This window comes from Streptomyces colwelliae (genome assembly GCF_048158785.1).
Lineage (GTDB): Bacteria > Actinomycetota > Actinomycetes > Streptomycetales > Streptomycetaceae > Streptomyces.
Genome location: NZ_JBLTJC010000039.1, coordinates 1 through 45,448, shown reverse-complemented (window position 1 = coordinate 45,448; position 45,448 = coordinate 1). Strand labels below are relative to the sequence as shown.

General features: G+C 69.2%; 36 protein-coding genes and 3 pseudogenes. 15 read left to right on the top strand and 24 right to left on the bottom strand.

Annotation, left to right across the window (positions count from 1 at the left end; genetic code table 11):
• A pseudogene (locus ACNFOC_RS11455) lies at positions 1-148 on the top strand (short-chain dehydrogenase); the annotation flags it as partial.
• A gap of 215 nt (positions 149-363) precedes the next feature.
• On the opposite strand, the pseudogene ACNFOC_RS11450 reads toward ACNFOC_RS11455, so the two are convergent.
• From ACNFOC_RS11450 to ACNFOC_RS11425, 6 genes and pseudogenes are all read right to left on the bottom strand, one after another.
• Positions 364-888 (bottom strand): annotated as a pseudogene (locus ACNFOC_RS11450) (ATP-binding cassette domain-containing protein); the annotation flags it as partial.
• Positions 885-1,838 carry an ABC transporter ATP-binding protein gene (locus ACNFOC_RS11445; protein WP_416958975.1) on the bottom strand — a complete coding sequence of 318 codons (954 nt, stop codon included), beginning with the start codon at positions 1,836-1,838 and terminating at the stop codon, positions 885-887. The pseudogene ACNFOC_RS11450 and the gene ACNFOC_RS11445, both read right to left, overlap by 4 nt.
• Before the next feature lie 3 nt (positions 1,839-1,841).
• Entirely contained in the window at positions 1,842-2,762 is a 921-nt protein-coding gene (locus tag ACNFOC_RS11440) for an ABC transporter permease (protein ID WP_416958974.1), read from the bottom strand.
• A gap of 13 nt (positions 2,763-2,775) precedes the next feature.
• Complete coding sequence (locus ACNFOC_RS11435; protein ID WP_266864737.1) at positions 2,776-3,753, bottom strand: ABC transporter permease; 978 nt, start codon at positions 3,751-3,753, stop codon at positions 2,776-2,778.
• A 95-nt stretch (positions 3,754-3,848) separates the two neighbouring features.
• Positions 3,849-5,531 (bottom strand): ABC transporter substrate-binding protein, encoded by a 1,683-nt coding sequence (locus ACNFOC_RS11430; RefSeq protein ID WP_416958973.1) that lies wholly within the window; start codon positions 5,529-5,531, stop codon positions 3,849-3,851.
• Positions 5,532-5,605: 74 nt separating this feature from the next.
• Entirely contained in the window at positions 5,606-6,598 is a 993-nt protein-coding gene (locus ACNFOC_RS11425; protein WP_416958972.1) for a LacI family DNA-binding transcriptional regulator, read from the bottom strand.
• A gap of 418 nt (positions 6,599-7,016) precedes the next feature.
• Here ACNFOC_RS11425 and ACNFOC_RS11420 point away from each other — a divergent pair, with 418 nt between their 5' ends.
• Positions 7,017-7,859 (top strand): FkbM family methyltransferase, encoded by an 843-nt coding sequence (locus ACNFOC_RS11420; RefSeq protein ID WP_416958971.1) that lies wholly within the window; start codon positions 7,017-7,019, stop codon positions 7,857-7,859.
• Between the two features lie 675 nt (positions 7,860-8,534).
• On the opposite strand, the gene ACNFOC_RS11415 is transcribed toward ACNFOC_RS11420, so the two are convergent.
• Positions 8,535-8,672: a hypothetical protein gene (locus tag ACNFOC_RS11415; RefSeq protein WP_416958970.1), complete on the bottom strand. Its 138-nt coding sequence runs from the start codon at positions 8,670-8,672 to the stop codon at positions 8,535-8,537.
• Positions 8,673-8,809: 137 nt separating this feature from the next.
• On the opposite strand from ACNFOC_RS11415, the pseudogene ACNFOC_RS11410 reads away from it, so the two are divergent.
• Positions 8,810-9,062, top strand: a pseudogene (locus ACNFOC_RS11410) (transposase); the annotation flags it as partial.
• Positions 9,063-9,319: 257 nt separating this feature from the next.
• Positions 9,320-12,235: a type 1 periplasmic-binding domain-containing protein gene (locus ACNFOC_RS11405; RefSeq protein WP_416958969.1), complete on the top strand. Its 2,916-nt coding sequence runs from the start codon at positions 9,320-9,322 to the stop codon at positions 12,233-12,235.
• Positions 12,236-13,986: 1,751 nt separating this feature from the next.
• Here ACNFOC_RS11405 and ACNFOC_RS11400 read toward each other — a convergent pair.
• Positions 13,987-15,222 (bottom strand): ROK family transcriptional regulator, encoded by a 1,236-nt coding sequence (locus ACNFOC_RS11400; protein ID WP_416958968.1) that lies wholly within the window; start codon positions 15,220-15,222, stop codon positions 13,987-13,989.
• A gap of 786 nt (positions 15,223-16,008) precedes the next feature.
• Between ACNFOC_RS11400 and ACNFOC_RS11395 the strand changes: the two genes are divergently transcribed.
• The 7 genes from ACNFOC_RS11395 (at position 16,009) to ACNFOC_RS11365 (ending at position 24,528) form a co-directional block, all read left to right on the top strand.
• Positions 16,009-17,112: a Gfo/Idh/MocA family protein gene (locus ACNFOC_RS11395; protein WP_416958967.1), complete on the top strand. Its 1,104-nt coding sequence runs from the start codon at positions 16,009-16,011 to the stop codon at positions 17,110-17,112.
• Between the two features lie 38 nt (positions 17,113-17,150).
• Positions 17,151-18,038 (top strand): sugar phosphate isomerase/epimerase family protein, encoded by an 888-nt coding sequence (locus tag ACNFOC_RS11390; protein WP_416958966.1) that lies wholly within the window; start codon positions 17,151-17,153, stop codon positions 18,036-18,038.
• A 31-nt stretch (positions 18,039-18,069) separates the two neighbouring features.
• A complete protein-coding gene (locus tag ACNFOC_RS11385) occupies positions 18,070-19,002 on the top strand; it encodes an NADP-dependent oxidoreductase (RefSeq protein ID WP_416958965.1) in 933 nt (310 codons plus the stop codon).
• 63 nt (positions 19,003-19,065) lie between these two features.
• Positions 19,066-20,631 (top strand): ABC transporter substrate-binding protein, encoded by a 1,566-nt coding sequence (locus ACNFOC_RS11380; RefSeq protein WP_416958964.1) that lies wholly within the window; start codon positions 19,066-19,068, stop codon positions 20,629-20,631.
• The gene (locus ACNFOC_RS11375) at positions 20,628-21,578 is read left to right on the top strand and encodes an ABC transporter permease (RefSeq protein WP_416958963.1); all 951 of its coding nucleotides are present in this window, start codon (positions 20,628-20,630) and stop codon (positions 21,576-21,578) included. Before ACNFOC_RS11380 ends, ACNFOC_RS11375 begins: the two co-directional genes overlap by 4 nt.
• A complete protein-coding gene (locus ACNFOC_RS11370) occupies positions 21,578-22,447 on the top strand; it encodes an ABC transporter permease (protein ID WP_416958962.1) in 870 nt (289 codons plus the stop codon). Before ACNFOC_RS11375 ends, ACNFOC_RS11370 begins: the two co-directional genes overlap by 1 nt.
• Complete coding sequence (locus ACNFOC_RS11365) at positions 22,444-24,528, top strand: ABC transporter ATP-binding protein (RefSeq protein WP_416958961.1); 2,085 nt, start codon at positions 22,444-22,446, stop codon at positions 24,526-24,528. Before ACNFOC_RS11370 ends, ACNFOC_RS11365 begins: the two co-directional genes overlap by 4 nt.
• Positions 24,529-24,604: 76 nt before the next feature.
• Here ACNFOC_RS11365 and ACNFOC_RS11360 read toward each other — a convergent pair whose 3' ends face one another.
• The 4 genes from ACNFOC_RS11360 to ACNFOC_RS11345 form a co-directional block, all read right to left on the bottom strand.
• Positions 24,605-25,525, bottom strand: a complete 921-nt coding sequence (locus ACNFOC_RS11360; protein ID WP_416958960.1) for a sugar phosphate isomerase/epimerase family protein — start codon at positions 25,523-25,525, stop codon at positions 24,605-24,607.
• The gene (locus ACNFOC_RS11355; RefSeq protein WP_416958959.1) at positions 25,522-26,676 is read right to left on the bottom strand and encodes a Gfo/Idh/MocA family protein; all 1,155 of its coding nucleotides are present in this window, start codon (positions 26,674-26,676) and stop codon (positions 25,522-25,524) included. Before ACNFOC_RS11355 ends, ACNFOC_RS11360 begins: the two co-directional genes overlap by 4 nt.
• A gap of 691 nt (positions 26,677-27,367) precedes the next feature.
• On the bottom strand, positions 27,368-28,696 hold the full coding sequence (locus ACNFOC_RS11350) for a class I SAM-dependent RNA methyltransferase (protein ID WP_416958958.1): 1,329 nt from the start codon (positions 28,694-28,696) through the stop codon (positions 27,368-27,370).
• Positions 28,697-28,794: 98 nt separating this feature from the next.
• Positions 28,795-30,849: an APC family permease gene (locus tag ACNFOC_RS11345; RefSeq protein ID WP_416958957.1), complete on the bottom strand. Its 2,055-nt coding sequence runs from the start codon at positions 30,847-30,849 to the stop codon at positions 28,795-28,797.
• Positions 30,850-31,219: 370 nt separating this feature from the next.
• Here ACNFOC_RS11345 and ACNFOC_RS11340 point away from each other — a divergent pair, with 370 nt between their 5' ends.
• Entirely contained in the window at positions 31,220-31,891 is a 672-nt protein-coding gene (locus tag ACNFOC_RS11340; RefSeq protein WP_033283949.1) for a potassium channel family protein, read from the top strand.
• Positions 31,891-32,568 carry a potassium channel family protein gene (locus tag ACNFOC_RS11335; protein WP_019061074.1) on the top strand — a complete coding sequence of 226 codons (678 nt, stop codon included), beginning with the start codon at positions 31,891-31,893 and terminating at the stop codon, positions 32,566-32,568. Before ACNFOC_RS11340 ends, ACNFOC_RS11335 begins: the two co-directional genes overlap by 1 nt.
• Before the next feature lie 131 nt (positions 32,569-32,699).
• On the opposite strand, the gene ACNFOC_RS11330 is transcribed toward ACNFOC_RS11335, so the two are convergent.
• The 8 genes from ACNFOC_RS11330 to ACNFOC_RS11295 form a co-directional block, all read right to left on the bottom strand.
• A complete protein-coding gene (locus ACNFOC_RS11330) occupies positions 32,700-33,467 on the bottom strand; it encodes a DUF3159 domain-containing protein (RefSeq protein WP_416958956.1) in 768 nt (255 codons plus the stop codon).
• A gap of 3 nt (positions 33,468-33,470) precedes the next feature.
• Entirely contained in the window at positions 33,471-33,869 is a 399-nt protein-coding gene (locus ACNFOC_RS11325) for an OB-fold nucleic acid binding domain-containing protein (protein ID WP_200678990.1), read from the bottom strand.
• A 45-nt stretch (positions 33,870-33,914) separates the two neighbouring features.
• Entirely contained in the window at positions 33,915-34,598 is a 684-nt protein-coding gene (locus ACNFOC_RS11320) for a response regulator (protein WP_019061071.1), read from the bottom strand.
• A complete protein-coding gene (locus ACNFOC_RS11315) occupies positions 34,595-37,147 on the bottom strand; it encodes an ATP-binding protein (RefSeq protein ID WP_416958955.1) in 2,553 nt (850 codons plus the stop codon). The genes ACNFOC_RS11320 and ACNFOC_RS11315 overlap by 4 nt, the downstream gene beginning before the upstream one ends.
• 167 nt (positions 37,148-37,314) lie before the next feature.
• The gene (locus ACNFOC_RS11310) at positions 37,315-38,490 is read right to left on the bottom strand and encodes an alginate lyase family protein (protein ID WP_416958954.1); all 1,176 of its coding nucleotides are present in this window, start codon (positions 38,488-38,490) and stop codon (positions 37,315-37,317) included.
• Positions 38,491-38,651: 161 nt separating this feature from the next.
• Positions 38,652-39,407: a DUF3710 domain-containing protein gene (locus ACNFOC_RS11305; RefSeq protein ID WP_406121205.1), complete on the bottom strand. Its 756-nt coding sequence runs from the start codon at positions 39,405-39,407 to the stop codon at positions 38,652-38,654.
• 1 nt (position 39,408) lies between these two features.
• Complete coding sequence (gene dut / locus ACNFOC_RS11300; protein WP_416958953.1) at positions 39,409-39,924, bottom strand: dUTP diphosphatase; 516 nt, start codon at positions 39,922-39,924, stop codon at positions 39,409-39,411.
• A complete protein-coding gene (locus ACNFOC_RS11295) occupies positions 39,921-40,505 on the bottom strand; it encodes a PaaI family thioesterase (RefSeq protein ID WP_416958952.1) in 585 nt (194 codons plus the stop codon). Before ACNFOC_RS11295 ends, dut begins: the two co-directional genes overlap by 4 nt.
• Positions 40,506-40,563: 58 nt before the next feature.
• Here ACNFOC_RS11295 and ACNFOC_RS11290 point away from each other — a divergent pair, with 58 nt between their 5' ends.
• Complete coding sequence (locus ACNFOC_RS11290) at positions 40,564-41,025, top strand: DUF3093 domain-containing protein (RefSeq protein WP_416958951.1); 462 nt, start codon at positions 40,564-40,566, stop codon at positions 41,023-41,025.
• A gap of 11 nt (positions 41,026-41,036) precedes the next feature.
• Here the strand turns inward: ACNFOC_RS11290 and ACNFOC_RS11285 are convergent, their stop codons facing one another.
• From ACNFOC_RS11285 to ACNFOC_RS11270, 4 genes are all read right to left on the bottom strand, one after another.
• Positions 41,037-41,954, bottom strand: coding sequence for a hypothetical protein (locus ACNFOC_RS11285; protein ID WP_416958950.1), 918 nt, complete (start codon positions 41,952-41,954; stop codon positions 41,037-41,039).
• A 13-nt stretch (positions 41,955-41,967) separates the two neighbouring features.
• A complete protein-coding gene (locus ACNFOC_RS11280) occupies positions 41,968-42,264 on the bottom strand; it encodes a DUF4193 domain-containing protein (RefSeq protein WP_005481602.1) in 297 nt (98 codons plus the stop codon).
• Positions 42,265-42,659: 395 nt separating this feature from the next.
• On the bottom strand, positions 42,660-43,892 hold the full coding sequence (locus ACNFOC_RS11275) for a sensor histidine kinase (protein ID WP_416958949.1): 1,233 nt from the start codon (positions 43,890-43,892) through the stop codon (positions 42,660-42,662).
• Between the two features lie 6 nt (positions 43,893-43,898).
• Positions 43,899-44,552 carry a response regulator transcription factor gene (locus ACNFOC_RS11270; RefSeq protein ID WP_010983842.1) on the bottom strand — a complete coding sequence of 218 codons (654 nt, stop codon included), beginning with the start codon at positions 44,550-44,552 and terminating at the stop codon, positions 43,899-43,901.
• A 415-nt stretch (positions 44,553-44,967) separates the two neighbouring features.
• Here ACNFOC_RS11270 and ACNFOC_RS11265 point away from each other — a divergent pair, with 415 nt between their 5' ends.
• Positions 44,968-45,141: a hypothetical protein gene (locus tag ACNFOC_RS11265; protein ID WP_019061061.1), complete on the top strand. Its 174-nt coding sequence runs from the start codon at positions 44,968-44,970 to the stop codon at positions 45,139-45,141.
• Positions 45,142-45,448 lie beyond the last annotated feature (307 nt).

The following is a 45,448-nucleotide window of genomic DNA, read 5'->3' as shown; positions in this document are numbered from 1 at the left end:
GTGTAGAGCGGCGCGGATCGAGTCCTCCGTGGTCGCGCCGCTCTACACCGCGTCCAAGGCGGCCCTGACCATGCTGACCACCCAGTACGCCAAGGCGCTCAAGGACGTTCGCGTCAACGCCGCCGATCCTCGGCGAGATCGGACTGACCGGGCTGCGGATCGCGGGGCGTCCATGACGGCCAACGCGTCGCCGCCCTCGACGAGTTCACCGGCGAACATGACCATCGTGGTGTCCGCGAGGTAGCGGGCGGAGCCCAGGTCGTGCGTGATGTAGAGCATGGCGATGTTCCGCTCGTCGCGCAGGCGCCGCATCAGGTTGAGCACGCCGACGCGCACGGAGACGTCCAGCATCGACGTCGGTTCGTCGGCCAGGATGAGCCTCGGTTCCACCGCCAGCGCGCGGGCGATGGAGACGCGCTGCCGCTGGCCGCCGGAGAGTTCGTGCGGGTAGGACTGGAGCATGTCCTCGGTCAGGCCGACCGTTTTGATCAGCTCGCGCAGCGCCTCCGGTGTGGCGGAGTGGCCGTGCAGGACGAGGGCCCGGGTGAGGAAGTGCTCGATGCGGTGGACGGGATTGAGTGAGCCGAAGGGGTCCTGGAAGACCATCTGGACCTCGCGGCGGTACGCCCGTGACACCCGGCGCCGCTCGGTGCGCAGGATGTCCTCGCCGTCGAGCAACACCTGTCCGGCGGAGGGCTGTTCGAGGCGGGCGAGGCAGCGGGCGATGGTGGACTTGCCGCTGCCGGACTCGCCGACCAGGGCGGTGATCCGGCCGGCGGGGAGATCGAAGGACACGTCGTTGACGGCTCGGACGCGGCGCCGGGAGAAGACGGTACCGACCTGGAAGTCCTTGGTCAGACCGCGTACGGACAGCAGGGGTTCGGTCATCGGGAGGCTCCCTGGGAACTCTGGGCCACCCACCGGCCGGGCGCGATCTCGCGCAGGTCGGGGATGTTCGTGGAGCAGTCCGAGCGGTCCTCGGGACAGCGGACGTGGAAGCCGCAGCTGTCGGCGGTGCGCGGGGCGTCGAAGAGGCCGGTGAGCTCCTGGCGCGGGCCGGTCAGCGGCGGGAAGGCGTTCATCAGCGCCTCGGTGTAGGGGTGCAGCGGTCCCGCGAACAGGTCCTTGGCGTCGGCGAGTTCGACGATCCGTCCGCCGTACATCACGCCCATGCGGTCCGACAGCTCGATCATCAGGGACATGTCGTGGGTGATGAAGAGGATGGAGAAGCCGAGCTCCCGCTGGAGGTCGCGGATCTGCGCCATGATCTCCTGCTGCACGACCACGTCGAGCGCGGTGGTCGGCTCGTCCATGATCAGCAGCCTTGGTTTCAGGGCCACGGCCATGGCGATGACCACGCGCTGGCGCATTCCGCCGGAGAGCTGGTGGGGGTACGCCTTCAGCCTTCCCGGGTCGATGCCGACCAGCTGGAGCAGCTCGCCGGCCCGCTCCCGCGCGGCCCGCTTCCTCATCCGCTCGTGGGTGGTGAAGATGTCGACGATCTGCTCGCCGATGGTCAGGACGGGGTTGAGCGAGTTCATCGCCGACTGGAAGACCATGGCGATCTCCCGCCACCGGAAGGCGCGCAACTCCCGTGCGTCCAGGGCGAGGACGTCGCGGCCCTGGAAGCGGATGCTGCCCGCGGTGATCTCCGCCGGGGGCTTGAGCAGGCGCATCACCGCGTTGGCGATGGTCGACTTGCCGCAGCCGGATTCTCCGGCGAGGCCGAAGATCTCTCCGGCGCCGATGGAGAAGGAGACGTCGTCGGCGCCTACGACGGTGCGTCCGTCGCCGCGGTATTCGACCCGGAGGCCGTTCACCTCAAGTACGGGTTCCATGGCTCAGCCCCTCCTCTCACGGCGGGCACGGCGGTTGCGCAGCCTGGGGTTGGTGATCTCGTCGACCGCGTAGTTGACCAGCGCGAGCGCGAAGGCGACCAGCGCGATGCACAGCCCGGAGGGAACGAAGGCCCACCACGCGCCGGTCATCAGCGCGCCGTCGTTGCTCGCCCAGTACAGGTTGGTGCCCCAGCTGACGACGCTGCTGTCGCCGAGGCCGAGGAACTCCAGGCCGGCCTGGGCGCCGATGCCGAAGATCACGCAGCCGAGCAGCGTGGTCATCACCACGGACGCCATGTTGGGCAGGATCTCGCGGAACATGATCCGCAGGGGGCGCTCCCCCGTGACGACGGCCGCGGCCACGAAGTCCTTGCCGCGGATCGACTTGGCCTGCGCGCGCAGGACCCGGGCCGAACCCGCCCAGCCGGTGACGACGAGGACCAGGATCACGGTGGAGGTCCCGGGCGGCAGGAACGCGGCCAGGATGATGAGCAGCGGGAGGCCGGGCAGCAGCAGGAAGATGTTGGTGACCAGGGTCAGCGCGTCGTCGACGACGCGGCCGAAGTACGCGGCCGCGAGACCGACGACGATGGCGACCGCGGTCGCCACGAGCCCCACGGTGAACCCGACAAAGAGGGAACTGCGCGCACCCCAGAGGGTGAGGGCGAGCACGTCCTGTCCCTTGGCGGTCGTACCGAGCCAGTGCGCGGCCGAAGGGGCCTGGCTGCCCGTGGAGTTGATGAACGACGGGTCGCCCGGTGCGAGGACGGGTGCGAACAGGGCGAGCAGCGCGAAGAGGGCGAGCAGGATCAGCCCGGTCAGCGCCTTCTTGCTGTCGATGAGCTGGCGCAGCAGTCCGCGCCGGCGGGAAGCGCTCGCGGGGGCCGTCGGCGTGGTGGCCGTGGCGATGTCGATGGCGGTCATGTCGGCAGCCTCCTCAGCGGACGCGGACGCGCGGGTCGAGGCGGACGTAGACGAGGTCGACGAGGAAGTTCGCGATCAGTACCGCCGCCGTGATCGTCAGGAAGATGCCCTGCATCAGCGGGTAGTCCAGACCCTGGACGGCGATCAACAGCTGGTAGCCGATGCCCGGGTAGGCGAACACGACCTCGGTGAGCAGGGCGCCGCCGACGACGAAGCCGAGCGCCATGCCGAAGTTGGTGACGGAGGGCAGCAGCGCGTTGCGGGCGGCGTAGCGGAACATGATCCGCGAGGGGCTGAGCCCCTTGGCCTCGGCCATCGTGATGTAGTCCTCGGCCGCTGTGGCGATCATGGTGTTGCGCATGCCGAGCATCCAGCCGCCGATGGAGACCAGCACGATGGTCAGCGCGGGCAGCACCAGGTGGGTGGCGACGTTGGAGAGGAACTCGCCGTTGAAGCCGGGGGTCAGTCCGACGTCGTAGGCGTGCCGCATGGGGAACCAGCCGAGGCTCACCCCGAACAGGTACAGCGCGCCCATCGCCAGCCAGAAGTACGGGAACGAGCCGACGAAGATCAGCAGCGGCGGGAAGGCGGAGTCGAGGACGCCGCCGCGCCGCCAGGCGGCGACGATGCCGAGCAGGTTGCCGAGCACGGCCGCGATGACGAGCGCGACGCCGCCGAGGAGCAGGGTCCAGCCGATCTGCGAGCCGATCACGTCGGAGACCGGGGTCGGGAAGCGGGAGATGGAGATGCCGAGGTCGCCGGTGAAGACGCTCTTGACGTAGGAGACGTACTGCTCCCAGAGGGGGCGGTTGTCGAGGCCGAAGAGTTTCCGCAGCTGGGCTATCTGGTCGGGCTGCATGGTGCCCTGGGCCTGCGCGAACATCCGGGAGACCGGGTCGCCCGGCATGAAGCGCGGGAGAACGAAGTTCAGGGTGATGGAGGCCCAGAAGGCGAGCAGATAGAACCCCAGGTTGCGCAGGATCAGACGCACGGGTCGTGCTCCCTGTCGATGGGGGGTGAACGTGTGGCTCGGTGCGCGGGGGCGGCCGTCCGGGGAGGAGGGCGGCCGCCGGTCCGCGGGCGGCTTCAGCCCTTGACGGGCTTCAGCGACGTGAGCACGAGGACCGTGCTGCCGTTGCGGTTGCCGAGGGTGGCGTACGGGTTCTTCGCGGAGGGCCAGCCGGTGAAGCGGGCGTCCGTGTACGCGCCCCACTCGGGGCCGGTGAACAGCGGGACGACGGGCGCGTCCTCGTTGTACAGCTCCTGGAGGCCGTTCATCTGCTCGGCCTGCGTCTTCTCGTCCGTGGCGGCGGCGAAGGCGTCGATGAGCTTGTCGGCCTTCTTGTCGCCGAAGCGGTGGTAGTTCTCCGTGGCCTGCTTGCCGACCGGCTGCACCATCCTGGTCGACATCACGCCGCGGAAGTACTCGTACGGGGTGGCGCCGTTGTTGCTCCACACGATGCCGGTGTCGAACGTGCCGGTGTTGTACGAGGACTGGACCGCCGACCAGTCGGGCGTCTTCACGGTGGCGGTGATGCCGACCTTCGCCAGGTCCTGCTTGATGATGTTGGCGACCGAGATCCAGTCGGAGGAGGCGGAGCCGACGGAGATGTCGAGCGTGAAGTTCTTGCCGTTCTTCAGCTTCCGCTTGCCGCCGCTCTCCTTGTAGCCGGCCGCGTCGAGGGCCTTGGCCGCAGCGGCGCTGTCGTACTTCGTCCAGGTGCAGGAGGCGGCCAGCGAGGTGTCGCGCCACTTGTCGTACGTGCGGGCCAGGCCCGTGCAGTCGGCGGGTTCGGCGTAGCCGTTCATCGCGACCTGGGTGATCTGGTCGCGGTCGACGGCCATGCTGAGCGCCTTGCGGACGGCCGGGTCGTTGAACGGCGCCCTGGTGGTGTTCAGCTGCCAGTTGATCATGGCGCCGGTGGCCGGGAACCAGTAGTGGTTGTGCTTCTTGTCCTTGGCGACGAAGGACTTCTCGATGTCCGGGATGAACGACTGCGTCCAGTCCACCTCGCCGCTGGTGAAGGCGATGTTGGCGCTGTCGTTGCCGGAGAAGGCGAGCATCTGGATGCCGGCGATCCGCTGCTTCGCGGGCTGCCAGTAGTCGGGGTTCTTGCGCAGCTCGTACGACTGGCTCTGGAACTTCTCGATCTTGGTGTACGGGCCGGTGCCGACCGGGTTCGGGTTGGTGAACTTCGCCGGGTCCTTCACCTTGGACCAGATGTGCTTCGGCAGGATGTAGTGGCCGCTGATCTCGTAGAAGGCGGTCGAGAACGCCTTGTTGAAGGAGAACGTCACCGTGTGGGCGTCGACCGCGGTGACCTTGTCCAGATAGTCGAAGCCGCCCAGCACCTTCTTCTGGAGCTCGAAGGTGTAGACGACGTCGGCGGCGGTGAGCGCCTGGCCGTCCGACCACTTGACGCCGTCGCGCAGCGTGAAGGTGAGGGACTTGCCGTCCTTGGCCTGCTCCCACTTGGTGGCCAGCCACGGCGTGTCCTTGGCATCCGCCATGCTGTGCACGACCAGCGGCTCGTAGACCGCCTGGAGGGTCATGGGGGCGGCCTGCGGGGAGAGCGGGTTGAAGTTGCGCGTGAACGTCGCCAGATCCTCGCGCGGGATGGTGAGCAGCTGATTGCCGGAGGTGTCACCGGCGCCGGCGGCGCCCGAGCCACCCGTGCAGGCGGACAGGACCAGGGCCGCGGCGGCGGTCGCGGTGACCGCTCTCAGGACGGCTCGGGGCCGCCGTGAAGGTATGCGGGAGGGTGCCATAATGGAGACTCTTTTCCTCTCTTCAACACACAGGGCGAAGACGGGATGGGATTACTCGGCGGACTGATTCGCAGTCAGACCGACGAGCGTTCGAGCAGCGGGCAGTCGATCGTCACCTGACGGGTGTCGAGCGGCTGCCCCGCTGCGAGAGCGGCGAGCATGTCGATGCCCTTGGTGCCCATGGCCTCGAAGGGCAGGGCGAGCGTCGTCAGCTTCGGCCGCAGATAGGCGGCGATGAGTTCCTGGTTGTCGAACCCCACCACGGCCACGTCGTGCGGGATGCGCAGCCCACGTTCCTTGATCGCGTCGTACGCGCCCATCGCCATCCGGTCGTTTCCGCAGAACAGCGCGGTCGGCCGGTCGCCGGCCGGACGGTCAAGGAGTTCACCGGCGGCGGTGTAGGCGCTGTCGGCGGTCGCCCAGCCGGGGACGACGAGGGAGGGGTCGGGGGTGATCCCGGCCTCGCGCAGGGCACGTTCGTACCCTTCGCGCCTGCCGACGGCGGCCGGGATCGCCGGGTCGAGGTTGATGAACCCGATGCGGGTGTGACCGGCGTCCAGGAGCCGGCGGGTCGCCTTGTACCCGCCCGACACCTCGTCGGGCAGGATGCACGGCAACTCCCCTTCCTCGTCATAGCAGTTGACGAGCACCGTCGGCACCTCCCGGGCGGCCTTGGGGAGCGTGACGGCGCGGTGCCAGGTCGTGGCGTACAGCAGCCCTTCCACGCGGTGCTCCAGCATCTGGTCGAGCGCGGCGGCCTCCTGGGCGGGGTCGCCCTCGCTCGCGGCGATCAGCAGGAACCTCCGGTCACCCCAGGCGCGGCTCTGCGCGCCCGTGATCACCTCGCCCGCGAACGGGCCGGTCACGATCTCGGTGATCAGCCCGAACCACCCGCTGCGGTTCGCGGCCAGCGCCCGCGCCCCGGCGTTGGGCCGGTAGCCGAGCTCGTCGATCGCCGCCAGGATCCGCCGACGGGTCTCCTCGGGGATGGCGGCACCGGGCTTGTCGTTGAGGACGAAGGAGACGGTGGTCCGCGAGACGCCCGCGTGGAGCGCCACATCGCTCATGGTCACGCGATGCGTCCTGTTCGTGGCCACTTCCAGTCCCCTTCGACCAGCCGGAGGCGAGACACCACCTCCGGTTACGCGCTTTAATAACGCGCGTTACTTCCTTGTGGCAGGGAAGTTACGTCCGTCTTGAGCGGCATGTCAATACCTGCGCAAGGGCTGCATCAGGCCACCGTTCCGGTGCCCTTCGCGACCCGCGTTCTTCCTGGGAGAGGCAGACAGTCACACTGGCCCGACCTCACACTCTCCCGAACGGCCGAATCGTCACATCGGTCACGTTCAGCCAGGACACCTCAACAAGATCGCGTTACGAACCCTTACGGGAATGGGCCCATGTCACACCCTGTGGACTGGGACGCGGCCGAAGCGAAGAGTACGGGCTGGATTGTTGGCTCCGACCCTGATAAATCACCTTGTCATGGCCATGATTGCGATGGAACTGCACACCATAAATCGTTGGGAGGCGTCCTTCCTCCGCAAAGAGGTGGACGGCTACTTCACCCACGGCATCGAGTGCACGCCAGGGGCGGTGGTACTCGACGTGGGCGCCAACATCGGTGTTTTCTCAGCCGCCGTCTATGAACGGCTGGACGGAGACGTACGGATCTACGCCTTCGAGCCACTGCCGCCACTCCACGCGACACTCGAACGCAATGCTCGCGAGTTCTTCAACGGACGTCTGACCGCGCTCCCCTACGGCCTGGCGTCCCATGAGGCTGAGCTCGACTTCAGCTACATTCCGGCCGCCACGATCTTCTCGTCCTCCTCGCGGGATCAGGGGAACATCGAGGCTGAGCGGCGCCGGGTCACCGCCAGCGTTGTCGAAATGATCCGCCAGGGCGGCCTGGGACCGGTCCTGCGCCGCGTACCCGCCCCCATCCTCACTCTTCTCATCAGCCGCAAGCTGCGGGTACTGCGGCGGCTTGAGACGCACAGGGTGAAGGTCAAGCCCCTGTCATCGGTGCTCGACGAGCACGGTATCGACCACATCGACCTGCTCAAGGTCGATGTGGAAGGCGCCGAACTTGAGGTACTCAGAGGCATCAAGGAACGGCATTGGCCGCTGGTCCGCCAGGCAGTCGTCGAGGTGGAGCGCTGGCGGCACAACCGCGACACGGTCTGCGAGGTCCTCCTCACACACGGCTTCACAGTCAGCACCGAGCAGGACTCGGTGCAGCAGGCCGGCGACATCGGCATGGTGTTCGCGGTCAGGACCTCACCACGCGCAGCACCCGGCACTCAAGGCGGCATCAACGGCTGACACAAAGAGGTGGATCCGGTCCTGATGGCCGGGTCCGGGGCGGGAGTCGGGCGTTCGGTCCGGTGTGGGTCAGTCGCCGTGAATCGTGTCGGATGAGCTGTGGCACCGTCTGGAGCCGTTGCCGCCCAACCACGATCGGGATGTCCAAACCGGATCAGCCTCCCCTTCAGCAGGGCGCGTGCGCCGTGGCGGTCGCAGGAGGCCGGCGAAGACCGCCGACACGAAGAAGAACAGACTCATGAAAACGCCCCGCCGACCGCGTGCAGCGCGGCCAGGGCGCCGGTACGCGGCTGACCTTCGACTTACCACCAGTCGGAGGGACCGTACGGAGGACGATTCCCGGCGTCCCTGAAGGTGTGGTGCACGACTGAGGTTGGGACGTACCGACACCACGACTACTCGTTGGTGATCACTTGCCTACCGTGCGGGTAGTCCGGCTGGGCTGCGAACAGTTCCAGGTGTGAGCAGGTGGGGCAACGGAAGGCATCGATCTGCCAGTGCGGCCTGCCCATCCTCTTGGCATTGCCGAGGGGGCCTCTCTGAAGGGGGCCTGCGATCCACCGTGCGAACCCGCACCGGCCAGTGCCACACCTCGTCGAGCAGGGACACCTCGGGTTCTGCCGCCGGGTCCACAGGGCCTGTCCAGTTGCGCTCCCCGAACGGCTCCTGCGGATTTCAGTCCTTGGTGAACTGGCGCACCTGGATGGCCCGGATCCCGTCGGCCCGAGAGGCTCTGAGATCGGACTCGATGACGAAGTGTGACGCCCAGTCATAGTCCTCCACCCTGAGCGCCTGCACAGAGTTCAGGTTCACGAAGCGCTGACCACCGTCGGTGGTGAACCCGGCGACTTCGGTGGCGCCCGCCGATCCGCAGTCCGTCTCCGCCTCGGCAAAGGACCGTGTCCTACGTGGTGAGGCGGACGTACATGGGGCGGGGTGCGTGGAGTTGAATTGTCGTGGACGGGCTGCGGGAGATCACGAAGCCGTTGATCCCGCCGTCGAGAGTACGGCCGCAGGGCAGCGGCACGCCGGACACGTCTGACGAGAAGCTGTTCGCGGCCAGCATCTACGTCCTGGTCAGCGGCTGCGCCTGGCGCCAACTGCCGCCGTGTTTCGGTATATCGAAGTAGACCGCCCACCGCCGGTTCCTGACTTGGCCCCGGGCCGGTGTCTGGGGCCGCCTGCACGAAGCGGCCCTCACCACATAGGACACGGTCCAAGAGGTCGAAGGCTGCCGCTTCATGTTCCGAGCTCAGCGGTCAGCTCTCCGCGTACGGCTGAATCGCTCCGGCCGAGTCAGCAAGTGCGCTCCACACAACGTCGGCGGCGTAGGTCACCCGGCACACCTCCCGGATCGGTCAACCGAAAGTCCACAGGTCGCCGGATCGCCGATTCACCCACCCGGCCCCACCCGCAGCCGCTAACCTCTCCAGTCACTTGAAGTGAACGGGGGATTACCCATGGTGAATTTTGGCCGTGTGCCGGACTGCTCTGGGGGCCATCGCGGCCTGCCGGTGACCGACGCCGGGGTCCACCTTCAGGATCGGCTCGAGATCCTCATCGAGGATTTCCGCACGAGCGCCGATCCGCCGATGCCGGCATTCGTCCTGCACGCGCAGGACAGCGCTGACGACGGCGCGGTGGCGGAGCTGGTCCAGCAGCTGTACGAGGGTCAGGAAGCGCACAGCACGCGATGCGCGGTGGCGCAGAACGTCTACGACGGCGGCACGGAGGTCCGCCGGGCCGCGGCCATGGTGCGCGCGCTGAGCGACCCGAAGAAATGGGGTGACCCCAAAGCGGCCTACCGGCGGTACACGTTCCCGCGGCTGCGGCTGGTGCACGCCATCGACGACGCGGTCGCGGAACTCGGCGACATCTGGCCCGCAACTGCCCCCGGCAGCCCCGACGGCGGGCAGGACCAGCGGCAGCGGCTGCTCGACCAGCTGGCCCGGCAGCGCTGGCGGCCGAAGGGCCGCGGGCGCTGGAGCCCGGGCCTGCAGTTGTCCGACATGGCGCACATCCTGCCGGCGAGCATCGTGGCCGGGCTCGCCGCGCTCCTCGCCCGCACCGACTGGTACATGGCGGTGGGTGCGGGCCTCGCCCTACTCGTCCTGCTGACGGTCTTCAGCTCCGTCCTGCCGGGGCGGGCACCGATCTTCCTGTGGCTGCGCCGGGAAAGCCGCTGGTTCCTGACCACGACCTTCCTCCGTGCGGCGGACCAGGAGGACCCGACCGAGGTTTCGCTGCTGCGCCCAGTGCGGTCCTGGCGGGCGATCGCGGCCCGGGCGTACGACGTGGCCGAGGCGCTCAAGGCGGGCGGCGACTTCCATCTCCAGCTGTGCGTACTGGCCCTGCGGGAAGACCTGCGCGACAACCACCGCCGCTGGAGTTGGGACCTGCGTGGCTTCAAAAGGCCCCGCCCGCCCATGCTCTTCCTGCCGCACGCAGACGAGCACAACGGCGGCATCGAGCTGATCCGGGCGGTCAACGACGTACGCAGCAGGCGCAGCGAACTCGACCCCCTGGTCGTCGTCGCCGCGGTACACGCTCAGGACGTGCCGCGCATCGAGCGCGGCGCAGTCCGTACGACACCCGCCCACGCGCCCTCACCGCACAGGTTCAGCGACCAGCTGCGCACCTTGTACCGGGAGTGGGCTCGCAACCTGCGCGCCCGGCAGTCTCCCAGCGGCGAACGGGCCGTGCTGCCCTGGGTCATGAAGGTCCCGCTGCCGCACGACCAGCTCGGACCCGTCGAGGACCGGCACCGGCACCTCCGGGCGTCCCACCGGCCACCCATCGCCCGTCTGGTGTGGTCCCTGCACACACTGGTCCTGGTTCTCGCCGTCGTGACCGCCGGCACCGCCATGCGGGCCCACACGCTGCACAAGCAGTACTGCTCGGCGGCGGTACTGACCGCGAACCGGGACACCCGGCGCCATGCGGCGTCGGACGGCAGCACAGAGTGCATCGGCGTCGCGACGGGCGACGTCCGCTTCGCCGACTGGCTGCCCAAGGCCGACCGGGGCGACGATCCCAAGCCGCTCGTCGGCCGGAGCGAGACGCCATGGACCGTACGGCAGTTGGAAGACCTCATCGCTCAGCAGAACGCGGACGTCCTCGTCAACCACGCCGACAACCACGTCACTGTGGTCTACGCCGGACCGCTCAGCCACGACCCCGACGGCTCCTCCCTCGTGAAGGGCGCCCAGGAACTCGCGGGCGTGTACCTGGCGCAGGCCGTCATCAACAAGGGCTCCAGCGTCAGGCTCCGCGTACTGGTCGCCAACGCCGGCCTCGACCTGGGCCGACAGGTCGACATGGCGAAGGCCATCGCCACGTACGCCGCGCACGACCCGACCGTTGTGGGGGTCGTAGGCGCCGGCCGTGACCTGAAGTCGAGTCGGGAGACCACCCGCATCCTCATGGAGGCCGGTCTGCCGATCGTCTCCGGCACCAACTCCGCCACCTATCTGCCCCACGAGTACGCCAACTGGTTCAGCCTGGCCGCCCCGGACCAGTGGCAGGTACAGCAACTCGGCCTGATCGCAGCTCAGTTGCGCACGCAGGGCAAACAGCAGCACGCACTGGTGCTGGCACGGGACACGACGGAGTCCCCGGACATGTACACCCAGGAGCAGGCACGCTACGGCCAGGACATGCTCAAGGCCCACGGCTTCACCGTGCCGCCGAAGCCACGCCTCTACAAACGCGACGGCGGCAGGCCCGAACTCCGCCGACACGCTCGTCAGATCTGCCAGAACGGCACCGTCCCGTCCGTGATCTACTTCGCCGGCCGGGTCGAGGACCTCGATCCCCTCATGAACCAACTGAGCCGCGAACCCGGCTGCTCCGGAAAGCCCATCGCCATCCTCACCGGCGACGATCTCTCCAAGGCCGACTTCCTCCACGGCCGGAACAGGGTCGCGCCCGAGGTCACCCTGTACCACGCGGCTCTGGCGGAACTGGACAAGGCGTCCGTCCAAACGGACTTCTACGCGGACGCCGCCCGGCACCTGCCGGGCGTCACGGGACAGCACCTGGCCCCCGGCAACCCCGCCCTGGCCAGCGGCCAGACCGCGCTGGCGCACGACGCGACACAGGCTCTCTACGATGCGGCCAGCCGGGACGACAAGCCCCAGAGTCGCGCCCTGACCTGGGTGAACCTGCGCACCGTCCGGATCCCGGACATGGCCACCGGCACGATCGACTTCACCACTGCCCCGCCGTACAGCGACCGCACGGGCCACAGCATCGTCCTCAAGAAGGTCCGCCGCAACGGCGACGGCATCGCCGAGCCCGACGTGCTGTGCAGCCGCGTCGCGGGTGACACGACCGCCCTCACGGAGACGGAGTGCGACATCAAGGATCCCAAGTGAGGCACGAGGGGACTGCCGGGCAGCGCCGTCGGCTTGCTCCCTCTGACGCTCCTGGTCAACAGCCTCCACCGGCGGCCTTGCCGTGGTTGTTCCAGTGTGGGACCCGGACCGGTCTCGGCAGATGATCTCCCCACTCGAGTGTGCTGGCAGCCGACGGGCCAACGGTCCGGCTTCGCGGCCTTGGAGCATGTCGATCGGTGCGTGCGTCTCCGCGTCGACGAGCAGTGTTCCGTAGACGTCCCTTCCGGGTCGCGAAGTCGTCGACCCCCAGAACCACGGAATGGCCGCGAGCGTGTCGGGCAGCGCCATCACCGCAGCATCACCGACCGGTCGACCGGAACCGACAACACGACGGAGAGAACGGCGCCCGCCCATCCAGCGAGCGCCACCCCGGCCCACCTCCAAGTCCGGCACCCTGGCCAGGTACACGTCCGCTCGTCCCGCGTACGCGGGACGAGCCACAACACACCTTCTTCCAGCACCAGTTGCTCCATCAGCACCCCTTCCAGACACAGAAACAGCCTCCCGATCGAGTCGTCACACGTCAGCCAGGACCTCAGCCAGGACCTCGACAACGCGTCTCCGCGTCACCGGCGCACGGGAGCACCATGCTGAAGCTGCGCGGCGCGAGCCGCGAGGAGCGCCTCCAAACTGGCGTACAGCCGTGGCCAGTTGGCGCGCGGCGTACGGCCTCACCCGGCAGTGCCTCGAACGCGCTGGCCAGGCGGACGGCCAGGTGATGTTCACCCACCGTGGCAAGCCGGCCCGCACACCAGCGGAACGGATGGTCGGAGAACGCGGTCAGATCAGCATCCGTACGCCACGGGCAGCGGGGACAGGGCCGCTCACGGTACTCACGCGGGACGCCGGGCTGAAGGCGGTACACCGCGGCGACACCGTCTTCCGTGCCGGTGTCTCCTTGTCTGGCCCCTGCACGGGCTTTCCCTCCATGACCTGCTCGCCTTGATCTCTGAGTATCCCGGGGCGGCGCCGCTCGTCGTACGGAGATCGCAGGTGATCACCGTTCACGGAATTCGCGCCAGGACCCACATGGCATCGCCCTAGCCACTCACCGGGCACTCCGGGCCGAGCACGGAGCCGAGCAACCCCGAGGTCCTAACCGGGTTGCCCTGGACGTCATCCGCTTTCCGAACGCGATGGGCCGGTTCGGAGCGGGTGGGCATGAACTCGGGTCGGTGGCAGGAAAGACGGGCGAGACTTATCCACTCGTCTACCTCGTGGGGACCCTGGACCATCGGGGAGCACCTGACCGTCATGGGCGTGCTTGGGACGGTCGTGGGACCTCTCCGCACCGACAGAGATCGTCCCGATGCCGGCGGCTTCCGACGCGCTGAAGCGCAGGGCGTCTGTCTGTGAAAGAAGGCCCCCACCCTCCAAGATCCGGACCAGGAGCGGACCAACTCCACCTCCCGTCAGGAGATTTCGCGCATATAGCCTCCTCGTGCCCTGCTCGCCGAAAGAGCCGGGCTCCCTACCAGCTCCCGGACAAGCCGGCCCCGGAGTCGTCGAGCACAGCGAGCTCGGCGAGCGACTGGACAGCTCTCCGTACGTCGCCCGGTCAGGCCGCCGACGAGGCCCGGCCGCGGCCCGTGCTGCCGTGTCGACCCGCTGGTCACTCGGCAGCACGGGCCGCCTCCCGCACCACCTCAGGCCCGATGAGCCACCGCCCACCGCCCACCGGCCTACGGGTTCGCCTGCCCGCTCCTGCCGGACCCGGCTCGGTTCCGGCGTCAGTCCTCCCGGTCGTCCACCAGCAACCGGGCGATCCCCTGCTCGCTGAAGACGCCTCGCAGGGCGAGGGCTATGCCCCCGTGGATCGAGGAGGTGCCGTCGGGCCGGGTGGTCGTGATGGTCAGTTTGCGCGTGGTCAGGGGCAGGGCGCGCTGGTACACCACGGCACGCACCCCGGACAGGAGGTCGTCACGCAGGTCGCTCAGCGGACCGCCGAGAACCAGCGTGCGGGGGTTGTACATGACGACGAGCATGGCCGCGAGTTCACCGATCGCGGTGGCGGCCTGGCGCAGCGCGTGCACGGCCGAGGGGTCGTTGTCGGTGATGCGTTCGGCCAGCTCGCGTTCGCCGTGCCGTGGATCGTCGTCCGTCGTCTCGGGGATGCCCAGCGTGCGCAGGACGGCCCGGTGCGAGGCGATGCCTCTGACACAGCCGACGTTGCCGCAGGTGCACAGGGCATCGCCGCCGTCGACGGCCCGTATGTGGCCCACGTCGCCTTCGGCTCCGTCGGCCCCGCGGTAGATGTCGCCGGAAGCGGTGACGAGTCCGGCCCCGATCCCGGCCGCGATCTTGAGGCAGAGGAGCGGGGTGTCGACCTCGTCCTGGACCGCTTCGCCGAGCGCCATGAGGTTGGCGTCGTTGTCCACCAGGACAGGGGCGCGAAAGCGTGCGCCGAGGGCCTCGGCGGCCGGGTAGCCGTCCCAGCCCGGCATGCCCGTCGGGCGCACGGCGCAGCCGCGCTGGAAGTCGACGGGCCCGGGCAGACCCATCACCACCTGACGGACCCGGCGTGGGTCACGCCCGGCCTTCTCCAGCAGGCCCAGCAGGCGCTCGGACACCCGCTCCAGCACCGTTTCCGGACCGCTGTCCAGGCGCACATGCACGGTGTCCTCGGCGAGCACGCGGCCCGTGAGGTCGGCGATCGCGACGCGCGAGGCCAGGGTGTCGACGTCGGCCACGGCGATGGTGCCCGCGCGCGGGGAGAGCGTCAGTACACGCGGTGGTCGGCCGCGCACCGACTCGCCCGACTCGATCTCCTCCAGGATGCCGTGTCCGACGAGATGGGCGACCTGCTGGCCGACCGTCGAGCGGGCGAGTCCGCTGCGCCGCGCTATCTCGGCACGGCTGGTCGCCTCGCCCGAGACGACCAGGTCCAGGACCCGGTGCAGCCCCACGGGAACCGCGGGCAGCAGCACGGGAGCGGCCGGCTGGTACCCGCCTTTATGAAACGTCACGGTCTTAATTCCGCCTCCTTGAGCCCCCTCACCATCCGACCTGTGGAGCGCGTCCGTCAACCACGACATTCGGACCACGACGGCAAGGGCATTCCGCCATCTTTAGTCCGCTGGAAAAACTAAAAGCGGCATCTTGTCCCCCGTATGTGAACCAAACGATGGTGATGGGCAACCCGGCGTTCACGCCGTGGCCGATTGGACGACAGCGGCACCAAGAACCCCGGACGGCTCGAAAAATTCCGGGAGGATAGCCAGAAGAGGCATCCGAAGCAATGAAATCGGATCACTCGACGGACCAGGCACGGGCGATCAAGGTCCCGTCCGGGCACGGAATCGCCGCCTCCGGGCGGCACTCCGGCACGTCGTCCGCCTGCTCCCGCCGACCGTCCGCCGACCCGTGCGACGGTCTGGACGTCACCCTCGCGCACGGCCGTGAGCTGCGCACTCCCTCATCTCCGCGCTTCGGCGGGCCGCGTCGCGCCGATCACCCGCGCGACCGATTCCCGCAGCCGAACACGAGCCGCCTGACACCTCGTCAGTTTCACTTGTCACGATTCGATAACCCAGGTCCCGATGTTCTGCTCACCGGACCGCAGCTCTCGTGCCACTCGGCGGCACAGCCTTTAAATGCCGAACAACCCAGCCGGAACCGGCCACTCGTTTCGGTCTGAGCGACCCCTCGCGCTCCCGACCACCGGTCCGCTCTCTCCGCCGAATTCCACGCAGCGCCCTCGCGCCTTCCACGCATCACCCCTACGCCCGTCACTCTCCGGAGGAACTCACGGCATGGTCAAGCACACGCATCGCATCGGCATCCTGGGCAGCGGCAACATCTTCGGCCGGTATGTGACCGGCCTGGCCCGCTATCCGGAACTGCGGATCGTCCGCGTCGGCGACATCGACGTGGCCCGCGCGAAACAGGCCGCCGTCGAGCACGGCATCCCGGCCTGGGGCGACGCCGCGGAACTGTACGCCGACGTCAGCGTGGACATCCTCGTCAACCTCACCCCGCCCGTGCACCACGCACGCACGGTCGTCACCGCTCTGGAAGCCGGCAAGCACGTCTACGTCGAGAAGCCCCTCGCGACCACCGTCGAGGAGGGCCGGACCGTTCTGGAGGCCGCCGCCCGCAGCGGGCGTGTCCTCGGCTCGGCGCCGGACACCTTCCTGGGAAGCGCGAGCCAGACGCTGCGCAAGGCGATCGACTCGGGCGCGATCGGCACCCCGATCGGTGCCTCCGCCTTCATCAGCCACAGCAAGGCCGAGACCTGGCACCCGAACCCGGCCTTCCTGTTCCAGGAGGGCGGCGGCCCGGTGATGGACATGGGCCCGTACTACTTCACGATCCTCGTGAACGCCCTGGGCCCGGTGCGGTCGGTCGGCGCGAGCAGCCGCATCGGCGCACCGCGACGGACCGTCACCTCCCCCGGCCGGACCGTCGACTCCGTCGACGTCACCGTCCCCACCCATGCCGCCGCCGTCCTCACCTTCGCGTCCGGTGTCATCGCCACCACCCAGATGAGCTTCGACGTCTGGGACACCGACCTGCCCGCCATGGAGATCTACGGCACCGAGGGCACCCTCTCGCTGCCGAACCCGAACCACTTCGACGGCGACGTACGCCTTCGGCGTCACGGTGAAGGCGACTGGACGGTGCTGGAGCCGGCCGTCGAGCTCTTCGGCGCCGTCGGCACCCGCGAACAGGCCCGACGCGGCCTCGGCGTACGCGACCTGGCGACGGCCGTCGAGGGCGGTCCGCACCGCGCCAATGCCTCCTTCGCCTTCCACGTCCTCGAAGCCCTGTGCGCGGTGGAGGACTCCTCCCGGTCGGGCCGGACGGTGCGGCTGGAGAGCACCTGCGAACGCCCCGAACCCCGTTGGTCCGCCTGACAGTTCAGCCCCCGATCACTTTCGACGAAAGGCATCCCGTGACCATCAGCCCCGAGAAGATCGCGATCAACCCGCTTCAGTGGATCGCCACCGACGACGGCTGGATCGACCCCACCCTCGCCCCGCCGCTCCCCGAACGCCTCAAGGTCATCAAGGAGTCGGGCATCGACTCCGTCCACGCGGAGGTCCCGGCGGACCTCACCACGGCCGAGTACGGCCAACTCCTCGCCGACCACGGCCTGTTGCCCGCCCCCGGCTACATCTCGGGCCCGCTGCCCATGGACGAGGCGAGCCTGCGGGCACACCTGGAGAAGACCGACCGGATGAGCACGCAGATGGCCGAACTCGGCCTGCCCACCGTCTTCGTGGCCACCGGCATGAACAAGCAGGCACCGCGCGTGCACCGCCCCGCGGTGGGCGCCGACGCCACTCCGGAACGCCTGGAGCGGGTCCGGGACGTGTTCGCGAGGATGGGCGAGACCACGAAGGCCAACGGCATCACGGCCGCCTTCCATCCGCACATCGGTACCTGGGCGGAGACCGAGCAGGAGACCCGCTTCATCCTCGACACCGTTCCGGCGGACGTCCTGTCCTTCGGCCCCGATATCGGCCACCTCGGCTGGGCCGGCGCCGACGTCATCGGCCTGATCCGCGAGTACGGGGAGCGGGTCGCCGCGATGCACGTCAAGGACTTCCGCGCGGATGTCGCCGAGCGCGGCATCGCCGAGGGCTGGACCTACCAGGAGACCGTCCTCGCCGGCCTGTGGGCGGAGCCCGGCCACGCCTCCGTGGACATTCCGGCCACGCTGGCCGCACTGCCCGAGAGCTTCGACGGCTGGCTCGTCATCGAGGTCGACAAGGGCGCGCAGGCGACCCCCGAGGAGAGCGTCCGGCTCTGCGGCGAGTGGGCCCGGCAGCAGCACTGACCGTTCCGGCACCCGGAGTTGGAGGCTCGACGTGCCCGCAGCGTACGGATTCACCGCATACGGCGGACCGCAGGTGCAGCGGTTCCTCGATCTGCCCAGGCCCGTGCCGGGGCCGGGCGAGCTGCTCGTCGAGGTGTGTGCCGCCGGGGTCAACCCGGTGGACTGGAAGGTGCGGGCCGGGATGCACCGCGCCTTCCTGCCCCTCGACCTGCCGGCCGTTCTCGGTCGTGAGGTCGCGGGTGTGGTCGTCCAACTCGGCCCGGACGCCGATCAGTTCGCCGTCGGCGACCCGGTGTTCGGCACCAACGACCGGGGCTGCGGCGGCTACGCGCGGTTCGCGCTCCTCACCACGAGCCGGACGGCACTCAAGCCCGCCGCGGTCTCCTGGACCGACGCGGCCGTCCTGCCGGTGGCAGCCGGCACCGCCTACGACGGGATCGGGCGGCTCGCTCCGAAAGCCGGCGAGAGTCTGCTGATCCTGGGCATCGGTGGCGGCGTCGGTGTCGCTGCGGCGCAGCTCGCGTGTGACGCCGGAGTGTCCGTCTTCGGCACCGCCACCGCTGCCAAACGGGAGTTCGTCGCATCGCTGGGCGCCACCGCGATCGCCTACGACAGCGACGACTTCGGCGAACGGCTGCGCAAAGCCTTGCCGGACGGCGCCGACGCGATCCTCGACCTCGTGGGCGGGGACGCGCTGCGGAGCGTCGCACCGGTGATCTCCATGGGCTGCCGGATCCTCACGGTCGCCGCCCCCGAGACGGCGGCCCGGTTCGGTGGCCGCCCGTTGTCGCGCGCGAGCACCACCGAAACGCTCACCGAACTGGCCCGGCGGGTGGCGGACGAACGGTTCAATCCCCGGGTCAGCGGCGCTTTCAGGTTCGAGGACGCCGGGTCCGCCCTGGCAGAGGTCGAGTCCGGCCACCCCTGGGGCAAGGTCGCGCTCGACCTGCGCGGCGATCACTGAACCGCACCGACGGGCCCCGCACTCCAAGCTCCTCCCTCAACCCTCGCAGCTCAAGGAGTACCGATGTCACTCACCCAGCCAGCCCGGTACCGCCGACTGACAGCAGGCGTCGCCGTGGGCGCGGCCCTGCTCACGTCGGCCGCGTGCAGCGCCGCCACCCAGCCCGTCGCCGGTACCTCCGCGTCCGCCGGCGCGGTGCGCGACGGAGGGACTCTCGTCGTCGCGCAGACCAGCGACGTCGACCCCGGAGGATTCCTGAAGACCTCGGTCGGCAACATCCTCTCCGAGTACCAGGTCTTCGAGACGCTGACGCTCATCGACGCCAAGACCGGCAAGCCCAACGGCGTCCTCGCCAAGTCGTGGAAACTGGCGCCCGACGCCAGAAGCATCGACATCACGCTCCGCGACGACGTCACGTTCCACAGCGGCCGCGAACTGACGGCGAACGACGTCCTGTTCACGCTGAAGAAGGTCCAGGACCCCGCGGCGGGCGCGGCCAACCAGCCGATCGCCGCCCAGATCACGTCCATGAAGGCCGAGGGCGACCACGAACTCAAGCTGACCTTCTCGAAGCCGACGCCCAACATCTTCGACCTCTTCGAGACGATGCCGATCGTCAACCCCGCGACGTACGCGGGCAACGCGGCCGGCAAGGTCGTCGACGGCACCGGCCGCTACTCCTGGACATCATGGACGCCCGGCGGGAAGGTCGTGCTCACCAAGTACGCCAAGTACCGGGACGCCAAGAACACCCATCTCGACAAGATCGAGATCAACGTCATCAACGACCCGACCGCCATCGTCTCGGCGATCCGCAGCGGTCGCGTGCAGTACGGCACCGGTATCGCCGCCCTCGACTCGCGCAGCCTGGCCGAGCAGTCGGGCTACTCCCTGGTGACCTCGGGCGGATCGGCCCTCTCGCTCGCGTTCGACGTCACGAAGGCGCCGTTCGACAACAAGACGGTCCGGCAGGCGATCCAGTACGCGATCGACCGCAACCGCATCAACCAGCAGGTCGAGGGCGGGCAGGCGGAGGCCACCGACCTGCCGTGGCGGTCCTCGACCGTCGGGTACGACGCGACGCAGGCGAAGCACTACACGTACCAGCCGGCGAAGGCCAAGAAGATGCTCGCCCAGGCGGGTGTGAAGAACGTGACGCTCAATGTCGTCACCCTGAACAGCCCCGAGTCCACCGGCATCTTCCAGATCGTCAAGAACAATCTCGCCGCTGTCGGAATCACCGCCAAGGCGGTCCCGCTCGCCCCGACGGACTACGACGAGCGGATCGCCAAGCGGGACATGGGCGCGCCCGGGGTCCTGATCATGGGCAGCAACGCCCTCTCCCCCGCGTCCCAGCTGGTCAGCCGGCCCGAGTACGTGGCGAGCGACAATCTGCTGAAGTTCCAGAGCGCGCAGTACTCCGCACTGGTCCAGAAGGTGACCGCCGCCACCTCGACCGCCGAGCAGAAGAGCGCGGTGCACGACTACAACGCGTACCTCCTCGACCAGGCCTTCACGGTCCCGCTGATCACCCGGCCGACGCTGACCGTCCGCACGCGGGCCGTGGGCGGTATCAAGTCGACCCAGGCGGGCTTCATCGACCTCGGAACGGCCTGGCTGTCGAAATGATCCGGTATCTGATGCGCAAGGTGCCGTCGGTGGTGTTCGTGCTCTTCGCCAGCTCGGTCGTCGCCTTCGCCCTGCCCCGGCTCGCCCCCGGTGACGTCGCCGTCACCCTCGCCGGTTCGGACCCGACCGCCGCCAACATCGCCGCCATCCGGAAGGAGTTGGGGCTGGACCGGTCACCTGTCGTGCAGTACTGGGACTGGATCTCGGGACTGTTCCACGGCGACCTGGGCCAGTCCTACCTCCTGCACCGCAGCGTCGCGAGCCTCATCGGCGACCGGCTGGAGAGCACCGTGGAGCTGGCTGTGTTCGCCACGCTGCTCGTCGTCGTCATCGGAACGGCGCTGGGGGTGCTCGCCGGCTCGACCAGGCGCTGGTGGGCGCGGACCGCGCTCGATCTGGGCAACAGCATCCTGGTCGCCGTACCGTCGTTCCTCATCGCGCTCGCCCTGATTCTCGTCTTCGGCGTGTACCACCGCTGGCTGCCGGTGAGCGGCGAGGTGAGCGTGGTGCACGATCCGGCGATCGGCATCCAGTACCTGGTCCTGCCCGCGGTCGCCCTCGCGCTCTCACCGGCGGGGGGTGTGGCCCGCCTGCTCCAGACGGAGATGACCCGGGTCCGCAACGAGGACTACGTCGATCTGGCCCTGGCCAAGGGGGCGTCGCCGCGGCGGATCACGCTGCGCCACGTGCTGCGCAACAGCTTCGGCAGCGCGGTCGTCGCGATCGGCCTGGAGATCGGCACCCTCCTCGCCGGTGCCGTGGTCATGGAGTCGATCTTCAACCGCAACGGCCTCGGCCAACTGGCCGTCTCCAGCGTGACATCGCGCGACTTCACCGTCCTCCAGGTGCTGATCCTCGGCGTGGTCTGCGTGGCGGTGATCTGCCAGATCGTCACCGAGCTCGTCCTGGCAGTGCTCGACCCCAAGATCAGGCTGGGAGATCAGTGATGACGGACCTACCCCTGACAGCGCCCGTGGCCACGCGCCGATCGCTCAACCCGACCCTGGCCCGTTATCTGTCGGCGTTCCGCACTCCGCGAGGCGTCATCGGCCTCACCATCCTCGTGGTCATGGTGCTCGCCGCACTGCTCGCGCCCGTCCTTTTCCCGGGCGGCTACGACCAGCAGGGAGCGACCACCTTCGCCGGCCCCTCGGCCGGGCACCTCTTCGGTACGGACGAGTTCGGCCGCGACATCTTCGTCCGCAGCGTCTACGGCCTGCGCGTCGACCTGAGCCTCATCCTCAGCGCGGTGCCGCTCAGCATGGCGATCGGCACCCTGCTCGGCCTCTCCGGCGCGATCTCCGGATGGCTCGGTGCGGGGGTGCAGCGGCTGCTGGACGTGATCATCGGCTTCCCCGGGCTGATCCTCGGGGTCTGTCTGGTGGCCGTTCTCGGAGCCGGCTGGTTCGCGCTCTTCCTCACCATTCTGATCGGCGGCCTGCCCAGCGCGGGACGCCTGGCCCGCGGGGCCTGGCTCAGCCAGCAGGACCGGGAGTACGTCCTCGCCGCCCGGGTGCTCGGTGTCTCACGCCGTCAGCTCCTCGTGCGGCACGTGCTGCCGAACGCCATGGACGCCATCGTCGTGAACGGCGCCGTCTGGATGGTCGTCGGCGTCTACATCGAGGCGGGCCTGTCCATCGTCGGCCTCGGCGTACAGCCGCCCACACCGTCGCTCGGCGTCCTGCTCAACAACGGCCTGCGGTTCGTGGTCCAGTCACCCACCTACATCATCGGCCCCGCCTCGCTGCTTCTGCTGCTCGCGGTGGGCGTCGGCCTGATGTCGGACGCACTCAACGAGGCGGTGAATCGCCGATGACCCCGACGACCAACTCACCTTTGACCGAACCGCCGGAGGCCGCCACGGACAGGGCCGTACCGTTGCTGCGTGTCGAGGGCCTGGGCACCGAGTTCAGGCTGGCGAGCGGCGGCGTCAAAGCCGTCGACGACGTCAGTTTCGACATCTACCCGGGTGACGTCCTGGGCATCGTCGGCGAGTCCGGCTCGGGCAAGTCGGTCACCGCGCGCTCGATCATGCGGATGCTGCGGCCACCGGGCCAAGTCGTCGCGGGCACCGTGCAGTTCGAGGGCGAGGACCTGCTCGCGCTCCCCGAACGCGAGATGCGGCGCCGCCGCGGCAGCAAGGTCGCGATGGTCTTCCAGGACCCGCAGGCCGCGCTCAACCCGGTCATGAAGGTCGGCGACCAGATCGTCGAGGCCATGACGGTCCACGGCGTCGACAAGAAGACGGCGCGTGCGCGAGCGGCCGAACTCCTCGACCAGGTCGGCATTCCCGACGTACCGACGAAGATCGACCAGTACCCGCACCAGTTCTCCGGCGGTATGCGCCAGCGCGTCGTCATCGCGATCGCGCTGGCCAACGACCCTGCGCTGCTCATCGCCGACGAACCGACGACCGCTCTCGACGTCACCATCCAGGCCCAGATCCTGCGCCTGCTCGCCCGGCTGCGCACCGAACTCGGCATCGCCGTCGCGATCATCACCCACGACATGGGCGTGGTCGCCGAACTCTGCACGGACGTCGTCGTGATGTACAGCGGTCGTACGGTCGAGAAGGGCACCGTCGAACAGGTCTTCAAGCACCCGCGTCACCCCTACACGGCGGCGCTGCTCGAAGCCATGCCCCGCCTCGACGACGACCTGACCGGCAGGCCGCTCCCGGCGATTCCCGGCACCCCTCCCGACCCCTCCGCCCTGCCGCCCGGCTGCGCGTTCGAGCCCCGCTGCCCGTTCGCCGAGGACGCCTGCACGCACGCACCGCCGCAGCTGCTGGAGATCGGGGAGAGCGGGCAGACCGCGGCCTGTTTCGCCGCCCAGCGCGGAGTCGAAGTCACCTCGGTACGCACGGAGTTGACGACCTCCGTCCCGCCGCGACCCGCGCCGCCCACGGACGAACCCGTACTGGAGATCCGCGACCTCAGGGTCGACGTCGGATCACGGCAGCGCGGCCTGTTCCACCGTGAACCTCCCGTGTACGCCGTCGACTCGGTGAGCCTGTCCGTGTCCGCGGGCCGCACCCTCGGGCTCGTCGGCGAGAGCGGCTGCGGCAAGTCGACGCTGTCGCGGGCCGTCGTCGGGATCAATCCGATCGCCGGCGGGACGGTCCGCGTCGACGGAGCCGATGTGAGCGCGATGCGCGAGGAGGACCTCAAACGGGTCCGGTCCTCGGTGCAGTACGTCTTCCAGGACCCCTACGCGTCCCTGAACCCCCGGCGCACGATCCGCCAGTCCCTCACCGAGGCGCTCGGCATCCGGGGCGTCGCCGGACCTGAACTCGAAGCGGAAGCACGCTCGTTGCTGGAGCAGGTGGGACTGCGCTCCGAACACCTCGACCGCTACCCGCACGCGTTCTCGGGCGGCCAGCGCCAACGCATCGGCATCGCACGGGCGTTGGCCCGCCGTCCGCGCACCCTCGTCCTCGACGAACCGGTCTCCGCACTGGACATGTCCGTCCAGGCCCAGATCATCAACCTGTTGCAGCGGCTCCAGAACGAACTCGGCCTGGGCTACCTGTTCATCGCGCACGACCTGTCGGTCGTCCGTCACCTCAGTGACACCGTCGCGGTGATGTACCTCGGCAGAATCGTCGAGTACGGCGATGTCGCCGACGTCTACGGCAACCCCCAACACCCTTACACCGCCGCACTGTTGTCGTCGTCGCCGGTGGCGAACGTCTCGGCGCCCGAGCGCGAGCGCGTCGTCCTGCGGGGCGAGTTGCCGAGCCCGGCGAACCCGCCCTCGGGCTGCCGCTTCCGCACCCGGTGCCCGATCGGCCCGTTGACACACCCGGAGCGCACGATCTGCGCGGAGAGCGACCCACAACTCACCGTCACGGCGGCGGGGCAGCGGGCCGCGTGCCACTTCGCGGGCGGCGACTGAGTACGACCGAGCACAACGACGAAGCCCCCGGCCTCGCAGCAGAGGCCGGGGGTTTCGTCGTGCTTCTCATGCTTCTTCAGGCCACGATCAGCGGCCGTAGCGTCCGGTGGGCGATCTCCAGTCCCGTCTTCACCTTGTCCTCGGTGCCGCCCCACAGCGGGTCCTCGTGTTCGACGGACAGGGTGCCGGTGAAGCCGTTCTCGTAGAGGGCGTCGACGACCGCGTTCCAGTCGACCTGGCCCCGGCCCGGCACCCGGTAGCGCCACCAGCCGGTGTCCCAGGGGTCGTCGCGCTGCACCGCCTTGCCGAAGAAGCCGTAGCGGTCGACCTTGCCGGGCAGGATCTGGAGGTCCTTGGCCTGGGCGTGGACGATGCGGTCGGCGTACGGCGCGATGGTCGTGACCGGGTCGATGCCGATCCACGTGAGGTGCGAGGGATCCCAGTTGAGGTAGAGGCCGAGGGAGAACATCCACTCCCACAGCTCGGGCGAGTAGGCGAGGTTGCCCGGGTAGCCGTCAGGGTGCCAACCCTCCATCACGCAGTTCTCGATGATGACCTTCACCCCCTTCTCACCCGCGTACTCGACGAGTTCGGGGAAGACCTTCTCGGCCTCGGCCAGGTTGTGCGCCACCGGCCTGGTCCAGTCCCGGCCCACGAACGTGCCGACGTACGAGACGTCCAGGGCCGCCGCCGTGTCCACGACCGCCTTCAGGTGGGCGTGGATCGCGGCCCGGCGCTCCGGATCGGGATGGAGGTTGTTCTCGTAGTAGGCGAGGGCGGAGATGCCGAGGCGGTGCTGCTCCAGCAGGGCTCGTGTCGCGTCGGCCGCCCGGCCGTCGAAACCGGCCACCGGGAGATGGGCCGCCTCGAAGTCCCGGCCGCCGGTGTCCGGCCAGGCGGCGACCTCCAGGGCCTCATAGCCTGCCTCCCCGGCCCAGGCGGCGATCTCCGCGAGGGACAGTCGGGGCAGACAGGCGGTGAGCATGCCAAGTTTCACGGGGTGGCCTCCTGGTCGGGCGAGGTGTCGGGTACGTCGGTCCAAGCGAGCGTGTCGGCGGAGCGCAGCACGGCCTCGACGATCCGCGCCGAACGCAGTCCGTCCGCACCCGTCGGCAGGCCGTCGGGCGCGATTCCGCTCCGTATCGTCGTGTGGGCGTCGGCGACGAACGACGTGAAGCAGTCCGCGTAGCCCTGCGCATGGCCCGCGGGCAGCCGCGACAGCCGACGCTGCTCGGCCGAACCGTGCTGAGGGTCACGCACGATCACCCGCGCCCCGTCCTGGCCGCCGAGCCATGCCGTCTCCGGCTGCTCCTGGTCGAAGACCGCGCTGGCCCGCGCACCGTCCAGCTCGAACCACAGCCGGTTCTTCCGCCCCGCCGACACCTGGGACACCGTCAACGTCCCCAGCACACCGTCGGACGTGCGCAACAGGACCGTGGCTACGTCCTCGGTCCGCACCGCGACCCGGGGGCCGTCGACGGCGGCAGAGAAACTACTGCCGGTACCGGCGGGCCGGGACCGGATCGTGGTGCCCAGACGTGCCGACACCTCGCCGAACCGGACGCCGGCCACCCACTCGACCAGATCGCACCAGTGCGAGCCGATGTCCGCGAACGCCCGTGACGGGCCGCCCTCACCCGGATCCACCCGCCACGAGGAGACGTCCTGCGACAGCATCCAGTCCTGCAGATAGCTGCCGTGGACCAACTGCCAGGCGCCGAACTCGCCGCGCAACCGACGCTCCCGGATCTCCCGCACGAGCGGGTGGTAGCGGTAGACGAAGGGCACGGCCAGGACCAGACCCGTCCGCTCGGCCAGCGCGGTCAGCCGCTCGGCGTCCGCGACCGACGTGGCCAGCGGCTTCTCGCAGACCACGTGCTTGCCCGCCCGCAACGCGGCCTCCGCCTGCGGGACATGGAGCGCGTTCGGTGTGCACACGTGCACCACCCGGACGCTGTCGTCGGCGAGCACCGCCGCGAAGTCGGGATACCGGCCGGACACCCCCCACTCCTCGGCGACCCGCGCACTGCGCCGGGGCGTCGACGCCACCATTCCGGCCAGTTCACCTCCGGCGGCGCGGATCGCCGTGGCATGTACGGCACCGATCATGCCGGTACCGACCACCACCGCACGCAGCCCGTCCCCCACCGTGCACCTCCGTCGTCGCGTCCATAACGCGAGCCTGCGCCCGACGGCCGCGGAGGCCAAGGCCGAGGTTCCGGACAACGGACCGCCGACCTGGCGCCACAGGCTGACCACCGCCACGCTGCACCACGCCGATGGCGAGGCCCGGCGCGGGGAACCGTTCGTTCGCGGGTCGAGGCGGTCCGGTAGAGGGCTTCAAGAAGATCTCGCTGTGGGCGGCGGCTCTGTTCGCTCCGACGCTAGCCGGAACGATCTGTCCCAGCCCCTGCGTCAGAAGCAGGCCGCCCATCTGTGGGTGGCCGTGCCTGAAGTGGCCGATCCTGCCTGCCCAACGGAGCGTAAACCAGGCGCACTTCATCGTCATGCAGCTCGTGCATACCCGATGCAGCACCGGCACCTGGGCTGATCACCCACCGTTCCGGCCTCGCCCAGCTCACGGCCAAGATCCGGACCGTGCACGGGCCAGAGCCCGCCATCGCTGCTTCAAAGCTCACATTCGCACTGGTCAGGACCACATGCACCGGGTACCACCAGCAGACAAAGAGCCTGGTGGCCACTCCGCACACATGACTGAGCACGACCGCTGGGCATCACGGAATCCTCAGCGGTACGCCTCAGCCGGACTGCACGTCACATCGCCTGGCCAGGGGCGCAGCGCGACTGACACCATGATGCGCACGCACAAAACCGCAGGTCAGGACAGCTTGGCGACCGGCTCCAGAATCGCGACGCACTCCACGTGATGCGTCATCGGGAACAGATCGAACGCCCGAAGCGTCCGCACCTTGTACCCCCCGTCCCGGAAATACGCCAGGTCCCGAGCCAACGCCGCCGGATCGCAAGCCACGTAGGCGATCTTCCGCGCCCCGAGGGACGACAGGTGCTCGACGGTCTTCTTGCCGGCCCCGGCCCGCGGCGGGTCGAGGACGATCAGGTCGACCTCGCTGATCCCCGTGCGCGGAAGCACGCTCTCGACCTTGCCCTGCTCGATCCGCACCCGCTCGAACCCGGCGAGATTGTGCCGCGCGTCCTCGACGGCGCGCTTGCCGGACTCGATGCCGAGGACCGCGCCCTTGTCGCCGAGGCGGTCCGCGAGCGCGCCCGCGAAGAGGCCGACGCCGCAGTACAGGTCGAGGGCCATGTCGCCCTTGCGCGGCAGCAGGCCCTGCATGACCGCCTTGACGAGGGTGTCCGCTGCCATCGGGTGGACCTGCCAGAAGCCGCCGCTGCCGACGCGGTACGTACGGCCGTCGGCCCGCTCGCGCACGAACGCGCGGCCGTGGACGCGGTGGATGCCGCCGTCGTGCTCCTCGACGCGCATGACGGAGACGGGGCGTTCCAACTCGACCAGGGGCAGGCGAGCGCCGGGGCGGGGCTCCAGGATGACCATGCGGTCCTGGGAACCCGTCGCCGAGATCGCCTCGACCGAGGCCATGCCGGACCAGTCGCGCTCCTCGATGCCCAGCTCGCTGACGCCCGGCGCCGCGATCATGCAGTGCTCGATGGGCTCGACCTCGTGCGAACGGTGCTTGCGCAGACCGGCGTTGCCGTCGACGTCCACCGCGTACTGCACGCGCGTGCGCCACCGCGGCACCTGGCCCGCCGGCAGTTTGTCACCCTCGGCCGGCATCACCGTGCCGTCCCAGCCGGCCTCCTCGGGCGTGAGCCCCGCGAGCCGCTGCAACTGCTCGGTGATGACCTCGCCCTTGAGGCGGCGCTGGGCGCCGGGCTTGGCGTGCTGCCAGTCGCAGCCGCCGCAGCGGCCGGGCCCGGCGTACGAACAGGGCGCCTCGACACGGTCCTTGGACTCGTCCAGGATCGTCACGGCATCGGCACGCAGGAACCGCGCGCCCTCCTCGCCGTCGGTGACCCGCGCGACGACACGCTCACCGGGCAGCGCGTGCCGCACGAACAGCACCTGCCCCTCGGACGTACGGGCGATGCAGTGCCCGCCATGGGCGACGGGGCCCACCTCGACCTCGTACTCCTCCCCCACCAGCGATTTCTTCGGTTCTGCCTGCATGGCGGGGTGACTCCACAACGTCAAAGGGGGTACGGCCGGACAACAGCCCACCAGTCTACGTGGACCCCGCCCGGCCGCTCACCACAAAGCCGCCGCAGCTAGAGCTTCGACTTGGAGGACGACTCGCTGTGCCGCTCCTCCGCGGGACCGCGCCGCACCGCACCCGGCGCACTCCACTCGCTCCGCTTCCGCGCCCGGTTCTTCGCCGCCTCGGAGGACTCCAGCTGGTACGGCACCGACGTCACCATCACGCCCGGCGTGAACAGCAGCCGGCCCTTGAGCCGCAGCGCGCTCTGGTTGTGGAGGAGATGCTCGTACCAGTGGCCGACGACGTACTCGGGGATGATCACGGACACCGCGTCCCGCGGCGACTCCTTCCGCAGCCCCTTCACGTACTCGATGATCGGCCGCGTGATCTCGCGGTACGGCGAGTCCAGCACCTTCAGCGGTACGTCGATCCCGCGCCGCTCCCACTCCTCGCGCAGCGCCTTGGTCTCCGCCGGGTCGACGTTGACGCTGAGCGCCTCCAGGGTGTCCGAGCGCATCAACTTGGCGTAGGCCAGGGCCCGTAGCGCCGGGCGGTGGATCTTGGAGATCAGGACGACCGAGTGGACGCGGGACGGGCGGAGGCTGTCGTCGCTGGGGCCCTCGGGGGCCGCGATCTCCTCGGCGACCCGGTCGTAGTGCTTACGGATCGCGGTCATCGTGGCGTAGAAGATGCACATGCCGAGCAGCGCCACCCAGGCGCCGTGCGTGAACTTCGTGACCAGGACGACGACCAGCACCAGGCCGGTGAAGAACGCGCCGAACGTGTTGATCGCGCGCGAGCGGACCATGTGGCGGCGCTTGGCCTGGTCCTTCTCGGTGGCCAGGTGGCGGTTCCAGTGCCGGACCATGCCGGTCTGGCTGAGGGTGAAGGAGACGAACACGCCCACGATGTACAGCTGGATCAGCCGGGTCGAGTCGGCGCCGTAGATCGCCAGCAGCAGTGCGGCCGTGCCGGCGAGCAGCACGATGCCGTTGGAGAAGGCCAGGCGGTCGCCCCGGGTGTGCAGCTGGCGCGGGAGGTAGCGGTCCTGGGCGAGGATCGAGCCGAGCAGCGGGAAGCCGTTGTACGCCGTGTTGGCGGCCAGGAACAGGACCAGCGCGGTGGCCGCGGCCAGCACGACGAACAGGAAGCTGCCCTTGCCGAACACGGCCTCGGCGACCTGCGAGATCACCGGGTTCTGGACATAGCCGGAGCCGATCGCGACGCCGTTGTGCAGCAGGTCATTGGCCGGGTTCTCGGCCATGCGGACCTTGGTCGTCATGGCGAGGGCGATGATCCCGCAGAACATCGTGACGGCCAGGATGCCCATCGCCGCGAGGGTGGTCGCCGCGTTCTTGGACTTGGGCTTGCGGAAGGCCGGGACGCCGTTGGAGATCGCCTCGACACCGGTGAGCGCCGCACACCCTGAGGAGAAGGCGCGCAGCAGCAGGAAGACCAGGGCGAAGCCCGCCAGGCCCTGGTGCTCGGCCCTGATGTGGTACTCGGCGGTCGGCGCGCGCATGGTGTCGCCGAGCACCAGTCCGCGGAAGGCGCCCCACGCGATCATGACGAAGACGCCCGCGACGAAGACGTACGTCGGGATCGCGAACAGCGAGCCGGACTCCTTCACCCCGCGCAGGTTCATCAGCGTGAGCAGGACCACGACGGCAACCGCGCAGATCACCTTGTGCTCGATCACGAACGGGATCGCGGAGCCGAGGTTCTCGATGCCTGAGGCGATCGAGACGGCGACGGTGAGGACGTAGTCGACGAGCAGCGCGCTGGCGACGGTGAGGCCGGCCTTGGGGCCGAGGTTGGTGGTGGCCACCTCGTAGTCGCCGCCGCCGCTGGGATAGGCGTGCACGTTCTGCCGGTAGGAGGCGACCACGGTGAACATCAGCACCACGACCGCGACGGCGATCCAGGGGCTGAAGTGGTACGCCGACACGCCCGCGATGGAGAGGACCAGCAGCACCTCGCCGGGCGCGTACGCCACGGAGGACAGCGGGTCGGAGGCGAAGACGGGGAGTGCGATGCGCTTCGGCAGGAGCGTTTCGCCCAACCGGTCGCTGCGCAGTGCGCGCCCGATGAGGATGCGCTTGGGCACGTCGGTCAGTTTGGACACAACAGAGGATCGTAGGCCTTCGAACAGGCGATCCTCTACTCGCCACCGTCTTAGACCCTGTCATCTGCCTCACGAGTGAAATCAGGGACGAGTGGAGCCGCGGATTCCGTCGGGAGCGCCGGCTCCGTGTCTATATGACAAAACCCCGCTCCCCACGCCTCCTGGAGGTTCCATGCCCGCGACCGCAGAGCTGATCGGCGCCCTGGCCGCCCTCGTCGGCCTCGGAATCCTCACCCTGGCCAGCGTGCGCAGCATCGGCCGCCGCTGACGCACAGGGGTGCCGTGGATGGACCGGGCGTGTGTAGCTTGGGCCTCGGTCTGAGACCCTGATGGGGCTGAGCATTGATTTCAGGACACCGGAAGGACGGTCGTGCACATCGTCATCATGGGCTGCGGCAGAGTGGGTTCCGCTCTCGCCCAGACCCTGGAGCAACAGGGGCACACGGTCGCCGTGATCGACCAGGACCCCACCGCCTTCCGTCGGCTGGGCCCGGGATTCGGCGGCCGCCGGGTCACCGGGGTCGGCTTCGACCAGGACACTCTCCGCGAAGCGGGCATCGAGGAGGCCGGCGCGTTCGCGGCCGTCTCCAGCGGTGACAACTCGAACATCATCTCCGCGCGCGTGGCCCGCGAGATGTTCGGCGTGGAGAACGTCGCGGCCCGTATCTACGACCCCCGCCGCGCCGAGGTCTACCAGCGCCTGGGCATCCCCACCGTGGCCACGGTCCGCTGGACCGCCGACCAGATGCTGCGCCGGCTGCTGCCCTCGGGCGCGGAGCCGCTGTGGCGGGACCCCACCGGCGGCGTCCAGCTCGCCGAGGTGCACGCCTCGGCCGCCTGGGTCGGCCAGCGGATCAGCAAGCTTCAGGAGGAGACGGGCGTCCGCGTGGCGTTCCTCACCCGTCTCGGCGAGGCGATGCTGCCCTCTTCGCAGACCGTGTTGCAGGAGGGCGACCTCGTGCACGTGATGATGCGTACGGACGAGGTCGACAAGGTCGAGGCGGCGTTCGCCAAGGGTCCCGAAGAGGAGGGCGGTCACTGATGAGGGTCGCCATTGCCGGAGCCGGCGCGGTCGGACGTTCGATCGCCGGTGAGCTGCTGGAGAACGGTCACGAGATCCTTCTCATCGACAAGGCCCCGACCGCGATCTCGGTCGAGCGGGTCCCCCAGGCGGAGTGGCTGCTGGCCGACGCCTGCGAGATCACGTCCCTGGACGAGGCGGCGTTGCAGCGCTGCAACGTCGTGATCGCCGCGACCGGCGACGACAAGGTCAACCTCGTCGTCTCCCTCCTCGCGAAGACGGAGTACGGCGTCCCGCGCGTCGTCGCCCGCGTCAACAACCCGAAGAACGAGTGGCTCTTCAACGAGTCCTGGGGCGTCGACGTGGCCGTCTCCACCCCGCGTCTGATGTCGGCCCTGGTCGAGGAGGCGGTGTCGGTCGGCGACCTCGTCCGCCTCCTCCGCTTCAGCCACGGCGACGCCAACCTCGTCGAGCTGACCCTCCCCGAGGAGTCCGCCCTCGCGGGCACCCAGGTCGGCGACGTGGAGTGGCCCGAGGACACGTCCCTGGTCACGATCATCCGCGGCACGCGCGTGCTGACGCCGTCCCGGGAAGACTCCCTGGAGGCGGGCGACGAGCTGCTGTTCGTGGCGGCTCAGGCGCGCGAGGAGCAGCTGGAGGACTTGTTGTCGGTCCGCCGGGAGGACGCGGCGAGCTGACCCCTTCGGGGATACGACGAGGAAGGGCGCCCTGAGATCTCAGGGCGCCCTTTCAACGTTCACTTCTCAACAGGCAGTAAACGGGTGGTGGGTGGGCATAGGTCCCAGGGGACGCCCACCGCGACGAACGGTCACCCATCACGCCGGTGTCGCGCACCGACCTCGCCGGAGGCCTCCGCGGCAGCCTTGCGTTCCTTCTCCGCCTGCTCCTCCGCCTCCATCTCCGCGAACACGTCGATCGGCGCGGGCGCCTTCGCCAGGAAGACCCAGGTGAGCCAGACGGCGAGGAGGAAGGGCGGGATCTTCAACGCGACCAGGACCCAGCCCAGTTGGGCGGTGTTGGCCCACCAGTAGAGCGGGAAGAGGATCGCGCACTTGGCGAGGAGGATCAGGCCCCAGGCCCAACTGGCCTTCGCGTAGGCCTTCTTGCGGCCGGGGTTGCGGGTCCGCCAGGAGAGGTTCTCCTTGAAGACCGGGCCGAGGATCAGGCCGATCAGCGGTACGCCCGCGAGCGTCGTGATGATGTACGCGAGCGCGAGCCCCAACGTGTAGAGCATGCCGGGGAGATAGAAGTTCTTGGCGTTGTTCGTCATCATCGCGAAGACGACACCGAAGGCGACGCCGAAGACGCCGCTGAAGGCGTGCTTGACGGTGTCCCGCATCACCAGCCGGACCACGACCAGGGCCAGCGCCACGGCCAGCGCGGCGATCGCCGACCAGTGCAGGTTCTTGTTGATGGTGAAGATGCTGACGAAGAGGAGACCGGGCAGGACCGTTTCGATCATGCCGCGCAGTCCGCCGAACGCCTCGAAGAGGGCTGCCTCGGTCACCGCCCGGACATCCTGCTCGCTGTCTTCGGCGTCCACGGTGTCCGCGGTCGGCTTGTCGAGCGACGTCACCGGCTACTCCCGTCCGAGGGGTCTCAGTTCGTATTTGGGGTTGAAGAGCACCCGGCGGCCTCTGCTCATCGAGATCCGGCCGGACGCGATCAGCTTGCGCCCCGGTTCTATCCCCACGATGGAACGCCTGCCGAGCCACACCACGTCCAGCGCGGCCGAACCGTCGAACAGCTCGGCCTCCAGGGCCGGAACTCCCGCCCGGGGGCGCAGCGTGACCGTGCGCAACGTACCAGTAACCGTCACGATCTGTCGGTCGTGGCAGTCGCCGATCCGGACACAGCCCTCGGTCTCGGCGTCCTCACGCAGCTCCTCCGACTCCAGGTCCTCCTGCGAGGTGGAGAGCCGGTCGAGCATCCGCCGGAACCGTCCGGCCGGCTTTTCGGAACGAGGGACAGCGCTCATATCTGAAGCGTACCGGGGTCCACCGACAGCGACGTACCCGCGGCCCTAGCGCTCGAACCGGTATCCCATACCGGGCTCCGTGATGAAGTGCTTCGGATGCGCGGGGTCCGTCTCCAGCTTGCGCCGCAGCTGGGCCATGTACACGCGCAGGTAGTTCGTCTCGGTCCCGTACGACGGCCCCCACACCTCCTGGAGCAGCTGCTTCTGGCTGACCAGCCGCCCCGTGTTGCGCACCAGCACCTCCAGCAGATGCCACTCCGTGGGGGTCAGCCGTACGTCCCGCCCGTCCCGCTGGACCTTCTTGGCGGCCAGGTCGACGGTGAACTCCTCGGTCTCGACCAGGACGTCGTCCTCGCCGCCCCCGGTGGGCTCGGCCCGGCGCACGGCGGCCCGCAGCCGGGCCAGCAGCTCGTCCATGCCGAACGGCTTGGTGACGTAGTCGTCGGCGCCCGCGTCCAGCGCCTCGACCTTCTCGTCGGAGGAGTGCCGCGCGGACAGCACGAGGATCGGCACCCGGGTCCAGCCGCGCAGCCCCCGGATCACCTCGACGCCGTCCATGTCGGGCAGCCCCAGGTCGAGGACGACCACGTCCGGGTGGCGGGAGGCGGCGAGGTCGAGGGCGGTCTTGCCGTCGGCGGCCGCGTCGACCTCGTACTTCCGCGCCTTGAGGTTGATCACGAGGGCCCGCACGATCTGCGGCTCATCCTCGACCACGAGGACCCTGGTCATGAGGCCTGCCTTTCCGGTTGTACGTCAAACACGTCATGCGCGTTGTCCACGATGCCGTCCGCCGCGCGGAGCGTGAGCACCATGGTGAGGCCGCCGCCGGGGGTGTCCTCGGCGTTGAGGGTGCCGTTCATCGCCTCGGTGAAGCCGCGCGCCACGGCGAGACCGAGTCCCACTCCGGCGCCGCGCGGGGCATCGCCGTAGCGCTGGAAGGGCTCGAATATGCGGTCCTTGGCCTCGTCCGGGACTCCCGGGCCCCGGTCGACCACCCGTACCTCGACGCGCTCGGCGATGGCGCTGGCGGACACCAGGACGGTTTCGCCGGGCGGGCTGTACTTGACCGCGTTCTCGACCAGGTTGGCCACCGCGCGCTCCAGGAGCCCGGGGTCGACGGCCACCATGGGCAGCGTCTCCGGGATGTCGAGTTCGGCGCTGCCTTCGGGGACCCCGCCGAGCGCCATCGGCACCACCTCGTCGAGGTCGATCTCGCGGATGATCGGCGTGACCGTGCCGGTCTGGAGGCGGGACATGTCGAGCAGGTTGCCCACGAGGTGGTCGAGCCGGTCGGCGCCGGCCTCGATGCCCTCCAGCAGCTCGGCCTGGTCCTCCTCGGACCACGCCACGTCGTCGGACCGCAGACTCGACACGGCCGCCTTGATGCCGGCCAGCGGCGTCCGCAGATCGTGGCTCACGGCCGCCAGGAGGGCCGTACGGATGCGATTGCCCTCGGCGAGCGCACGGGCCTGGTCGGCCTCCTCACGCAGGCGCCTGCGGTCCAGTACGACGGCTGCCTGCGCGGCGAAGGCGGCGAGGACGCGGCGGTCGGAGGCGGGCAGCACCCGGCCGGTCAGCGCGAGGGCCATGTGGTCGCCGACCGGCATGTCCACGTCGCCGTCCTCGGGCCGCTCCAGCGGCGCCCCGACGCCCACCCGGCCCGCGCAGGTCCAGGGCTCCACATCGCTCTTGCGCTCCAGCAGGGCCACGGACTCCATGCCGAAGGTCTCCCGGACGCGCTCCAAGAGGGCCTCCAGGCTGGTCTCGCCGCGCAGCACGCTGCCCGCGAGAAAGGACAGGATCTCCGACTCGGCGCGCAGTCTGGCGGCCTGCTGGGTGCGTCTCGCGGCGAGGTCCACCACGGAGGCCACGGACACGGCGACGCCGACGAAGATCGCGATGGCGACGATGTTCTTGGGGTCGGCGATCGTCAGCCGGTGCAGCGGGGGCGTGTAGTAGTAGTTCAGCAGGAACGAGCCGAGGGCCGCCGAGACCAGCGCCGGCAGCAGCCCGCCGAGTAGCGCCGCCGCCACCGTCAGCGACAGGAACAGCAGCATGTCGTTGGCGAGGCCGAGATGGACGGCGTTCAGCAGGATCGCGAGCCCCACCGGCCCGACCACGCCGACCAGCCACCCCGAGACGATCCGGGCCCGCCCGAGCCGCGCACCCCGGGACACGGGCAGCCCGCGCCCCTTGGCGACCTCCTCGTGGGTGACGATGTGGACGTCCAGGTCGGGACCGGACTCGCGGGCGACCGTGGCGCCCACCCCCGGCCCGAAGACGTACTGCCAGGTCTTGCGGCGCGAGGAGCCGAGGACGATCTGCGTGGCGTTCACCCCGCGCGCGAAGTCGAGCAGCGCGGCCGGGATGTCGTCGCCCACTACGTGGTGGAAGGTCCCGCCGAGGTCCTCGGCGAGCGTGCGCTGGAGGGCGAGTTCCTTCGGGGAGGCCGCGGTCAGGCCGTCGCTGCGGGAGATGTAGACGGCCAGCACCTCACCGCCGGCCCCCTTCTCGGCGAGCCGCGCGGCCCGCCGTATCAACGTCCGTCCTTCCGGCCCGCCGGTCAGTCCTACGACGATCCGCTCGCGCGAACCCCAGATCGCCGAGACCTGGTGCTCACTGCGGTACTCCTGGAGATACTCGTCGACCCGGTCGGCCACCCACAGCAGCGCCAACTCCCGCAGGGCGGTGAGGTTTCCGGGCCGGAAGTAGTTCGACAGGGCCGCGTCGACCTTGTCGGGCTTGTAGATGTTGCCGTGCGCCATCCGGCGACGGAGCGCCTGGGGCGACATGTCGACGAGTTCGATCTGGTCGGCCCGCCGGACGACCTCGTCGGGCACGGTCTCCTGCTGCCGCACTCCGGTGATCGACTCGACGACATCGCCGAGGGACTCGAGGTGCTGGATGTTGACGGTGGACACCACATCAATACCGGCCGCGAGCAGCTCCTCGATGTCCTGCCAGCGCTTGGTGTTGCGGGAGCCCGGGATGTTGGTGTGGGCGAGTTCGTCCACCAGGGCGACGGCGGGGGCCCGGCGCAGCACCGCGTCGACGTCCATCTCGGTGAAGACGGTCCCCCGGTAGGCCAGCTCCGCGCGCGGGACCTGCTCCAGGCCGTGCAGCATCACCTCGGTGCGGGCCCTGTCGTGGTGCTCCACGAAGGCGACCACGCAGTCGGTGCCCCGCTCCACCCTGCGGTGGGCCTCGGACAGCATGGCGTACGTCTTGCCGACGCCCGGTGCCGCACCGAGGTAGATCCGAAGCTTGCCGCGTCCCATGGCCCCATTGTCTTCCCGTCACACCCGTGTACGCAGCGTCGACTTTACGGCCAATAAGTCCGACAAATGGGGTGGCGAGCGCGGGACGGGACGTCTTTGACGCATCCCTGATGCCCGTACGGCTACGGCACCGTACGGGCATCAGGATCCGGCGATGTTCAGGATGTTCAGTTGGGGTTGTCGCCGTGGGTGAGGGTCTCCCAGGCCACGAAGAGGTTGTTGCTGCCGGCCGGGCGGTTGTTCAGGGTGAGCGTCTGGGTGTTGGTCATGGCGATGCCCAGGCGGTTGTGCAGGGCGTTGTAGCCGACCTCGGTGACCGGCCCGAGCCCGAGGGTCAGCGACCCGCCGCACAGCCAGCTCGGGACGGCCGTGCCCAGCTGGTACTTGGCCTGGAACCCGAGCGCCTGCCGCAGCCGCTCCCCCACGTCGGTGCCGTAGAGGTCGGCGCCCTGGATCCGGCTGGTCTCGGCGACGTGCGAGATCGAGGAGAGGCCGTACCCGGTGTGCGTGAAGTCGCGGCACGTCTCCTGGGTGAGCCCGGTGACGAAGGTCGACTGGCCCTGCCAGTAACTGACGATCTTCGCCGTGGTGTTGAGGTTCTGGCTCGGCACGGTCTTCGGTACGGAACCGTCCGAGGCGAGGTAGATGTACGCGGCCGTCCGCGTCCGGAAGATCGCCATGGCCTTGTCGTACGACGTCTTGTCCTCCAGGAAGACGGAGATGCCGACCGCGGCGTCCATCATCGTCAGCTCCCAGTTCCCGTTGGAATTGGAGCCGTTGATGATCTCGGGCAGGTACACGTTGCGCAGCATGGTCGAGAAGCGGGCCGAGTTGGTCCACGTCCCGGTGTACGTGTACTTGATGATCTCGGCGGCCTTGGGCCAGGAGGAGCCTGCCCAGCCGGTCTGGAGGGGCGCGTTGCTGTTGGTGTGGCTGGTGATCGTGGCCGACCAGGCGTCCATGATCTCGATGGCCTTCTGGGCGTAGCGCGCGTCCTTGGTGATGTACCAGGCGAGCGCGTCGGTGTAGGCCGCGATCGCGTCCTCGCGCTCGTCGGTGCAGCCGTAGTTGGGGTTGGAGTACGAGCCGCACTCGACGACGGCTCTGGGCTTCGGGGTGCGACTCAGGCTGGCGTAGGAGCTGGCCATCATCTGGTCGTAGGCGCCCTTCCAGGGCTGGGCGCCGGCGAGGACCTCGGTGCGGGCGAAGTCCAACTGGCTCCGGGAGACGTCGACTCCGGGATGGACGAAGGTGGCGGGGGCCGCCTGGGCGGTGGTGCCGGGCTGGGCGAAGAAGCCCAGCACCAGCGCGGTGACGACGGAGAGCAGGGCAGCGCGGCGCACGGTGACTCCGTTCTCGTATGTGAACACAGAGCACCCTCATGAACTTGGGCGTTGAGCCGAGACCATAGGTACGGACCAATGAGCCGTCAAGAGTGCGCGCACGACGAAGGGCCGCACCCCCGGAGGGGTACAGCCCTTTTTCGCCTGTTCCGGTGTTCCCGCTAGCGGACCTCGGTGATCTCCGGTCCGCGCTGCAACTGGCCCATACCGCCGGAGAAGCGGGAACCCGCCTCCTCCTGCTGGACGCCCTCGGGAACCATCTGGGCGTCGTTCGGCAACTTCAGGACGATCGGGTCGCGGGGCGCCATCGGGCCCTCGCCGCGCACGACGACCGTGTCCCGGAAGATCTGTTCGAGCAGACCGGCCGCCTGCGGCTGCACCGCGCCCTGCCCGGAGATCACCCCGCGCAGGAACCAGCGCGAACCGTCCACGCCGACGAACCGCACGACCTGGAAACCGCCCGTGCCGTCCGGCAGTTGCACCGGAACCTGCGCGCGCAGCTCCCAGCCCAGTGGCCCCTCGACCTCGTCGACGATGCCGCCCTGCTGGGTGATGCCGCTGGCGATCTCCTCGCGGACCTCACCCCAGATGCCCTCCCGCTTGGGAGCGGCGAAGGCCTGCAACTGGATGGCACTGTCCTTGAGGACCACGGTGGCGGCGACGATCGCGTCGCCCGCGACCTCGACCCGCAGCTCCATGCCGTCGACTCCCGGCACGAACAGACCGCCCAGGTCCACCCGGCCCTCGGCGGGGTCGCCGACCTCCGAGTCGTCCCAGGGTCCGTCGGGGCGGGGCTCCGGCTCGAGCTTCACGCGCTCGACCGACTCGTCCGCCTCAGTGTCGACGTCGTCGACGACCTGCTCGGCCTCGCTCGCCGCGTCCTCGGCGGCAGTGCCCTTCTTGCGACGTCCGAACACGTCACTGTCCTTCCCGGTCGGATACGACCGAAGCGTATCGATTCCCACCCGTGGTGCCGCCCACGGCGGCGTGACCGCCGGTGGACCCGAAGCCCCCCTCGGCCCGCGCCGATTCGGGAAGCTCCGCGACCTCCTGGAAGCGGACCCTCTCGACCTGCTGGACGACCAGCTGGGCGATCCGGTCGAAGCGCTCGAACCGAACCGACTCGTACGGGTCGAGATTCACCACGATCACCTTGATCTCCCCACGGTACCCGGCATCAACCGTCCCCGGGGCATTCACCAGGGCAACACCGCAGCGGGCGGCGAGCCCCGAACGAGGGTGCACGAAGGCCGCGTACCCCTCGGGGAGCGCGATAGACACCCCCGTGGGCAGCACGGCCCGTTCACCCGGCTTCAGTTCCCGGCTCTCGGTGGTCCGCAGATCGGCCCCCGCGTCACCGGGATGCTCGTACGACGGAAGCGGTACGTCCGGGTCGACGCGCCGGATCAGCACGTCCAGGGGGCTACGGCTCACGGGTTCACCTCGAAGGCACGGGTACGCCGGACCTGGTCCGGGTCGTCCATGGCGGCCCGGATCTCCTGCGGGCGGCCGTTGTCGATGAAGTGGTCGACCTTCACCTCGACGAAGAGGGCGTCGGCGCGCACGGCGACGGGCCCGTCGGGGCCGCCGATGCGTCCGGTGGCGGTCGAGTAGATCTTCCGGCCGGCCACGGCCGTCACCTCGGCCTCCAGGTACAGCACGGTGTCCACGGGCACCGGCCGGACGAAGTCGGTCTCCAGCCGGCCGGTCACCGCGATCGTCCGCAGCAGCCAGTTCAGCGAGCCGAGGGTCTCGTCCAGCGCGCTGGCGAGCACACCGCCGTGCGCGAGGCCCGGGGCGCCCTGATGGGCGGCCCGCACGGTGAACTCGGCGGTGATGGTGACGCCTTCACCGGCCCGCGCCTCCAGGTGCAGCCCGTGCGACTGGTCGCCACCACATCCGAAACACTGTTCGTAGTGCGCACCGAGCAGCTCGCCCGGCGCGGGCGCGTCAGGGTGCCGCACCGGTTTCACGGCGTCGGACGGGGGCTCAAGAGCTGGAGAAGTACCACTCACAGCCGCAGACCTTACCCGCGCGTCGGTATGTTCCGGACACCGTGCCAAGCTTGGCTCCATGCAGCTTTCCGCCTCCCCCTACGACGAGCGCCTCACCGCCCCCCGTTCGTGGTGGTTCATCTCGTTCCTGGTGGGCGTCTCCTTCGCCCTGATCCTGCTGCCCTTCGGCACCCTGCCGCTGCTCGGCGGCCTGGTCGGCGGCACCGCGGCCGCATCCGTCATGGCCAGCTCCTACGGCTCGCTGCGCATCCGGATCGTGGGCGACCAGCTGATCGCCGGCGAGGCGAAGATCCCGGTGACGGCCCTGGGCGAGGCGGAGATCCTGGACCCGGAGGAGGCGCGCGCCTGGCGCACCTACAAGGCCGACACCCGCGCCTTCCTGCTGCTGCGCTCGTACATCCCGAGGGCGCTGCGCGTCGAGGTCACCGACCCGGACGACCCGACGCCGTACCTGTATCTGTCGACCCGTGAGCCGGAGCGGCTGGCGGAGGCCCTGAAGGCGGCGCGGGCCGCGGTCTAGGAACCGGCCCTCTAGCGACCGAGTTCCTTCGGGATCTCACCCATCCGGAGCGGGTCCGGCGGGGTCTCCAGGGGCGGCAGTTCAGGCAGCGCGTCCCACGGGACCTGGGCCTTGCGCAGGTCCTTGCGGATGCGCTCGGCGAGTTTCTTGGTGTCCCGGCGGTTCATGACCGCTCCGACGGCGGCGCCGACCATGAAGGGCATCAGGTTCGGCAGGTCGCGAACCATGCGTTTCATGATCTGCTGGCGCAGCTCGCGCTTCATGTGGCCGTTCAGCGCGGCGCTCATGGTCGACGGTTTGGTCACGTCGATACCGCGCTCCCCGGACCAGGAGTTCAGATACGTGGTGCTGCGCTGCCGGAGGTCGCCGGGCGGACGGGCGCCGTAGACCTCGTAGAGCTCGGCGATCAGCTTCAGCTCGATCGCGGCGACGCCGGTGATCTCGGCGGCCAGTTCGGTGGGCATAGCCGGGGGCACCGGCAGCATCGCCGCGGCTCCGATTCCCGCGCCGACCGTCGACGTCGCGTTCGCCGCGCCCGCCACCAGTTTGTCGGCGAGCTGCTCGGGGTCGAGGCCCGGGAACTGTCGCCGAAGCGCCTCGAGGTCCCGTACGGGGATCCGCGGGGCGATGTCGATGATGCGGTCGGCGAGGTACGCCAGACCGGCCCTGGCCCGGCTGCCGCCCTTACGGACGCCTTCCTTGGCCTTGTCCCGGATGACCGCCACCCGTCGTTTGGCGACGGGGGCGGCTGCGGGAACGTCCGCCGGCACCGGGAAGTCAGCCCGGTCGGCCGCCGGTTCGAGCGAGGCTGATCCCTGGTCGGATGAGCCCCGCTCGTCGTCACGCGCGCCATGAGGACCGTCGGTCGGTCCTTCGTCCGCTCCCGGCTTGAGGGAGCGGCGCTTCCAGGGTGGGGTCGAGCCAGTCACGGCCGACCCCTCCTCAGTCGCAGTCGCGGCAGATCGGCTGGCCATTCTTCTCGCGGGCCAGCTGGCTGCGGTGGTGCACCAGGAAGCAGCTCATGCAGGTGAACTCGTCCTGCTGCTTGGGCAGCACCCGGACGGCCAGCTCTTCGTTCGAGAGGTCCGCTCCGGGCAGCTCGAGGCCCTCGGCGGCCTCGAATTCGTCGACGTCCACTGCGGAAGTCGACTTGTCGTTCCTACGCGCCTTGAGCTCTTCAAGGCTGTCCGAGTCGACGTCGTCGTCGGTCTTGCGTGGGGTGTCGTAATCCGTTGCCATGTCGCGCTCTCCCCCTCTGGGTGTCTGCGGTGTCTCCAGCGCACGTAACGCGTGAGAGGCCGGACTTGTGCCCGACCTGAGGCGGAGATTTTGCCTCACATCAAGGTCTGTTACTCAATCGACACCCAACCGGACCCCTCAAGAGTGATCGGCTTGGATGGCGAAGGGGACCGTACACGGTCCTCATGCCGCTCTTCAAAGGCACCTCACCGTGTACTTCCCGTGATCAAGACCCCCGAAAACCCGGATTATCCCGGCTTTCCGACAGGGTGCATGATCACGGAGAGTAGATGGCCTGAAAATCGCGCTTGTGATCGATCACACACGAGGGTGCCGGAGAAGCGGCCAGAAAATTCCGCGCAAAGCGAACATCCTTGTGTGTCGGCGACATGATCTCAGATGGGCAGGGTGACTCGCATCACGAGTCCACCCCCCTCACGCGGCTGGGCCGAGATATGGCCGCCGTGTGCGCGCGCCACGGACCGCGCGATCGACAGACCGAGCCCCACACCCTTGTCGCTGCCCGTTCGCTCCGTACGCAGCCGCCTGAAGGGCTCGAAGAGGTTGTCGATCTCGTACGCCGGGACCACCGGACCCGTGTTCGAGACGACCAGCACCGCATGACCGTGCTGCACCTCGGTGGTGACCTCGACCCAGCCGTCCTCCGGCACGTTGTACCGCACCGCGTTCTGCACCAGGTTCAGGGCGATCCGCTCCAGCAGGACGCCGTTGCCCTGGACGACCGCGGGTTTCTGCTCACCGCGGATCACCACTCCCTTGGCCGCCGCCTCGCCGTTCACCTGGTCGACGGCCTGCTCGGCGACCTCGGCGAGGTCCACGGGCTTGCGCTCGACGATCTGGTTGTCGCTGCGGGCGAGCAGCAGCAGACCCTCGACGAGCTGCTCGCTGCGCTCGTTGGTGGCCAGCAGCGTCTTGCCGAGCTGCTGGAGCTCGATGGGGGCGCCGGGATCGGACAGATGCACTTCCAGGAGAGTGCGGTTGATCGCCAGCGGGGTGCGCAGCTCGTGCGACGCGTTCCCCACGAAGCGCTGCTGGGCGGTGAAGGCCCGCTGCAGCCGGTCCAGCATCTCGTCGAAGGTGTCCGCGAGTTCCTTGAGCTCGTCGTCCGGGCCGTCCAGCTCGATCCGGCGGGACAGGTCGGAGCCGGCCACCGCGCGGGCGGTCCGGGTGATCCGGCCCAGCGGGGACAGCACCCGGCCCGCCATCGCGTACCCGAAGGCGAAGGCGATGATCGCGAGGCCGAGCAGGGCCAGCAGCGAGCGGCTGAGCAGGTCGTCAAGAGCGTGCTGGCGCTGCTCGTTGACGCACTCGTTCATCGCGCTGTTCATCTCGGTCGCCGACGGCTGCGACGGGAAGTTGCAGGTCTTGCTGCTCACCGAGCCTTCGAGGATCTTGAACGGCAGATCGCTGCCCACGTTCAACGCGTGCGCGGCGAGCAGGTAGATGATCGACAGCAGCAGGATGCCGGCGATCAGGAACATGCCGCCGTACAGCAGCGTGAGCCTTATGCGGATGGTGGGACGCAGCCAGGGGAACGGCGGTTCGGGCCTTCTGGGGTCCCACGTGGGCTTCGGGGGCGCCTGGGGAGGCGCGGGGGTCGTGGCCACAGTGGATCAGATCCGGTAACCGGAGCCGGGGACGGTGACGATGACCGGGGGCTCGCCGAGCTTGCGGCGCAGCGTCATGACGGTCACCCGCACGACATTGGTGAACGGGTCCGTGTTCTCGTCCCAGGCCTTCTCCAGGAGCTGCTCCGCGGAGACGACGGCGCCCTCGCTGCGCAGCAGCACCTCCAGGACGGCGAACTCCTTGGGCGCGAGCTGGACTTCCTTGCCGTCGCGGAACACCTCGCGGCGGTTCGGGTCGAGCTTGATGCCGGCGCGCTCCAGGACGGGCGGCAGCGGCACGCTCGTACGACGCCCGAGGGCACGCACGCGTGCCGTCAGCTCGCTGAACGCGAAGGGCTTGGGCAGATAGTCGTCGGCGCCGATCTCCAGGCCCTCGACACGGTCGCTGACGTCGCCGGACGCGGTGAGCATCAGCACGCGTGTGGGCATGCCGAGCTCGACGATCTTGCGGCAGACGTCGTCGCCGTGCACGAGGGGGAGGTCGCGGTCGAGGACGACCACGTCGTAGTCGTTGACGCCGATGCGCTCCAGGGCGGCCGCACCGTCGTACACGACGTCGACGGCCATGGCCTCCCGGCGCAGTCCGGTGGCCACCGCATCGGCGAGCAGCTGCTCGTCCTCGACGACGAGTACGCGCACGTCGCTTGTCCTTCCTCTGTCCACCCGCGTAGCGCGCCTCGGCGCACACGGGCAGGGTCTTCGTGGCTGTGTGACCTCCATCCTGCCCTTTTCGGCCATAAGTCGGCTGTAAGGCGGCCGGGCGCAAGATGAAGGTCCGGTGTGAGGCCCGGGAATGCGGGATTTTCTCGGTGGGTTGAGGTTTCCACGGAAGGGAGCGCGGGGAGGACGGCTTTACACCCCGCGATCACGCTCTGCACGTGGCAAGCCACCTTGTGGTACGTCCAACCGCTTCCGCAGAGCGGGCGTGGGTGTCCGGCACCGTCGCCGCCCAGCCAGGGCAGCGCTGGGCACCCCATCCGCAGACGTGATCGCCCCTTCCGGACGGCACACCCCCGTGCCAAACGACCCACGACCCAGGACGAGGGGGCGCAGCATGGACGCATTCACCGCAGGACTTCTGCAGCGCATAAGGGCGACCGAGACCGACCTGACGCGGGCTCGTGACGAGGGCGACGACTTCCTCGTCGAGGTGGAACAGGCCGAGCTCGACGACCTGCGCCGCCTCGCCGCCGACCACGGTGTGGAGGTCGGCGCGACGAGCGTCTGATCAGCGCAAACAGCAGAAAAGCAGGCCCCTGGCGAATCCAGCGCCGGGGGCCCGCCGCTTTTCGCCCTTGAAACCTACGGCGTTCAGCTCAACCCCGGGCGAGGGCCCACCAAGTTGGCCTGTCCCCACGCCGACGGCCGAGAGGGAGCCGTAGGGGCGCGCCGGTGTCGAGAGCCCCAGCGCGCGGAGGCCCGAAGGGTCGAGCACGGTGGGGCTCTCGACACCGGCTCCCAGCGCCCCGAAGGCGACCGAACCAAAAGAGGTGCGCGCGGGGTGCCTTCTCAACACGGGCCCACCCACCCGGCAC

Excerpts from the sequence above, each read along its gene's own strand:
- ACNFOC_RS11290 (WP_416958951.1), top strand. The coding sequence starts at position 40,564 with ATGCAGCTTTCCGCCTCCCCCTACGACGAGCGCCTCACCGCCCCCCGT.
- ACNFOC_RS11405 (WP_416958969.1), top strand. The coding sequence starts at position 9,320 with ATGGTGAATTTTGGCCGTGTGCCGGACTGCTCTGGGGGCCATCGCGGC.
- ACNFOC_RS11380 (WP_416958964.1), top strand. The coding sequence starts at position 19,066 with ATGTCACTCACCCAGCCAGCCCGGTACCGCCGACTGACAGCAGGCGTC.
- ACNFOC_RS11350 (WP_416958958.1), bottom strand. The coding sequence starts at position 28,696 with ATGCAGGCAGAACCGAAGAAATCGCTGGTGGGGGAGGAGTACGAGGTC.
- ACNFOC_RS11365 (WP_416958961.1), top strand. The coding sequence starts at position 22,444 with ATGACCCCGACGACCAACTCACCTTTGACCGAACCGCCGGAGGCCGCC.
- ACNFOC_RS11315 (WP_416958955.1), bottom strand. The coding sequence starts at position 37,147 with ATGGGACGCGGCAAGCTTCGGATCTACCTCGGTGCGGCACCGGGCGTC.
- ACNFOC_RS11375 (WP_416958963.1), top strand. The coding sequence starts at position 20,628 with ATGATCCGGTATCTGATGCGCAAGGTGCCGTCGGTGGTGTTCGTGCTC.
- ACNFOC_RS11320 (WP_019061071.1), bottom strand. The coding sequence starts at position 34,598 with ATGACCAGGGTCCTCGTGGTCGAGGATGAGCCGCAGATCGTGCGGGCC.
- ACNFOC_RS11445 (WP_416958975.1), bottom strand. The coding sequence starts at position 1,838 with ATGGAACCCGTACTTGAGGTGAACGGCCTCCGGGTCGAATACCGCGGC.
- ACNFOC_RS11430 (WP_416958973.1), bottom strand. The coding sequence starts at position 5,531 with ATGGCACCCTCCCGCATACCTTCACGGCGGCCCCGAGCCGTCCTGAGA.
- ACNFOC_RS11395 (WP_416958967.1), top strand. The coding sequence starts at position 16,009 with ATGGTCAAGCACACGCATCGCATCGGCATCCTGGGCAGCGGCAACATC.
- ACNFOC_RS11335 (WP_019061074.1), top strand. The coding sequence starts at position 31,891 with ATGAGGGTCGCCATTGCCGGAGCCGGCGCGGTCGGACGTTCGATCGCC.
- ACNFOC_RS11280 (WP_005481602.1), bottom strand. The coding sequence starts at position 42,264 with ATGGCAACGGATTACGACACCCCACGCAAGACCGACGACGACGTCGAC.
- ACNFOC_RS11370 (WP_416958962.1), top strand. The coding sequence starts at position 21,578 with ATGACGGACCTACCCCTGACAGCGCCCGTGGCCACGCGCCGATCGCTC.
- ACNFOC_RS11265 (WP_019061061.1), top strand. The coding sequence starts at position 44,968 with ATGGACGCATTCACCGCAGGACTTCTGCAGCGCATAAGGGCGACCGAG.
- ACNFOC_RS11425 (WP_416958972.1), bottom strand. The coding sequence starts at position 6,598 with ATGAGCGATGTGGCGCTCCACGCGGGCGTCTCGCGGACCACCGTCTCC.
- ACNFOC_RS11440 (WP_416958974.1), bottom strand. The coding sequence starts at position 2,762 with ATGACCGCCATCGACATCGCCACGGCCACCACGCCGACGGCCCCCGCG.
- ACNFOC_RS11325 (WP_200678990.1), bottom strand. The coding sequence starts at position 33,869 with ATGAGCGCTGTCCCTCGTTCCGAAAAGCCGGCCGGACGGTTCCGGCGG.
- ACNFOC_RS11420 (WP_416958971.1), top strand. The coding sequence starts at position 7,017 with ATGGCCATGATTGCGATGGAACTGCACACCATAAATCGTTGGGAGGCG.